The sequence below is a fragment of the Nocardioides sp. AE5 genome (genome assembly GCF_031844485.1).
GTDB lineage: Bacteria > Actinomycetota > Actinomycetes > Propionibacteriales > Nocardioidaceae > Nocardioides.
In genome coordinates this window covers 225893-283167 of sequence record NZ_JAUZVI010000004.1, presented here as the reverse complement: position 1 = coordinate 283167, position 57275 = coordinate 225893, and the positions used below count along the sequence as shown (strand labels likewise).

Here is a 57275-nt window from a genome sequence, read left to right as displayed (position 1 = left end):
TTCCAGCCACTGCGCCAACCAGCCCGGCGTACGGCCGATGGCGAAGAGGACGGTGAACATCTCCGGCGGGAACTGGAACGCCTCGTAGATCAGGCCCGAGTAGAAGTCCACATTCGGATAGAGCTTGCGCTGGACGAAGTATTCATCCTCCAGGGCGATCTTCTCCAGCTCCAGGGCGATGTCCAGGAGCGGGTTGGTGCCGGTCACCTCGAAGACGTCCTCGGCGGACTTCTTGATGATCTTCGCGCGCGGGTCGTAGTTCTTGTAGACCCGGTGGCCGAAGCCCATCAGGCGCTCGTTGCCGTTCTTGACGCCGTCGATGAAGGAGGGGATGTTCTCCTTCTTCCCGATCCGGCGCAGCATCCGCAGCACCGCCTCGTTGGCGCCGCCGTGGAGCGGGCCGAAGAGTGCGCCGACGCCAGCGGCCACGGCGGAATAGGGGTCGACCTGGGTCGAGCCGACGGAGCGGACCGCGTTGGTCGAGGCGTTCTGCTCGTGGTCGGCGTGCAGGATGAACAGGACGTCCAGGGCACGCACCAGGCGCTCGTCGGCCTCGAACTTCTTCTCGCTCATCTTGAAGAGCATGGAGAGGAAGTTCTCGGTGTAGCTCAGGTCGTTGTCGGGATAGACGAACGGCTTGCCCTGGGCGTGGCGGAAGGACCAGGCGCCGAGGGTGGGCATCTTGGCGATCATCCGGACGATCTGCATGTGGCGGTTGGCCGGGTCGTCGATGTTGCGGGCGTCCGGGTAGAAGGTGGACAGCGCACCGACCGACGCCATCAGCATCCCCATCGGGTGGGCGTCGTAGCGGAAGCCGTGCATGAACGACTTCACGTTCTCGTGGACGAACGTGTGGTAGGTGATCTCGTGCTCCCAGGCGTCGTACTCGGCCTTGGTGGGGAGCGCGCCGTGGATCAGCAGGTAGGCGACCTCGAGGAAGTTCGACTTCTCGGCGAGCTGCTCGATCGGGTATCCGCGGTATTCGAGGATGCCCTTGTCGCCGTCGATGAAGGTGACGGCGCTGCGGCAGGAGGCAGTGTTGACGAAACCGGGGTCGTAGACGGCCAGGCCCGGGGTCTCCTCGTCGACGCGGATCTTGCCGAGATCGGCGGCCTTGATGGTGCCGTCGGTGATCGGGACGGCGTATTCACTGCCGGTGCGGTTGTCCCTGATGGTGAGGGACTGGGTGTTGTCTTCGGTGACGGCCGGTGCGTCGGTCACGTCGGCTCCTGTCGTCCATGAGTGTTGTGGACTCTCGTATCGGTCAGTCCCAACCTATTCCGTTGTGGCGCCCGACACCACGTGGGGTGCCCCTTGATGAAGTTACTGACCGGTTGTTGAGACGCCGCCGCCCGGTAAACCGTTTGCGACCGGTCAACAGTGGCGGAGAGGATCGGAGCATGGGCCATGTGGACGTCGCCGGGGTGCGCTTCGAACTCCCCGACGGGCGGGTGCTGCTCGAGGACGTCTCATTCCGGGTCGGTGACGGGAGCAAGGTGGCGCTGGTGGGCGCCAACGGTGCCGGGAAGACCACCCTGCTGAGGATCATCACTGGCGAACTCGCCCCGCATGCAGGGGTGGTCACCCGCAGCGGCGGCCTCGGCGTGATGCGACAGATGGTGTCCGACGGACTCCCCGAAGGACCCACCGTCGCAGACCTGCTGGGCTCCGTCGCCCCGCCCGCGGTACGCCGTGCCGCGGCGGCGGTGGAGCGTTGCGAGCTGGCCCTGATGGAGGTCGACGACGAACGCAACCAGATGCGCTATGCCGCAGCCCTTGCCGAGTTCGGCGACGCCGGCGGCTATGACATCGAGGTGGTCTGGGACGTCTGCGCGATGGCCGCGCTGGGCGCGCCCTTCGACCGGGTCCGCAACCGGCTGCTCGCCACGCTGTCGGGTGGGGAGCAGAAGCGGCTCGTCCTGGAGTACCTGCTCCGTGGCCCGGACCAGGTCCTGCTCCTGGACGAACCGGACAACTTCCTCGATGTGCCCGGCAAGATCTGGCTCGAGGAACGGATCAGGGCGTCCGCCAAGACCATCCTGTTCATCTCCCACGACCGGGAGTTGCTGGCCAACACCGCGACCCGGGTGGTCACCGTCGAGCTCGGGTCCAGCGGAAACCGGGTCTGGACCCACCCGGGAGGCTTCGCCTCCTACCACCAGGCCAGGCGGGACCGGTTCGCCCGGTTCGAGGAACTCCGCAGGCGCTGGGACGAGGAGCACGCCAAGCTGCGCGCCCAGATGCTGATGTACAAGCAGAAGGCCGCCTACAACTCCGACATGGCCAGCCGCTACCAGGCGGCCCAGACCCGGTTGCGCCGCTTCGAGGATGCGGGGCCACCGACTGAGCAGCCGCGGGAGCAGCAGGTGGCCATGCGGCTGCGCGGGGGACGGACCGGGAAGCGTGCCGTGGTCTGCGAGGCCCTGGAGTTGACCGGGCTGATGAAGCCGTTCGACCTGGAGGTCTGGTACGGCGAACGGGTCGCCGTGCTCGGCTCGAACGGGTCCGGTAAGTCGCACTTCCTGCGCCTGCTCGCCGGTGGCGGCACCACCCCGGAGGCCGGACACCTCCCGGTGGGCGAGGCTGAGGTCGCCCCGGTGGCGCACCGGGGCGTGGCCAGGCTCGGTGCCCGGGTCCGGCCGGGATGGTTCGTGCAGACCCACGAACACCCCGAACTGGTGGGGCGCACCCTGCTCGAGATCCTGCACCGCGGCGACACCGGCATGGCCGGACATGGTCGCGAGGGAATGGGGCGCGAGCAGGCCTCCCGGGTGCTGGACCGCTATGAGCTCGCCCACGCTGCCGACCAGCGGTTCGAGTCGCTCTCCGGTGGGCAGCAGGCCCGGTTCCAGATCCTGCTGCTCGAACTTTCCGGCGCCACGTTGTTGCTCCTCGACGAACCCACCGACAACCTCGACCTCCAGTCCGCGGAGGCACTGGAGGAAGGACTGGCAGCATTCGAGGGCACGGTGCTCGCGGTGACCCATGACCGCTGGTTCGCCCGCGGCTTCGACCGGTTCCTGGTCTACCGTGCGGACGGCACCGTGGCCGAGACCCCCGAGCCGGTCTGGGACGAGGGCCGGGTCAGGCGGGCGCGCTGACATCGGGGCACGCTGGCCTGCGGGGCGTGCAGGCGGACCCGCTGGCGTTTTGACCCCGCAGGCGGCCTCCGCCTAAACTTGCTGGTCGCGCCTGTTGCCGCGCCCTCAAGCGGTGCAGACCCGGACGAAGTGGAGCCGGGCAGTGTTCGTCAGCAGGCGTCAGCACCACCACCCGACCAGGCATCCCTGGCCGGTCCCAACGAACTGAAGTGGAGCAACTCACGTTGCGTACTTACAGCCCCAAGCCCGCTGACATCCAGCGCGAATGGCTCGTCATCGACGCCGAGGACATCGTCCTCGGCCGCCTCGCCGTCCAGGTTGCGAACCTGCTCCGCGGCAAGCACAAGCCCACCTTTGCCCCGCACATGGACATGGGTGACTTCGTCATCGTCGTGAACGCGGAGAAGGTTGCCCTCTCCGGCAACAAGAAGACCGCCAAGCTAGCCTACCGCCACTCGGGATACCCCGGTGGCCTCTCCGCCACGCCGATCGGTGAACTCCTGGAGAAGGACGCCCGCAAGGCCATCGAGAAGGCCGTCTGGGGCATGCTCCCCAAGAACCGCCTCGGCCGCCAGATGCTGAAGAAGCTCAAGGTCTACTCCGGCCCCGAGCACCCGCACGCGGCCCAGAAGGCCACCCCGTTCGAGATCACGCAGATCTCCCAGTGATTGCAGACAAGGACATCAACGTGACTGAGAACATCACCGCCGAGGGCGAGGTCGAGGAGACCTACGAGACCAACGAGCAGGGCATCGCCTACTCGTCCGAGTCCGCCCCGTCCGCCGACGCCCCGCAGCGTCCGGCCACCATCGCCCCGGCCGGCGCCACCGGCCGCCGCAAGGAGGCCGTGGCCCGGGTCCGCATCGTGCCCGGTTCCGGCGAGTGGAGCATCAACGGCCGCAGCCTCGAGAACTACTTCCCGAACAAGCTGCACCAGCAGATCGTCAACGAGCCGTTCGCTGCCCTGCAGCTCGAGGGTCGCTTCGACGTCATCGCCCGCATCCACGGCGGCGGCAGCGCTGGCCAGGCCGGCGCGCTGCGCCTGGGCGTGGCGCGTTCGCTGAACGACGTCGACGTCGAGGCCAACCGCCCGGTCCTCAAGAAGGCCGGACTGCTCACCCGTGACGCCCGCGTGGTCGAGCGGAAGAAGGCCGGTCTCAAGAAGGCCCGCAAGGCCTCGCAGTTCTCCAAGCGCTGATTCCGCTCCGCATGCCGGGCACCGGCATGCGAGGCGGTCCACGCCGCTTCCCGGGCACGCTGGCGGCCCCCGTGCCGCCAGCGTGCCCGGTTCTTTCGTTTCCGACGCCGCAGGGGGATGTGAGCGTGACCAAGAAGTTGTTCGGCACCGACGGGGTGCGTGGCCTGGCCAATCGCGATCTCACCGCGGAACTGGCCCTCGACCTGTCCGTCGCCGCAGCGCACGTGTTGGCCGACCGTGGCGAACTCGCGGCCCCGGGCACGCCCGGACGGCGCCCGCTGGCCGTGGTCGGGCGTGACACCCGGGCCTCGGGCGAATTCCTCGAGGCCGCCGTCGTGGCGGGACTTGCCTCGGCCGGCGTCGACGTACACCTGCTGGGCGTCCTGCCGACCCCGGGCGTTGCACACCTGACCGGTGCGCTCGGGGCAGACCTCGGCGTGATGCTGAGCGCGTCGCACAACCCGATGCCGGACAACGGGATCAAGTTCCTGGCCCGCGGTGGGGTCAAGCTCGACGACGCCATCGAGGTGGCCATCGAGGAGCGCTTGCGCGAGGAGTGGGAGCGCCCCACGGGCGCCGATGTCGGCCGGGTCACGACGTACGACGCGGCGGTCGACGACTATGTGGCCCACCTCGTCTCGACCCGCTCGACACCCCTGGCCGGCCTCAAGGTCGTCCTCGACTGTGCGGAGGGAGCCGCCTGGCAGGCAGGCCCGCAGGCCCTGCGTGCCGCCGGTGCCGAGGTGATCGCGATCCACGCGGAGCCCGACGGGCTCAACATCAACGACAACTGCGGTTCCACCCACCTCGAGGACCTGCAACGCGCCGTCGTCGAGCACGGCGCCGACGCCGGATTCGGGCTCGACGGCGACTCCGATCGCTGCCTGGCCGTCGACGCCGACGGCACCGTGGTGGACGGTGACCAGATCCTGGCCGTGCTGGGACTCTCGCTCCGTGACGCCGGCAAGCTGCCCGGCGACGTCGTGGTGGCAACGGTGATGAGCAACCTCGGCTTCGTCCAGGCGCTGGAGGCCAACGGCCTCACCGTGCGCCAGACCAGCGTGGGGGACCGCTATGTGCTGGAGGAGATGAAGGCAGGCGGATTCGGCCTGGGCGGTGAACAGTCCGGCCACGTGATCATGAGCGAGCACGCCACCACCGGCGACGGGATCCTCACCGCCCTGCACCTGCTCGAGCGGATGGCCGTCACCGGATCCTCCCTGGCCGACCTGGCCGCCGTGATGACGCGCCTGCCGCAGGTGCTGGTCAACGTCGCCGGCGTCGACAAGGCACGCGCCGGCACGGATGAGGAACTGCTGGCTGCCGTGGCCCGGGCGGAGGACGACCTGGGCGACTCCGGTCGCGTGCTGCTGCGGCCCTCGGGGACCGAGCCGCTGGTCCGGGTGATGGTGGAAGCGCCCACCGAGGAGCAGGCAGGCGCGGTCGCGGATTCGCTGGCCGCAGTGGTGCGCGAGCGCCTGGCGCTCTGAGTCGCGGCGTACCCCGGGACTTGTGCGGTGCTGTTGCCCACGGCGTACCCCGGGACTTGTGCGGTGCTGTTGCCCACGGCGTACCCCGGGACTTGTGCGGTGTTGTGGACGAAAAAGGGGCGCACAGCGCTACTTGAGCGACGATAACCCCGCGTTACAGGGCATGTAGTGAGGGTGGGAAGGGTCAGAGCTTGCGCAGGCGCACGTAGCGCACCGAGTGGTCCTTGTCCTTGCGGAGCACGAGGTTGGCCCGTGACCGGGTGGGCAGCACGTTCTGGGTCAGGTTCGGGCCGTTGATCGACTCCCAGATCCGCGCCGCCTCGACACGGGCCTCGGCCTCGGTCAGGTCGCCATAGCGGGCGAAGTAGGACTTCGGGTCCCGGAAGGCGGTGTCACGCAGGCGCAGGAAGCGTTGGACGTACCAGTGCTGGATGTCGGAGGTGGCGGCGTCGACGAAGACGGAGAAGTCGAAGAAGTCGCTCACGGCCAGGCCGGTCCGGCCGTCCTCGCGGACCCGCGCCGGTTGCAGCACGTTGAGGCCCTCCACGATGACGATGTCCGGGCTCTTGACGACGATCTTCTCGTCGGGGACCACGTCATAGGTCAGGTGCGAATAGATCGGTGCCTCGACCTCGTCCTTGCCGGACTTGATGTCGATCACGAACCGGAGCAGGGCCTTGCGGTCATAGGACTCCGGGAAGCCCTTGCGCTGCAGCAGGCCACGCCGCTCTAGTTCCGCGTTGGGGAAGAGGAAGCCGTCGGTGGTGACCAGGGAGACCGACGGGTGTTCGGGCCAGTGGGCCAGCATCTGCTGCAGCACGCGCGCCGTGGTCGACTTGCCGACCGCGACGGACCCGGCCAGGCCGATCACGAACGGCGTACGCGGGGGCACCGGGAAGTCGAGGAACGCCTGCTGGCGCCGGTGCAGGTGCCCCGCCGCGTCGACGTACAGGCTGAGCAGTCGGGAGAGTGGCAGGTAGACCTGCTGCACCTCGTCGAGGTTCAACTCGTCGCCGAGCCCGCGGACCCGGTCGATCTCGGCCGGACTGAGTGGCTGTTCGGTCGATTCGGCGAGCGCCGCCCATGCGTCGCGCGCCAGTTCGATGTACGGCGAGGTCTCGCGGCCGTGGTCGCGCCCCTCGGAGCCAGCCGGGGAAGACATGATCGCCATTGTTGCAGTTGCCGATTCCGCATGCGTGGACGGATACACTTCGGCGCATGTGTGGAATCGTGGGATACGTCGGGAGCCAGCAGGCACAGGGCGTCGTGATCGAGGGATTGCGACGCCTGGAGTATCGGGGCTACGACTCGGCAGGCATCGCCCTGGTCGACTCAGGACGGATCGCCTCTGACAAGCGCGCCGGCAAGTTGGCCAACCTGGACAAGGCCATCGACGAGCATCCCCTGCCGCCGTCGACCACCGGCATCGGGCACACCCGCTGGGCCACCCACGGTGCCCCCAACGACACCAACGCCCACCCGCACCTGGGGGCCGAGAAGCGCCTTGCGCTGGTGCACAACGGGATCATCGAGAACTTCGCCGAACTCCGCGCCGAACTCGAGGCCGAGGGCCACGACCTGCTCTCCGAGACCGACACCGAGATCGCCGCCCACCTGATCGAGCGCGAGCTGGCCACCGGCATCGACCTGACCACCGCCATGCAGCGTGCCTGCCAGCGCCTGGAGGGGGCCTTCACCCTGGTCGCCATCGACGCCCAGGACCCCGACCGGGTCGTCGCCGCGCGGCGCAACAGCCCGCTGGTGGTGGGCCTGGGCGAGGGGGAGAACTTCCTCGGCTCCGACGTGGCTGCCTTCATCGAGCACACCCGTGAGGCCCTCGAGCTCGGCCAGGACCAGGTCGTCACCATCACCCGCGAGGGCGTCGAGGTCACCGGGTTCGACGGCTCCCCGGCCGAGGGCACCCGCTACCACGTGGACTGGGACCTCTCCTCGGCGGAGAAGGACGGCCACGACTGGTTCATGCGCAAGGAGATCTTCGAGCAGCCCCGTGCCGTGGCTGACTCGCTGCTGGGCCGGCGTACTGCCGACGGCAGCCTCCAGCTCGACGAGGTCCGCCTCTCCGACGACGAACTGCGCGACATCGACAAGATCATCATCATCGCCTGCGGCACCTCGTTCTATGCCGGGATGGTGGCCAAGTACGCGATCGAGCACTGGTGCCGGATCCCGGTCGAGGTCGAACTGGCCTCCGAGTTCCGCTACCGCGACCCGATCCTGACCCGGGAGACCCTGGTCGTGGCGATCAGCCAGTCCGGCGAGACCGCCGACACCCTGCAGGCAATCCGCCACGCTCGCACGCAGCGGTCCAAGGTGCTCGCGATCTGCAACACCAACGGTTCCACCATCCCGCGCGAGTCGGACGCGGTGATCTACACCCACGCCGGACCCGAGATCGGGGTCGCCTCCACCAAGGGGTTCCTGACCCAGCTGGTCGCCTGCTACCTGCTCGCCCTCTACCTGGCCCAGGTCAAGGGGACCCGCTTCGGGGACGAGATCGCCGAGTGGATGGATCACCTGGAGCGGATGCCCGCGCACATCGAGAAGGTGCTCGACGGTGCCGACGCGATCTATGACCTCGCCCGACGCCACCAGGAAACCAAGTCGGTCCTCTTCCTTGGCCGCCACGCCGGCTACCCGGTCGCGCTCGAGGGCGCCCTGAAGCTCAAGGAACTGGCCTACATCCACGCCGAGGGATTCGCTGCCGGAGAGCTCAAGCACGGACCGATCGCGCTGATCGCCGAGGACCTGCCGGTGCTCTGCGTGGTGCCGCCCCGCGGGCGCGACCAGTTGCACGAAAAGATGATCTCCGGCATCCAGGAGGTGCGCGCCCGGGGCGCGAGGACGATCTGCCTGGCCGAGGAGGGCGACGAGAAGATCCTCCCGTACGCCGACGAGTTGATCACCCTGCCGAAGGTCCCGGTGCTGCTCCAGCCGCTGGTTGCCGCGGTGCCGCTCCAGCTCTTCGCCTGCGAACTGGCCACCGCGATGGGCCACGACGTGGACCAGCCGCGCAACCTGGCCAAGTCCGTCACCGTCGAGTGACGCCGCCGCCGTGATCGTCGGGGTCGGGGTCGACGTCGTCGACGTGGCACGGTTCGTCGAGACCCTGGCACGGACGCCGGCGCTGCGTGCCCGCCTCTTCACCCCTGCCGAGGCCGAGTTCGCCGACCAGTCGTTGGCGGCCCGGTTCGCGGCCAAGGAGGCCATCGCCAAGGCGCTCGGTGCACCGCCTGGCCTGGGCTGGCACGACGCCGAGGTGGTCAAGGAGGAGTCCGGGCGGCCCCGGTTCGTGATCAGGGGCACCGTGGAGGCCGCCTGCACCGCCGCCGGCGGCAAGCACGTGCACCTCTCGCTCTCCCACGACGGCGGCCTGGCCACGGCGTACGTCGTGATCGAGGGCTGAGCAGCCGTCCGCGGGGTTGAGATGTCGGTTGCCGTCACCGGGTGACGGTGAGCGACACACCAGGCCGGCGGCACCCACTAGTCTCGGCCCCATGCGCCAGGCCCACAGCGTCGAACAGGTCCGTGCCGCCGAGGCAGACCTGCTCGCGACCCTGCCCGACGGTGCCCTGATGGCCCGGGCCGCCAGTGGCCTGGCCACTGCGGTGATCGACCTGCTCGGCGGGGCCTATGGGCGACGGGTGCTGCTCCTGGTCGGCTCCGGGGACAACGGCGGCGACACCCTGTTCGCAGGCGCGCTGCTGGCCCGGCGCGGCGCCCAGGTCACGGCGGTGCTGCTGGCAGACCATCCGCACGCAGCCGGCCTGGCGGCGCTCCGCGCATCCGGCGGTACGACGTGCCCGGCGGCTGGGTTCACCCCGCCAGCAGGCCTGGACGTGGTGGTGGACGGCATCGTCGGCATCGGTGGCCGCCCGGGCCTGCGCCCCGACGCGGTCGCCGTGCTGTCCCGGCTCACGGGGCTCCCGATGGTGGCGGTCGACGTGCCCAGCGGGCTCAGCGTGGACACCGGAGAGATCGATGGCGCGCACGTGAGGGCCGACCTCACCGTCACCTTCGGCACCCACAAGCCGTGCCACGTCCTCTACCCTGCCGCCCTGCACTGCGGTGCCGTCGTAGTCGTCGACCTCGGCCTCGACCTGCCCGAGCCGGTGCTCGAGGTGCTCCAACCAGCCGACGTGGCTGCACTGCTGCCGGTCCCGGCCCCGGCCGCCCACAAGTACACCCGCGGCGTGGTCGGCCTGCGGACCGGCGCCGCCTATCCGGGCGCCGGCCTGCTCAGCGCAGCCGGCGCCAACTGCGGCCTGGCCGGCATGGTCCGCCACGTCGGCCCCGACGAGGTGGGCAACCAGGTCCGCGCCGCCCATCCCGAGGTGGTGCTTGGCCCCGGCCGCGTGCAGGCCTGGGTGGTCGGCTCCGGGGGCGGCGAGGACGCAGGGACGGAACTCGCGACCGCGCTGGCCGACGGCGTACCGGTCGTGGTGGACGCCGACGCCCTGGCCCACGTCCGACCGACCCCAGGGGCGCCCGCGGACCCACCCCTGGTGCTGACCCCGCACGCCGGCGAACTGGCCCGGATGCTCGACATGCGCCGCGACCAGGTGGAGGCGCGCCCCTGGCACTTCGCGCGCCACGCGGCACGCGAGTTCGGTGCCGTGGTGCTGCTCAAGGGCCGCCGTACCGTGGTCTGTGACCCCGACGGACGGACCCGGGTCACCACCACCGGCACGCCATGGCTGGGCACGGCCGGAGCCGGGGACGTGCTGGCCGGCCTGATCGGCGCGCTGGCCGCCGCCGGACTCGGCCCGTACGACGCGGCCTCGGTGGGATCCTGGCTCCACGGGGCCGCTGCCACCCGCGCCTCGGCCGACGGGCCGATCGTGGCCACGGACGTGGCACGCGCGCTGCCCGGGGTGGTTCGCGACCTGCGCGGCCAGGCACAGTGACACAATCGGGCCCATGAGTGGGGAGAGGGCGAGCGCGGCTGCCGTGCCGCACCGGGCAGAGATCGTGGTCGACCTGGCCGCGATCCGGCACAACGTACGCCGCCTGCGCGCGCTCACCCGCACCCCCGACGGCGGCGGTCCGCTGATGATGACCGTGGTCAAGGCCGACGGCTATGGCCACGGGATGGTGCCGGTGGCCCGCGCCGCCCGGGAGGCCGGCGCCGACTGGCTCGGCGTGGCCACCCTCGACGAGGCGGTGGCACTGCGCGACGGCCACGACCGAGGCCGGGTGCTGTGCTGGATGGCGGTGCCGGGCGAGGAGTACGCCCCGGCCATCGAGCGCGACATCGACGTCTCGGCGTACTCGCTGGCCCAGCTCGCCGAGATCGAGCAGGCAGCGGTCGAGCAGGGAACCACGGCACGGGTCCAGCTCAAGGTCGACACCGGGCTCTCCCGCGGGGGCTGCCTGCCCGTCGACTGGCCGGCGCTGGTGGATGCGGCCCGGTCCGCCGAGGAGCGGGGAGCGGTGCGGATCACCGGGCTCTGGTCCCACCTGGCCTGCGCGGACGACCCTGCGCATCCGGCGAACGACGAGCAGGAGCGGGTCTTCCTCGACGCGATCGAGGCCGCCCGGGGGGCCGGGCTCCGCCCCGAGGTGCGCCACCTGGCCAACAGCGCCGCCGCGGTGCTGCGACCGTCCAGCCACTTCGACATGGTCCGGGTCGGGATCGCCAGCTATGGCCTCGACCCGGCGCCGGGGGCGACCGGCGACCTGGGCCTGGTCCCGGCAATGACGGTGCGCGCCACACTGGCGATGGTCAAGCGGGTCGAGGCGGGCGCCTCGGTCTCCTACGGGCACCGCTGGACCGCCCCCGCACCGACCACACTGGGCCTGGTCCCCGCCGGGTACGCCGAGGGGTTGCCGCGGGCCGCATCCAACCGGGGCAACGTCTGGGCCGCCGGCAGCAGGCGCCCGATCCGCGGCACCCTGTGCATGGACCAGTTCGTGATCGACCTCGGCGACGACACCGCGGCCGCCGGCGACACGGTGGAGATCTTCGGCACCGGGCACGACGGAGCGCCGACCGCCCAGGAGTGGGCCGAGGTGGTGGACACGATCAACTATGAGATCGTCACCCGGGTCGGTGGTCGCCTGGCCAGGGTCCATGTCGACAGCGAAACCGCAGCAACCGCACGGGAGGACGACCAGTGAGCGTGACCAGGAGGATCCTCCAGGTCGCCGCCGGCGCTGCCGGGGTCGCCGCAGTCGGCGGCGCCGTGGACATGCACCGCCGCCGCCGGATCATCGCCCGGCGGGGCAGCGGTGAGAAGTTCGCGCTCGGCTCCCTGCACTCCCCGGCCCGGACGGTCATCGCCGAGGACGGCGTGCCGCTCCACGTCGAGGTCGACGAGGCCACCCCGACCGGCGCAGGTGCCCGGTGGTCGGGGGAGGACCACGAACCGGTCACCGTCGTCTTCGTCCACGGCTATGCGCTGAGCCTGGACTGCTGGCACTTCCAGCGCGCCGGCTACCGCGGCCTGGTCCGCACCGTCTACTACGACCAGCGCTCGCACGGACGATCCGGCCGCTCACCGGTCGCCCATGCCACCATCGAGCAGCTCTCCGAGGACCTGCACGAGGTGATCGACCAGGTGGTCCCCGAGGGCCGGGTGGTCCTGGTCGGCCACTCGATGGGCGGGATGTCGATCATCGCGCTGGCCGAGTCGCATCCGGAACTCTTCGGTGAGAGGGTGATCGGCGTTGCCCTGGTCGCCACCACGGCCGGTGGCCTCAAGCCGCACCACGTGCTGTTGCCGATGCTGCCCAAGGGATATGGCGGGCAGTTGCTCAGCCGGGCCATCGTGGCCCTCTCCCGCGGGGTCCGGGTGGTCGAACTGGCTCGCAAGATGGGCAAGGACTTCGCCATCGTCGCCACCGACCACTTCGCCTTCGGCGAAGAAGTGCCGGCCGACTACGTGAAATTCGTGGACCAGATGCTCGCCAGCACCCCGTTCGACGTGCTGGCCGAGTTCTTCCCAAGCTTCGACGCACTCGACAAGTTCACCGCCCTCTCCGCACTCGAGCGGGTGCCGACCACGATCATCTGCGGCACCCGCGACAAGCTCACCTCGGTCGGGCACAGCCGCAAGATGCACACCCTGCTGCCCGACTCCACGCTGGTCGAGTGCGAGGGCGCCGGGCACATGGTGATCATGGAGCAGCACCTCGAGGTCAACAAGGCGATCGACGAACTCCTGGCCGCGGCGGACACGCATGCCCGGAACCTGCCGCGATGACGCGCGTCGCGGAACTGGTCGGCGCCGAGGCCGCCGGCGAGATGCACCGGGTGATCGCCGAGGCGTTCGGCGCCCGCCCGGTGCTCGATCCGCCCGCCGAGGCCCTCGCGGAGACCCCGGAGAGCCTGGCCGTCGCTTTGGCGGCCGGCAGTGGGATCGTGGTCCGTGAGGACGGCGAAGCGCTCGGATCCCTGGTCCTCGAACGCAACGGCGACACCGTCACGCTGCGCCGGGTCGGCGTACTGCCCCGGATGCAGGGCAGCGGTGTTGCCGGCGAACTCGTGGCCGCCGCCGAGGCGCACGCCCGGGCCCAGGGCGCGACCGGGATGCAGGTGGTGGCCAGGGTCGAGTTGCCGGCCTCGGTTGCCTTCTGGGAACACAACGGCTTCGTCCGCTCGGGCCGCGAGGGGGAGAAGCTGTCCATGACGAAGGTCTTCCCGCGCACCTTCACCATGGCGACCCCCGAGGACGCCCACGCCTTCGGTGAACGGCTTGCCGGGCTGCTCCGGGCCGGGGACCTGGTCATCCTGGCCGGCGAACTCGGAGCCGGGAAGACCACCTTCACCAAGGGCATCGGTGCCGGCCTGGGCGTGCGCGGTGACGTCGCCTCGCCGACCTTCGTGATCGCCCGGGTCCACCCCTCGCTGGTCGGCGGCCCCGGTCTGGTCCACGTGGACGCCTATCGCCTCGGCTCCATCGACGAACTCGACGAGCTCGACCTGGAAATGACCATGGCCGGGGCGGTCACCGTCGTGGAGTGGGGGGCCGGCCTGGCCGAGGGCCTGGCCGAGGATCGCCTCGAGATCGACATCGTGCGGACCCTGGGCGACGTGGCATCGATCGAGGACACCGACGAGCGCCAGGTCGTCATCCGCCCCGTGGGGGCGCGCTGGCTCGACGTCGACTGGAGCGGCCTGGCGGCGTACGGGAGAGAGGCGCAGGGCGCACCCGACGGAGGTACGGCGTGACCGTGGCACGCCGAGGCAGGCTCGCGCAGGGTGTCGCCGAACTCAGCCCCGGCTACTTCGCCTTCGTGATGGCCTCCGGCATCGTCTCGGTGGCCCTCGAGGTCGAGGGGTATGACCTGCTGTCGGCCGTCACCTTCGGCGTGGGCATTGTCGGCTACCTGACCCTGCTGGTCCTCACCTGCTGGCGGGTGATCGCCTTCGGCGACCGGTTCCTGGCAGATTTCCGTGACCCGAAGCGCGCCTTCGGCTTCTTCACCTTCGTGGCCGGCACCAACGTGCTCGGCACCCGGGCCGGCATCGAGGGTTGGTACGCCGCCACGGCGGTGGCACTGGCAATCGGCGGGCTGGTCTGGTTGGTGCTCGGCTACGTCGTGCCGTGGAGCGCGGTGATGAGCCGCGAGGAACGCCCGGTCGTGCTCGCCGCCAACGGCACCTGGTTCGTGTGGGTGGTGGCCAGCCAGTCGGTGGCCATCGTCGCCTCCACCCTGGCCCGGGTGCACGGCGTCGAGGGCCTGCCGATCCTGGCCGTGACCGCCTGGTCGGTGGGCGTGGTCACCTACGCCGCCTCCGCCGTCTTCGTCTCGTTGCGCCTGATGCTCTATCCGTTCGGGCCCGAGGAGTTCGAGCCGTCGTACTGGGTCTCGATGGGCGCGATCGCGATCACCATCCTGGCCGGCGCCGGCATCGTGGAGATGGATTCCACGCCGATGGTGGATGCGATCCGGGACCTGGTCGCCGGGTTGTCGGTGGTCTTCTGGTGCTTCGCGACCTGGTTGATCCCGGTGCTCTTCGCTGCCGGCGTGTGGCGTCACGTGCTGCGCAAGGTGCCACTCGTCTATGAGCCGAACCTGTGGAGCATCGTCTTTCCACTGGGGATGTATGCCGTGGCGAGCATCTCGCTCGGACGCGCCGACCAGTTGCCGGCGGTCTCCACCCTGGGACAGGCGTGGCTGTGGCTGGCGTTCGCCGCCTGGGTGGTGGTCCTGGCAGCGATGGTGGGGCACCTGGTCCGGCCCGGCAACAGCCGGGACGCCGCCGCGGCGCCGGTGGAGGCGAGTCGCTAGTCTCGTCGTGTGCTGCTCGCCCTCGACACCGCTTCTCCCCAGGTCACCGTTGCCCTGCTCGACGACGCGGGCACCGTGGTCGCCGAGCGCCGCAGCGACGAGTTGATGAAGCATGCCGAGCAACTGGCCCCGCTGATCGCTGCCGTGCTGACCGAGGCGGGCGCCGCGCAGATCGACGTCACCGCCGTCGCGGTCGGTGTCGGACCCGGCCCGTTCACCGGGCTGCGGGTCGGCCTGGCCACTGCGCGCACCCTGGCCATGGTGCTGGAGATCCCGGTGTACGGCGTGTGCTCACTCGATGCGCTGGCCCTCGAGGCCGTTGCCGCCGGGACAGTCCAGGGCCCCTTCCTGGTGGCCACCGATGCGCGGCGCAAGGAGGTCTACTGGGCGGCGTACGACGAGCAGGGCCAGCGCACCAGTGAGCCGGCGGTGGATCGCCCGGCTGACGTGGCGAGTGACCTGCCGGTGGTCGGTGAGGGCGGCCGGCTCTATCCGGATGCCTTCGTGCGCGGTGTCGAGCCGCTGCGGCCCAGTGCCGGATGGCTCGGCCGGGCCGTGGTCACCGAGCAGGCCGAACTGCTCGACCCGGAGCCGCTCTATCTGCGGCGCCCCGATGCGGTGCGGCCCGCGCCCCCCAAGCCGGTCTCGCCCGGCAAGGGGAGCCCCGCGTGAGCGCGCCCCGGATCCGCGCCGCCCAGCCGGGTGACCTGGCCACCATCGCCGCGCTCGAGGAGGAGCTCTTCGGCATCGAGGCGTGGGACACCGAGAGCCTGCTCGACGACCTGGAGCGCCCGGGGCGGACCTTCGTGGTGGCCGATCTCGATGGCGAGGTGGTCGGCCACGCGATCACGATGCTCGCCGGTGACATCGCCGACCTGATGCGGATCGGCGTCGACCCCTCGCGCCAGCGCGAGGGCATCGCACGACGCCTGCTCGACGAACTCGTCGGCCAGGCACGCGACGACGGGGCCGACCGGATGCTGCTCGAGGTCTCGGCGTTGAACCGGGAGGCGATCAGCTTCTATGCCGCGACCGGGTTCACCCAGGTCGACGTGCGGGCGAACTACTACAAGGACGGGTCGGACGCGTTGGTGATGAAGCGGCCCCTGGGCCCGTCGTGCAACTGGAGCCAAGGATGAGCGCGACCGACGGACCCCTGGTGCTCGGCATCGAGTCCTCCTGCGACGAGACGGGCGTGGGCATCGTCCGCGGCCGTACCCTGCTCGCCGATGCGGTGGCCAGTTCGATGGAGCAGCATGCGCCGTACGGCGGGGTGGTCCCGGAGATCGCCTCCCGGGCCCACCTGGAGGCGATCGTGCCGATGATCCAGCTGGCCTGCGAGCGGGCCGGGATCCGGCTGGCCCAGCTGGACGCGATCGCGGTGACCTCCGGCCCGGGCCTGGCCGGGGCGCTGATGGTGGGCGTCGGCGCGGCCAAGGCACTGGCGCTGGCCCTGGACAAGCCGATCCACGGCGTCAACCACCTGGCCGGGCACGTGGCGGTGGACCAGCTCGAGCACGGCCCGTTGCCCGAGCCGTGCCTGGCACTGCTGGTCAGCGGTGGGCACTCCAATCTGCTCCAGGTCAACGACATCACCTCCGACATCGTCTCCCTGGGCAACACCATCGACGACGCGGCGGGGGAGGCCTACGACAAGGTCGCCCGGCTGCTGGGGCTCTCCTATCCGGGCGGCCCGGTGATCGATGCCGAGGCAGCCTCCGGCTCGTCGGTGGCAATCGACTTCCCGCGTGGCCTGACCTCGCGCCGGGACCTGGAACGGCATCGCTTCGACTTTTCGTTCTCCGGGCTGAAGACCGCAGTGGCCCGGTGGGTGGAGGCCCGCCAGCGGGCCGGCGAACCGGTCCCGGTCGCGGACGTGGCTGCTTCCTTCCAGGAGGCGGTCTGTGACGTGCTCACCCGCAAGGCGATCGATGCCGCGACGCACACCGGCATCGACCACCTGGTGATCAGCGGTGGGGTGGCGGCCAACTCACGGCTGCGAGCCCTTGCCGAGGAACGGGCGGCCGCGCGCGGCATCCAGTTGCGGGTGCCGAAGCGGAACCTGTGCACCGACAACGGCGCGATGATCGCCGCGCTGGGCGCCGAGATCGTGGCCCGGGGGCACCGGCCGTCGGCGCTCGACTTCCCCGCGGACTCCTCACAGCCGGTCAGCCAGGTCTGGGTCTGAGATCGCCGAGGCGGCGTCAATTGACGCCGCCTCGGCGATGCAGGGTCAGCCGACGAACCGCCAGGGGACGTTCATCGTGCCGTTGTCGTAGCCGGCTTCGCCGACTCGCTCCACGGTCCCGTCCAGGCCGACCCGGTAGAGGTCGTACAGGCCCGGGCCGTCGTCCGAGGGTGACACGGTCATCACCAGCAGGTGGGTCTCGTCCTCCCACCAGCCCGACTGCAGCGTGGTCCCCTCCGGCATGTCGTCGCCGAGCTCGATGGTCACCCGCTCTTGACCACTGCTCACATCGAAGACCTGCAGACCGGTCGGGGTCGAGCCGAGGTTTGGGTCCAGCCTCTCCCCGGCCACCAGCCGGCCGTCGGGGGAGAAGGGTCGCCAGACGGCATACGCGAACCGGACGTCACTCAGGTCCGCGATCCGTTCTCCCGCGACCACGTCGTACAACGTGCTGGTCGTCGGCACGTCCGGATCGTGGTCCGACCCACTGGTCAGGCCGACCAGGATGCCGTCGGCCGAGATGCCGCCCGAGTTGATGAACCCGTCGGGCAACTGCTCGGGACCCTGCGGGCCGACCGCCCCGGCACCGCCCTCCGCGCCGGGAGTGAGGTCGTCGGAGTTCCCGTCGTAGTAGACCCGGCACTGACTGCCGCCGCTCGCGCAGTCCGGACCGAAGATGGCCCGCAGCGAGGCTGGCCGGCCGATCGGGGCGAACTCGCGGGTCTCGCTGTTCGCGCGCAGCCAGACCGTCCCCGCTGGGTCGGTCCAGGCGGCCACCGTCTGGTCCGCAGTGGCGACCGGCGCCGAGTAGCCGTCGTAGGAATCCACCATGTTCAGGTCCGCGTCGAGCACATCCATGCGGATGTCGTCGCCGCCGCTCTGACCGTGGATCCCGACGTATTCCTCGCCGGCCCGGACCAGGGTCTCGTAGTCCTTCGGCAGGATCTTCGTGCTTCCGTCGGGAAGGTGCAGCACGCCGGCGTCGACCCAGGCGATCCGCGGGTCGTCGCCCTGCGGGGCGTCGGAATTGATGACGATCGGTTCGTCAGCGAACTCCGGCGGCTCGGGTGTCTCCGGTGAGCTGGGCGGGTCGGTCGGGTTGACGTTGCTGGGGGTCGAGGTCGCCGGCGGCGGTGACTCGTCGCCGCGGGGCAGCATGTCGGCACCCCAGAGGCCGGCGGGGACGATGATCGCCACGGCAGCCAATGCGGCCGCTCCGCTGGTCAGTGCCCGGCGTCGTCGGATCCGTCCAGCGGCGCCCTTCACCTGGTCGAGCCCGATCGGTGCGTCGTGGATGCCGTCGACCCGGCCGTGGAGTTCACGGCCCAGCGAGCGGGTCAGGTCTTCGTTCTCGTTCATCGCTCCTCCTCCCCGAGGTGGTCCTGTCGATTGATGCCGTGGTCGCCCGCGGTGCTCCGCAGCGTGGCCAGGGCCCTGCTGGTCTGTGATTTCACGGTGCCGACGCTGCAGCCGAGGACGTCTGCGGTCTCGGCCTCGCTCAGCTCTTCGTAGTAGCGCAGCACCACGGCCGCGCGCTGCTTGGGTGGGAGTGTCTTGACCAGTTCCCAGAGTTGGCCGCTGCGCCCCTCGTCGTACGTGTCGTGCACGGGCACCCATTCGGGCACCTCGGAGCTGGAGTGCTCGCGCCGCTTCCAGGCCCGCCGCCACAAGGAGTTGTTCTCGTTGACCATGATCCGTCGTGCATAGCCGTCGATGGCCTCGCGCTCCCGCACCTTCTGCCAGGTCAGGTAGACCTTGGCAAGGGTGACCTGGAGGAGGTCCTCGGCGCCGTGGTGCTCGCCGGTCAGGAGGTACGCCGTGCGCAGCAGCGCGGGCTGGCGAGCAGCCATCCAGGCACTGAACTCGGCATCCTTGGACGCTGTTCTTCCGGTTTGCACCATCGCTCCCGAGTCTGTCGCGACATTCATGGATTCACCACCCATCCTTCCTCACCCCAGACGTGGTGGCGGTGGCAAAGGTTGCATCCTGGCGCGTGGCGTTTCGGGGAAACCGGGTCGCGGCTAGGTTGGTCCCAGCAAGTCCGACGACCAGGAGGAATCGTGCAGCAGGTACGTGCAGTGGTGGCCAGGGCAAAGGGAGCACCGGTCGAGGTGGTGACGATCAACGTCCCGGACCCGGGACCGGGCGAGGCCGTGGTCAAGGTCCAGGCGTGCGGGGTCTGCCACACCGACCTCCACTACCGCGAGGGCGGCATCAACGACGACTTCCCGTTCCTGCTCGGCCACGAGGCCGCCGGCGTGGTGGAGGCAGTCGGCCCCGACGTGACCAGCGTGGCGCCCGGCGACTTCGTGGTGCTGAACTGGCGCGCCGTGTGTGGCGAGTGCCGGGCCTGCAAGCGCGGCGACCTGCACTACTGCTTCAACACCCACAATGCGACCCAGAAGATGACGCTTGCCGACGGCGACGACGCCGGCACCGAACTCTCCCCGGCACTCGGCATCGGCGCGTTCGCGGAGAAGACCCTGGTCGCCGCCGGCCAGTGCACCAAGGTCGACCCGGAGGCCCGCGCAGCGGCGGTCGGCCTGCTCGGCTGTGGCGTGATGGCCGGGATCGGCGCCGCAATCAACACCGGTGCGGTGACCCGCGGCAAGTCGGTGGCCGTGATCGGGTGCGGCGGTGTCGGGGTGGCGGCGATCGCCGGCTCCGCCCTGGCCGGTGCCAGCCCGATCATCGCGGTCGACATCGACGAGAAGAAGCTGGCCAAGGCGAAGGAGATGGGTGCCACCCACACCGTCGACTCCTCACAGGTCGACCCGGTGGAGGAGATCAAGCGGATCTGTGCCCAGACCTATGAGGGCGCCGACGGCGCCGACGTGGTCGTCGAGGCGGTCGGTCGCCCGGAGACGTGGAAGCAGGCCTTCTATGCCCGCGACCTGGCCGGGACCGTGGTCCTGGTCGGCGTGCCGACCCCGGACATGAAGGTGCCCGACCTGCCGCTGATCGACGTCTTCGGCCGCGGCGGCGCGCTCAAGTCCAGCTGGTACGGCGACTGCCTGCCCAGCCGTGACTTCCCGATGCTGGTCGACCTCTACCAGCAGGGCCGCCTCGACCTGGACGCCTTCGTCACCGAGGAGATCGGCATCGACGACATCGAGGCCGCCTTCGACAAGATGCACCACGGCGACGTGCTGCGCTCGGTGGTGATCATCTGATGGCCGCACGCATCGACCACGCAGTGGTCTCCGGCACCTTCTCCCTCGACGGCGAGACCCACCAGGTGGACAACAACATCTGGGTGATCGGCGACGACACCGAGTGCATCGTCATCGACGCGCCCCATGACGTGGACGCCATCCAGGCGGTGGTCGGCGACCGGCGGATCAAGGCGATCCTGTGCACCCACGCCCACGACGACCACGTCCGGGTGGCGCCAGCGCTGCGGACGGCCGCGAACGGCGGCTCCGGGGCGCCGATCATGCTCCATCCCGACGACAAGCCGCTGTGGGAACTGACCCACACCGACGAACTGTGGGACCTGGACCTGGCCGATGGCCAGGAGATCGAGGTCGGCGGCACCACCCTGCAGGTCATCCACACGCCCGGCCACGCGCCCGGCGCGGTCTGCGTGTACGCCGCGGAGCTGGGCGCCGTCTTCACCGGCGACACCCTCTTCAACGGCGGCCCGGGCGCGACCGGCCGGTCCTTCTCGGACCGCCCCACGATCGAGGAGTCGATCAGGACCCGCCTGTTCACCCTTCCCGAGGCCACGATCGTGCACACTGGGCACGGCGACGACACCACCATCGGTGCCGAGAAGACCAACCTGACCAGATGACTCCCTCCGGAAGCGAGCCAATCCGATGTCCGAGAACCAGTTCCCCGACCAACCCCAGCAGAACCAGGACCCGGCGCAGGGCTGGGGGCAGCAGCCGCCCGCCGGCCCACCCCCGGGTGCGCCGTATGCCTCGCCCGGGTGGCAGTCCGCACCGCCAGTCGATGCCGGCCAGATGCACCAGTGGCAGGGCGGTCCGCTGGGCAAGGTGCGCAGCAACGGCACGTGTGTGCTGCTGTTCATCGTCACCTGCGGCATCTACGGGATCGTCTACTACTACATGACCCATGACGAGATGAAGCGTCACTCCAACCAGGGTCTCGGTGGGGTGATCGCCCTGATCCTGGCGATCTTCGTGGGCATCGTGAACCCGTTCCTGCTCTCCAACGAGGTCGGGAACCTCCGTGCCAGTCGAGGGCAGGAGCCGAAGGTCAGCGGGATGACGGGACTGTGGTATTTCCCGGGCATGTTCATCCTGGTCGGGCCGTTCATCTGGTTCTTCAAGACCAACGACGCGCTCAACGAATACTGGATCTCCCAGGGCGCCCAGCCTGCCTGAGCCATGACTGCTGGCTATTTCCCGACCGGTTCGCTGCTCCGGCATGTCCAGGAGCAGCGACCGGTCGGCCAGACCTATGGCCAGCGCGCGCTGATCATCGGGGCCACGCACCCGATTCCCTATGTGGGCACCTCGGATTCCACCCGGTCGAAGGAGAAGCCCTTCCAGCGCCTGGCCAGCACGGCCACCGCCTTCGAGGTGATCTATTTCGGCACCCGTGAGCAGGCGGACGCTCTGCTCGCCCAGGTCCACCAGATGCACACCCGGGTCAAGGGGAGCCTGGCCCGAGACGAGGGCATCCACCCCAAGGGGACGCCGTACGACGCGTTCGACCCGGAGTTGATGCTGTGGACGATGGCGATGCTCGCCGACTCCTCCCGGGCCTGTTACGAGGCACTGGTGCGGCCGCTCTCACCCGCCGAGCGCGAGGAGCTGTGGACCGACTGGGTCCGCTTCGGGGAACTCTTCGGGATGCCCCGCTCAGTGGCACCCGCCAGCGCCGGTGAGTTCGACGAGTGGATGGCAGACAAGCTGGCCTCGGCGGAACTCCACCTGACCGAGGAGGCCCGGGTGGTCGGGCTGGCGATCGCGAACGACATGCCCGTGCCGGTGCTGATGCGCCCCGGCGTGCGGGCCAACAACTTCGTGGTCCGCGGCCTGCTGCCACCGCGGGTGCGCGACCTCTACGGGATGCGCTGGAGTCCGGTGCACGAGGCCGCGTTCCGTGGGATCGCCGCGGGAGTGCGGGCCTCGCGGCACGTCGTGCCGGAACGGCGCCGGGTCGGTGGCAACCGGCAACTCTTCGCCCTCGTCTCCCGCACCGAGCGATCGATCCTTGCCCGCGGGGGTACGACGATGGACCTGCCGACCTGATGGCCGCCGGTGGCCCGCTGGCCGTGAAGCGGGGCCTGCTGCCGGCGATCGGACTGGCCCTCGGCCTGGTCCTGACCGGCTGCACGGGCAGTGGGTCGGGGCCGGGGGAGTCGTCCGGTCCCCGGGTCGTCGAGACCGCACCGCCGGTCTCGGTGGAGCCGACGGCGTTGCGGGCACTGCGACCGTCGGCGGCCGAGCTCGCCGAGGCGGCGCGGCAGGTGGAGGCGATGACGCTTGCGGAGCGGGCGGGCCAGGTGATCGTGGCCCGCTATCGCGGCACCTCGGCGCCGGTCGACCTGGTCGAGGAGCTCCACCTGGGCGGGGTCATCGTCTTCAGCGACAACATCACCTCCACCGACCAGATCCGGGAGAGCAACCAGCGCCTGCGGGCCGAGGTGGACCGTCCGTTGATGATCAGCGTCGACCAGGAAGGCGGACAGGTCGCGCGGGTCAAGGCCGGTGCCACCGAGTTCCCCACGTTCATGTCCGCCGGGGCCGCCGGTGACGTCGACCTGACCAGGAACGCCGCACGGGCCAGCGCTGCGGAGCTGGCCGACCTCGGCTTCACCACCGCCTATGCGCCGATCGCGGACGTGACGTCCGGGCCGGACGATCCCACCATCGGATCCCGCTCGCCCGGCAGCGATCCTGCCGTGGTGGCCGACCAGGCGGTCGCTGCTGCCACCGGGATCGCCGAGGCCGGGTTGTTGCCGGTGCCCAAGCACTTCCCGGGCCACGGCTCGGTGCCCGCCGACAGCCACCATGAGCTCCCGGTGCAGGACCGGACCCGGGCCGAACTGGACGGGACCGACCTGGTCCCGTTCCGGGAGGCGGTCGCTGCCGGCGTGCCCACCATCATGGTCGGGCACATCGACGTACGGGCGATCGACCCCGGGACGCCCGCCAGCCTCTCCGGGGAAGTGGTCACCGGCCTGCTCCGCGACGACCTCGGCTTCGACGGCCTGGTGATGACCGACGCCGTCGAGATGGCCGGCGTGCAGGCCGGCCACCGTTCCGGCGAGGCGTCGGTCCTGGCGCTGGCGGCCGGGGTCGACGTGGTGCTGATGCCGCCCGACCCGCGTGTCGCCCGCGCCGCGATCGTCGCCGCGGTCGAGTCCGGCGACCTGCCCGCCGAACGGCTCGACGAAGCAGCGACGCGGATGCTGGCCCAGATGATCCACCTGGCCGCAACGGAGACCGAGCAGGCAGCGCCCGGCAGCGGGGAGGAGGCCTCACGGGCGCTCTCGGCGGGTGCGATCACGGTGGTCGCAGGGCCATGTGAGGGCAACCTGGTGCCCGACGGCATCACCGTGGTCGGCTCCTCGCAGCGGGCCCGGCGCCTGGAGGCTGCCGCCCGGGCTGCGGGTGTGCCGCTGGGCCGCGGCAAGACGGTGGCGCTGGCGGGACCGGGCCGGGCAGCGCCCCGGGCGGACATCGTGGTGGCCACGGACACGCCGTACGTGCTGGGCCGCAGTGACGCGCCGGTGCGGATCGCGACGTACGGCGAGACCCCGGCGGCGATGGAGGCGCTGGTGGCCGTGCTCACCGGCCGGGCGAGGGCACCCGGGACGTTGCCGGTTGAGGTGGACGGCGTGGAGCGGACGGGCTGCTGAGCGGAGCGCGTGCGCTCAGAGGGGCTGCACCAGCAGGGCAGTGCCCGCGCCGGCGATGCGGGTCAGCACCAGGGTCGCCTCCTGCTCGCCGTGCAGGGCGAGGCGCTTGCGCAACTGCTCGGGGACCACGTCGACGCCACGCTTCTTGATGGTCAGCCGGCCGATGCCGCGCTCGCGCAGCGCCGCCCGCAGCGGCTTCTCGCGATAGGGCAGTTCCTCGATCACGCGGTAGCCGCGGGCGAAGGGGGAGCGGAAGGCGCCGTCGGCGGTGACATAGGCGATGTGCTCGTCGAGCAGGCCGCCGTCGACCCCGGCCGCGACCGCGGTGACCAGGCCGGCACGGATCACCGCGCCGTCAGGTTCGTAGAGGAAGTCGCCCAATGCACGGACCGGCCGGTCCTTGCCCTGCCACGGGTCGTCGGCCTCGGTCAGGGTGGCCAGGCCGCCGGCAGCAGGGAGCACCGTGGCGCGGCGCCGGGCGATCGCCAGGTACGACGACCAGAGCACGGCCTCCTTCACCTCGCCGGCCTCGCTGACCCATTCCGCCTCGGTGCCCTCGGGGATCAGGTCGTGGTCGATGCCCGGCGCCAGCTTGACCACGGAGGGGCGGTCGAAGAGTCCCTGGACGAAGGTCCACGGCGGGGTCCAGCCCTCGGCGTCGAAGACCCGGCCGCGTCCGCGGCGCCGTGCCGGGTCGGCGAAGACCGCGCCGAAGCCGTCGAGGTCGAGCCGGGTGCCGTCGGTGGCCTGGACGGCGCCGCCCAGGCCGAGGGCGGCCAGGTTGGCTTGGGCGATCGCGACGCGCACCGGGTCGAGGTCGACGCCGGCGACGGTCAGTCCGGCGCGGGCGAAGGCGACCAGGTCGCCGCCGATGCCGCAGCCGAGATCGAGCACGCTCGGCGGTTCGGCGGCGGCGAGCCGGGCGGCCCGGTGGTCGGCCACGCGGCGCCGGGTGGCCTGCTCCAGGGCGTCGGGGGTGAAGTACATGCTGGTCGCGTCGGCGTCGAACTTCGCCACGGCGCGCGCCCTCAACTGCGCCTGGGTCAGCGCGGCCGCGGCCCGGTCGGGGTCGGACTCGAGCCTGCGTACGGCGGCGGCCGAGCGCACCGGGTCACCGTCGGCATCGGCGTACGCGTGGGTGGCCGCCTCGAGGAGGCGCTGGCCATCGTCGCCCAGCAACCAGGTGAAGGTCTCGAGATCCATGCGTCCATCCTCGCCGACGGTGCTCGCGGCGCCGATAGCGGCGTCTGGGCGGATCCGGGCGGCCCCGACTCTGGCACTCACTTGAGGAGAGTGCTAACGTCTGTTCTGGCACTCTCGCCCTGAGGGTGCCAGCGCTTGCAACCGAGTGCGACCCCCGCGACGGCGTACTCATCTGCAGGCTCAAACTTCCCGGGAGACCCGCTCCACGTGGGTCGCCCAGCCCGTGAACCAGAACAAGTGGAGAAAGTGGAGGTCGACACGTGTCGGTCAACATCAAGCCTCTCGAGGACCGCATCATCGTCAAGCAGCTCGAGGCGGAGGAGACCACGGCATCGGGCCTGGTCATCCCCGACACCGCCAAGGAGAAGCCCCAGGAGGGCGAGGTCGTGGCGGTCGGCCCGGGTCGCTTCAACGACGACGGTGACGAGCGCGTCCCGATGGACATCTCGGTCGGCGACAAGGTCATCTACAGCAAGTACGGCGGCACCGAGGTCAAGTACGGCGGTGTGGAGTACCTGATCCTCAACGCCCGCGACGTCCTCGCCATCGTTTCCTGACGGACTGGCATCCCGGCTGCCGGCGTTGGCCTCGGTCGACGACCGCTCCGCTCAAAGGTCGCCTCCTTCGTCCGCCTCGGCAGCCGGGCGCCAGCCCGCCAGGGGTCCTCGTGGCCACCGGCGGGCTGCTGCCATTTCGTCCCCTGAGTTCTATTGAGGAGAAGCAATGCCGAAGATTCTTGAGTTCGACGAGGATGCTCGTCGCGCGCTGGAGCGGGGCGTCGACGCCCTGGCCAACGCAGTCAAGGTGACGCTCGGCCCCAAGGGCCGCTACGTCGTGTTGGACAAGAAGTGGGGCGCTCCCACCATCACCAACGACGGTGTCACCGTGGCCCGGGAGGTGGAACTCGACGACCCGTTCGAGAACCTCGGTGCGCAACTGACCAAGGAAGTTGCCACCAAGACCAACGACATCGCCGGTGACGGCACCACCACCGCCACCGTGCTGGCCCAGGCGATGGTCCACGAGGGCCTGCGTGCCGTGGCCGCCGGGATCAACCCGATGGGCCTCAAGCGCGGCATGGACGCTGCGGCCGCTGCCGTCAGTGACGCGCTGCTCGAGGCTGCCCGCGAGGTCGACTCCGTCGAGGACATGTCCTCGGTGGCGACCATCTCCAGCCGCGACAAGCACATCGGTGACCTGCTCGCGCAGGCCTTCGACAAGGTCGGCAAGGACGGTGTGATCACCGTCGAGGAGTCCAACACCATGGGCACCGAGCTCGACTTCACCGAGGGGATGCAGTTCGACAAGGGCTACATCTCGCAATACTTCGTCACCGACGCCGAGCGGATGGAAGCGGTCCTGGAGGACCCCTACATCCTGCTGCACCAGGGCAAGATCTCCGCGATCTCCGACCTGCTGCCGCTGCTGGAGAAGGTCATCGCGACCGGGAAGCCGCTCTTCATCCTGGCCGAGGACGTCGAGGGCGAGGCCCTGTCTACCCTGGTCGTCAACAAGATCAAGGGCACTTTCAACGCCGTCGCCGTCAAGGCGCCCGCGTTCGGTGACCGGCGCAAGGCCATGCTGCAGGACATCGCGATCCTGACCGGTGGCCAGGTGATCGCTCCCGAGATCGGCCTCAAGCTGGACCAGGTCGGCCTCGAAGTGCTGGGCCAGGCCCGCCGCGTCGTGGTCACCAAGGACAACACCACCATCGTCGAAGGCGCCGGTGAGGCGTCCGGTGTCGAGGCACGGGTTGCCCAGATCAAGGCCGAGATCGAGAACAGCGACTCCGACTGGGACCGCGAGAAGCTCCAGGAGCGCCTCGCCAAGCTCGCCGGTGGCGTCTGCGTGATCAAGGTCGGCGCCGCCACCGAGGTGGAGCTGAAGGAGAAGAAGCACCGGATCGAGGACGCCGTCTCCGCGACGCGCGCCGCGATCGAGGAGGGCATCGTCCCCGGCGGTGGTTCCGCGCTGATCCACGCCGTTGCCGCGCTCGAGGGTGACCTCGGCCTGGACGGTGACGAGGCCGTCGGTGTCCGCGTGGTCCGCAAGGCTGCCGACGAGCCGCTGCGCTGGATCGCCGAGAACGGTGGCGAGAACGGCTACGTGGTGACCACCAAGGTCCGTGAGCTCGGCGTCGGCCAGGGCTACAACGCGGCCACCGGTGAATACGGCGACCTGGTTGCCCAGGGCGTGCTCGACCCGGTGAAGGTGACCCGCTCCGCGCTGGTCAACGCCACCTCGATCGCAGCCATGCTGCTGACGACCGAGACCCTGGTCGTCGAGAAACCCGAAGAGGAAGAGGACGAGCCCGCGGCCGGTCACGGTCACGGTCACGGCCACTGATCCACTCCGCAGACGGCCCGCAGTGCTTCGGCGCTGCGGGCCGTCCGCCACTTCCGGCCACCGCAATCCCGCATGTAACGCGGAGTCCTTGTCGCTTGAGTAGTGCTGTGCACCCCTCTTTCGTCAACAGCACCGCACAAGTTGATGGATGGGGTAGCGGCGCCAGCACCGTACAAGTCACGGCGTACGTCGTCAGCGCGGACCACCGGGCCGGCCGCTCAATCCAGGAGCCGGTCCCACATCCGCCACGGGGAGCCGCACTCGGGCGCCAGATCAGCGCGCTCGACGTCGTTGCGGAGGTAGACCGGGGCGCCGCCGCAGGCCGAACCGTGGCGTACGTAGCCCAGGTCGAGCGCCACCTCCAGGTCGATCGTGCCCTCGCTGGTCCACTCGTCGAGCGGGATCCACTCCACGAACCAGGTCACCCGGTCCTCCCCGGTCAGGTGCTCCACCATCTGGGTGCGGTCGCCGTCCAGGGCACGCATCGGCAGGCTCCACAGATACGGGTACGGCGCCGCCAGGTTGGCGCCCATCACGATGTCCGCCCGCCCGCCGTGCACCATGATCGTGTCCCCGCGCTGCGCGGCAGCCTCGATCGCCTCACCGGTCGCGTAGGCCTGCGGCGAGGTGAAGCCGACCGCGTTCTGCCCGACCCACACCACCAGGCCCGCTGCCGCCGACGCCACGGCGAACCCGACCGAGCGGCGCGCCCAGGTGTACGCCGTCTCCGAGGCGCCGGCGAGCAGCAGCACCGCCAGCAGGGTGGCCGGCGTGAGCAGGTGCAGGTAGGGACTCCAGAAGCTGCCGCTGAGCCCGAGGCTGGCCCCGTCCACCGCGATCACGGCGCAGGTGGCCGCGGTGATGCCGGGATGCGCGCGCCACGCCTCGCGCAATCGCGTGGCGAGCAGGACCATGAAGAGGGCCATCCCGGTCAGCACGAAGAAGAGCGTGATGATCACCGCCCGCTTCTTCGAGTTGCCCAGCATCTGCGACCCGATCACCTCGAGCGCATCGGAGCGGAACCCGAAGACGGCATAGGCGAGTTCGTCCAGGCCGACCCCGGCGGCAAGGCACCAGCCCAGCGTGGCCACGATCGGCACGGCCGCACCGAGGAGCGCAGCGGCGGTGAGCCGGAGGAAGTCGCCCCGGGACAACCGTCCCACCACCACGGAGGTGAGCAACAGGACGCCACCGAAGACCAGCCCGGTGACCATGTTCTGCTTCATCCCCAGTACCAGCGTGGCGAAGAATCCCGCTCCTGCGGCCAGCGCCACCGCACGCAGCCGGCGTGGGGCCCGTTCCTGCCCGGACCCCAGCCCGAGCGCGGCCAGCGCCTCCACGCTCAACAAGATGCTGGTCATCACGATCGGGATCCCGAGCACCTCGCCCTTGGCCTGGACCGGGTCGATCAGGGTGGTGCTGGTCAGCGCGGTGGCCACCACGGCCGTCCACCGGGCGGCCCGGGCCCCGTTGACCAGGTACGCCGTACGGGCGGCGACCACGACCAGCCAGCCGCAGCCCACGGCCGCGACCAGGCGCAGGAAGTAGGGACCGCCGACCAGGTCGGCCCAGCGATAGAGCAGGACCAGCAGTGGGGGCCGGTCCACCCAGTAGTCGCCATAGAGCGAGCCCGGCCCGGGGTCCCAGTGGCGCCCGACCAGCGTGTAGCCGGACTCGTCCGGGCCCAGGGGCCACATCAGCGCCGGGAAGTGGAGCAGCACCGCGGCCACGGCACAGATCCAGACGACGCGCCGGGTGCCGAGGGCGGCGTACCGCCGGCGCAGTTCGTCGACCAGGAGCATGCGCACAGACTGCCACGACCACCGTTTCGTCCGGCTCCCGGCGCGTCGATAGGATGGTGGAGTGGAGCTCCCAGACAAGTTCGCTGCCCTTGGTCTCACCTACGACGACGTGCTGTTGCTGCCCGGCCATTCGGACATGGCACCGGCCGACATCGACACCACCTCGCGGCTGACCCGCGAGATCTCGCTGAAGGTGCCGTTGATCTCGGCGGCGATGGACACCGTCACGGAGTCGCGGATGGCGATCGCGATGGCCCGCGAGGGCGGCATCGGTGTGCTGCACCGCAACCTGTCCGTCGAGGACCAGGCCTACCAGGTCGACCTGGTCAAGCGGACCCAGACCGGGATCATCTCCAACCCGGTCACCATCGGCCCGGACGCCACCCTGGAGGACCTGGACCGGATCTGCGGTGAATACCGGGTCTCCGGCCTGCCCGTGGTCGACACCGACAACAAGCTCCTCGGCATCATCACCAACCGCGACCTGCGCTTCACCCCGGTCGCCGAGTGGGCCACCACCAAGGTCAGCGAGGTGATGACCACCCATCCGCTCTTCACCGGCCCGGTCGGCATCTCGCGTGAGGACGCCACCGCCCTGCTGCGCCAGAACAAGCGCGAGCGGCTGCCCCTGGTGGACGCCGATGGCCGCCTTGGCGGCCTGATCACGGTCAAGGACTTCGTCAAGTCCGAGCAGCACCCCCACGCCAGCAAGGACGCCGACGGCCGCCTGATGGTCGGCGCCGCGATCGGGTACTTCGGCGACGCGTGGGAGCGTGCCACCACCCTGATCGAGGCCGGCGTCGACGTGCTCGTCGCGGACACCGCCCACGGCCACGTGACCCTGCTGCTGGACATGGTCCGCCGGCTCAAGTCCGACCCCGCCACCAAGCACGTCCAGGTGATCGGCGGCAACGTCGCCACCCGCGAGGGCGCGCAGGCATTCGTCGACGCGGGCGCAGACGCGGTCAAGGTCGGCTTCGGCCCCGGATCCATCTGTACGACGCGCGTGGTCACCGGCACCGGCGTACCCCAGATCACCGCCGTCTACGAGGCGTCCCTGGCCTGCAAGCCGGCCGGCGTACCGGTGATCGCCGACGGCGGACTGCAGCAGTCGGGTGACATCGCCAAGGCGCTGGTCGCCGGCGCCGAGACCGTGATGCTCGGCTCGCTGCTCGCCGGCTGCGAGGAGTCCCCGGGCGAACTGGTCTTCGTCAACGGCAAGCAGTTCAAGGCCTACCGCGGGATGGGGTCGCTCGGTGCGATGTCGAGCCGCGGCAAGAAGTCGTATTCCAAGGACCGCTACTTCCAGGCCGAGATCACCTCCGACGACGAGATCGTGCCCGAGGGCGTCGAGGGCCAGGTCGCCTACCGGGGCCCGCTGGCCGCGGTGGCCCACCAGCTGATCGGCGGCCTGAACCAGTCGATGTTCTACATCGGCGCGCGGACGGTGCCCGAGTTGCACGAGAAGGGCAAGTTCATCCGGATCACCTCGGCCTCGCTCAAGGAGAGCCACCCGCACGACATCCAGATGACCGTCGAGGCCCCCAACTACAACCGTTGACTCACGAACGCTCAGCGGTTGCGGTCCGAAAGCTCACTCGCTGATGCCGTGATCGACAACGATTGAGCTTTCGGGCATCAACGAGTGAGCGTTCGTGGGCCGGTAGGCTGCCAGCGTGACTGAGATCGAGATCGGCAAGGCCAAGCGTGCCCGTCGGGCATATTCCTTCGACGACATCGCCATCGTCCCCTCACGGCGTACCCGTGACCCGGAGGAGGTCAGCGTCGCCTGGCAGATCGACGCCTACCGCTTCGACCTCCCCGTGCTGGCCGCCCCGATGGACTCGGTGATGTCCCCGGAGACGGCGATCCAGTTGGGCCGCTTCGGCGGGCTCGGCGTGCTCGACCTCGAGGGCCTGTGGACCCGGTACGACGACCCCACGCCGCTGCTGGAGGAGGTCGCCGGACTGCGCGGCATCCAGGCCACCCAGCGGCTCCAGGAGATCTACGCCGAGCCGGTCAAGGCCGAACTGATCACCGCACGGCTCAAGCAGATGCGCGAAGCCGGCGTCACCGTGGCCGGGTCGCTCTCGCCGCAGCGGACCAAGGAGTTCGCCAAGACCGTCGTCGACGCGGGCGTGGACATGTTCGTGATCCGCGGCACCACGGTCTCCGCCGAGCACGTCTCCAGCCAGGCCGAGCCGCTGAACCTCAAGGAGTTCATCTATGAACTCGACGTGCCGGTGATCGTCGGCGGATGTGCCACCTACCAGGCGGCGCTGCACCTGATGCGCACCGGTGCAGCCGGCGTCCTGGTCGGCTTCGGCGGCGGCGCCGCGCACACCACCCGCACCGTGCTCGGCGTCGCGGTGCCGATGGCCTCCGCGGTCGCCGACGTGGCCGCCGCCCGGCGTGACTACCTCGACGAGTCCGGGGGCCGCTATGTGCACGTCATCGCCGACGGCTCCATCGGCCGCTCCGGCGACGTCTCCAAGGCGATCGCCTGCGGTGCCGACGCGGTGATGGTCGGCTCGCCGTTCGCCCGCGCCGCCGAGGCGCCGGGCCGCGGCTTCCACTGGGGAGCCGAGGCATGGCACCCGCTGCTGCCGCGCGGCGAGCGGGTCGAGTTCGGCGCGGTCGGCACCCTGGAGGAGGTCCTCTTCGGCCCCTCGCGGGTTGCCGACGGCACGATGAACCTGATCGGCGCGCTGAAGCGGTCGATGGCCACCACCGGCTACACCGAACTCAAGGAGTTCCAGCGGGTGGAGATCGTCGTCGAGTGAGGACCGGGCCGCTCGACGTTCCGCCGCTGCGGGTGGCTGCCGGCCAGGCCGCCGCCGTCGCCGGTGACGTCGCGGCCAACGTGGCCACCGCGGTGGCGCTGGTACGCCGTGCCGCCGAGGAGGGCGCCCGGCTGCTGGTGCTGCCCGAGGCGTTCCTGACCGGCTATGCCGCCGACGTCTTCGCCGGATCCTTGCCCGCCGCGGACTCGCTGGACGAGGTGTGGCTGGCGCCGTTGCGTGACGCGGCACGGGAGGCGGCGATGGTCGTCGTGGTGAGCAGCCCGCTGCAACGCGACGGCTTCCGCACCTTGTCCACCGTGGTGATCGACGCTGATGGCCGGGCCAGTGCGCCGTACGACAAGCAACACCTCTCCGGTTATGAGCGCGACCACTTCACCCCGGGGGCCCGCGGCGCCACGATCACCGTCGACGGCGCCGTGCTCGGGCTGAGCATCTGCTACGACGGGTGCTTCCCCGAGCATGCCCGGGCCACCGCCGACGCGGGCGCCATCGGCTACCTCAACTCCGCGGCGTACTTCGTGGGCTCGGAGCACCGCCGCGACCTCTACTACCGCGCCCGCGCCATCGACAACGGCATGTACGTCGTGTTCGCCGGGCTGGTCGGCCGCTGCGGGGTGGCCGAGTTCAATGGTGGCTCCGCGATCCACGACCCCGAGGGGCGGACCGTCGCCGGGCCCATGGCCGGCACCGGGATCGTCGTCGCCGACCTGGATCCGGCCGTGGTTGCACGGACCCGCACCGAGCACCCGATGCTCGCCGACCGCCGCACGTTGGGCAGGAGCGGGACGGAAGTGCATGCACCGCGTGCAGATTAGTCTTGGTCGCAGAGGTGATCCTGATGACCATGTTGACCGTGCGGGGCCTGGACCCCGAGGTGAAGGCCAAGCTCCAGCAGCGTGCCGCCCGGCGGGGCCGCTCGATGGAGGCCGAGGTCCGGTCGATCCTGGCGCGCGCGGTGGAGGAGGACCTGGCAGACGAGGGCCTGGGTGACGCGATCATCAGGATCTTCGGTGACCTGCCGCCTGACGCACTCCCCGACCTCACGGCCACGCGGACCCTTCCCCGTGGGATCGGTCTGTGATCCGGTTCGACGCCGGGAGGGCGCTAGCGTGTCGGCTGCTGGCACAGGGTGACGGTGACCGACACGTTAGTAGCGATGCCGGATGGACCCGGCTGACACACTGGACGCATGAGCCAGCCGAGCGCCCTGAGCCCTGATGCCCGCGCCGAGTCACTCCGTGCCCTGAGCGCCACCACCGACCACGGCAATGAGCTCGACGTCCTGGTGGTCGGCGGGGGAGTGGTCGGCGCCGGGACCGCGCTGGACGCCGTCACCCGCGGCCTCTCCACCGCCCTGGTCGAGCAACGCGACTTCGCCTCGGGCACCTCGAGCCGTTCCAGCAAGCTGATCCACGGCGGCCTGCGCTACCTGGAGATGTTCGACTTCGGACTGGTCAGGGAAGCGCTGGAGGAGCGTGGGCTGCTGCTCACCCGGTTGGCGCCGCACCTGGTCCGCCCGGTGCCGTTCCTCTACCCGCTGGCCAGGACCATCGAGCGGCCCTACGTCGGCGCCGGCCTGGTCCTCTATGACGCGATGGCGATGGCCGGGAAGTACGACATGGGCGTGCCCCGGCACAAGCACCTCTTCCGGCGCCAGGTCGCCCGGATCGCGCCGGACCTGAAGACCGAGGAGATGGCTGGTGCGATCCAGTACTACGACTGCCAGGTCGACGACGCCCGGTTGGTGATGACCATCGCCCGTACGGCGGCCACCCACGGTGCACACGTGGCCACGCGGACCAAGGTGATCGGCTTCCTGCGCGAGGGGGAACGGGTGGTCGGGGTGATGGTGAAGGACCTGGAGACCGAGCGCGAGTTCGAGGTGCGGGCCCGGGTGGTGGTCAACGCCGCCGGCGTGTGGACCGACGAGATCCAGGAGATGGTCGGCGGCCGCGGATCGCTCCACGTGCAGGCCTCCAAGGGCATCCACCTGGTGGTGCCACGCGACCGGATCCGCTCCGAGGCCGGCTTCATCACCCGCACCGAGAAGTCGGTGCTCTTCGTGATCCCGTGGGGACGCCACTGGATCATCGGCACCACCGACACTGCCTGGGACCTGGACAAGGCCCACCCCGCAGCGAGCAAGGCCGACATCGACTACCTGCTGGCGCACGTGAACACGATCCTGCGCGAGCCGCTGGACCACGACGACGTCGAGGGCGTGTACGCCGGGCTGCGGCCGCTGCTCAAGGGCGAGTCGGAGCCGACCTCACGGATCTCCCGGGAACACACCGTGGTCACCCCGGTGCCCGGCCTGGTGATGATTGCCGGCGGCAAGCTGACGACGTACCGGGTGATGGCCCGGGACGCGATCGAGGCGGCCGCGCATTCGCTGAAGACCACCGGCAACCTGACGGTGCGCGATTCGATCACCGACAGGGTGCGCCTGGTCGGGGCGGACGGGTTCGAGACGCGGTCGAACCAGCGGGTGCTGCTGGCGCGCCGGTCGGGGCTGCACGTGGCCCGCATCGACCACCTGCTGGGCCGGTACGGCGGACTGGTGGACGAGGTGCTCGCCCTGGTCGCGGACCGCCCCGCACTGGCCGAGCCGATCGCCGGCGCCGAGGACCACCTGGCCGCCGAGGTGGTGTACGCCGTGACCCACGAGGGCGCGCACCACCTGGACGACGTGCTCACCCGGCGTACCCGGATCTCGATCGAGACGTTCGACCGTGGCGCGGCCGCCGCCCCGGTGGTGGCGGACCTGATGGCCGCCGAACTCGGCTGGGACGACGAGCGGCGCCATGAGGAGGTCGACCACTACCTGCGCCGCGTCGAGGCGGAGCGGCAGAGCCAGATGAAGCTCACCGACCAGGAGGCGGACGAGGCCCGGGTGAAGGTCAAGGACCTGCTCTAGCCGGTCAGTAGCTGCGTGGGTCGACCCAGGCCTCGGCGAGGCTCCCGGCGACCAATGTGGCATAGGCGATCACGCCGGCCAGGTAGAACCAGCCGCCCGAGCCCGCCTCGGCGCCGACGCCGTCACGGGTCGAGATCAGGGTGATCAGCAGGGTGGCGACGGCGCCGAGCACCATCACCACGAGGAGTCCACGCCCGACGCGCAGCAGCATCCGGGATCCGTTGCGGTCCCAGGCCAGCACGGTGATCACGATCGCCCCGGCGGTCGCGACCAGCAGGAAGCCGTAGGCGACCTTGATGAAGGTGGGCACGAAGTCGGAGGTGAGCATGGTGAACATGTCGTGCGGCCTGGCGTCCCCGCCCGGCTTCTCGGTGAAGAGGGTGCGGGTGGTCCCGATGATCAGCAGGACGGTGGCGACCAGCCCAACCAGGACGAGCATCTGGTGCTCGAGGCGCTCGACCCGGGCGTGGAGTGTTGAATCGTTGTCGGTGCGTGGGGTCATGGTGCCTGCCCCTACCCGGGATTGACCCGTTCATGCACACATGGAGCCCGACGGCAGAAATCTTCGCATATCGGACGTTTACAAAATCTTCCGTAATGTAAATGGTCTCAATTGCTACCGAAGGGTAGTGAAGCCCTCGCGGTTCACCTACGCTCGGACCATGAGCCACCAGACGCCGCACTCCGACCCGCTCATCGGCGGGCCGCACGATCCCGAGCACGACCCGAGCGCCTCCTATGCGCTGGAGCCTGACTACGTGGCCGCACTGACCGGCCGCATCATCGCCACCTCGGGGGAGTCGAAGCTCTCGGTCTCGCCGCTCAACGGCGCGCCGCTGGCCCACCTCCCGCAGTCCAGCGAGGAGGATGTGGTCGAGGCCTTCGCCCGTGCCCGCAAGGCACAACTGGCGTGGGCCCGCACCTCCCTGGAGCACCGCGCCGAGATCATGCTGCGCCTGCATGACCTGGTCCTGGACCGGGAGCAGGAGATCATCGACCTGGCCGTCTGGGAGTCCGGCAAAGCCCGCAAGGACGCCTATCTGGAGGTCTATCACGTCGCCCTGACCGCGCGTTACTACGCGCGCACGGCGCACCGCCACCTCGCCCCGAGCCGCCGCTCCGGCGTGGTGCCGGGCGCCACACGGATCGACATCAACCGGGTGCCCAAGGGCGTGGTCGGCATCATCTCGCCGTGGAACTACCCGTTCACCATGGCGCTGTGCGACGGGCTGCCCGCGCTGGTCGCCGGCAACGCCGTGGTCACCAAGCCGGACAGCCAGACCATGCTCACCGCGCTGATCGGCGCCCAGCTGCTCGAGGAGGCCGGCTTCCCCAGGGACCTGTGGAACGTCGTGGCCGGCCCCGGCTCCCGGGTCGGCACCAGCCTGATCGCCAAGGCCGACTACGTCTGCTTCACCGGCTCCACCGCGACCGGCAAGCGGGTGGCCGCCGGCTGTGCGGAGAACCTGATCGGCTGCTCGCTCGAACTCGGCGGCAAGAACCCGATCCTCGTCCTGCGCGATGCCGCGATCGAGAAGGCCGCCGAGGGAGCCACCCGCGCCGCCTTCTCCAACGCCGGCCAGCTCTGCGTCTCCACCGAGCGGATGCTCGTCGCCGACCAGGTGTACGACGCGTTCGTGGAGCGGTTCGTGGCCCGGACCAAGGCACTGGTGCTCGGTGACCCGCGGGAGTGGACCACCGACGTCGGTTCGCTGATCTCGGCCGACCAGCTCGCCACGGTGAGTGCCCACGTGGAGGATGCCGTGGCCAAGGGAGCGAAGGTGTTGGCCGGTGGCCGTGCCCGCCCCGACCTGGGCCCCTACTTCTACGAGCCGACGATCCTCGAGGGTGTCACGCCCGAGATGACCTGCTTCGGCAACGAGACCTTCGGCCCGGTGATCTCGGTCTACCGCTTCCATGACGAGACCCAGGCGATCGCCAAGGCGAACGAGGGGGAGTACGGCCTCAACGGCGCGATCTACAGCCAGGACGGCAACCGCGCCCGGGCCATCGCCCGCGAGATCAAGTGCGGCACGATCAACATCAACGAGGCGTACGGCGCCACCTTCGCCAGCCTGGATGCACCGATGGGCGGGATGCGCCAGTCCGGGATGGGTCGCCGCCAGGGAGCGGAGGGCATCCACCGCTACACCGAGGTGCAGTCGGTGGGCACCCAGCGGGTCTGGGGCTTCCGCCCGCCCAAGGGGGTCTCCAACGAGGCCTTCGCCAAGACACTGACATTGAGCGCACGAGTGATGAAGAAGCTGGGGCAGGCATGAGCGGCAACCACGCCGGGCACTACGACGTACTGATCATCGGATCCGGCTTCGGTGGCTCCGTCTCCGCGCTGCGGCTGACCGAGAAGGGCTACAAGGTCGCCGTGCTGGAGGCCGGCGCCCGGTTCTCGGACGAGGACCTGCCCAACACGTCGTTCGACTTCAAGAAGTACGTCTACGCCCCCGCGGCCGGGATGTACGGCATCCAGCGCATCGACATGGTCAAGGACTGCCTGATCCTGGCCGGGGCCGGGGTCGGCGGCGGCTCGCTGGTCTATGCGAACACGCTCTACGAGCCGCTGGACGCGTTCTATCGGGACAAGTCGTGGGCGCACATCACGGACTGGAAGGCAGAACTGGCGCCGTACTACGACCAGGCCAAGCGGATGCTCGGCGTGGTGGAGAACCCGCTGCGTACACCGAGTGACGACGTGATGCAGCAGGTCGCCGAAGAGATGGGGGTGGGCGAAACCTTCCACCCAACCCCGGTCGGTGTCTTCTTCGGTGGCCCCGGACAGTCCCCGGAGGAGAAGGTCGCCGACCCGTTCTTCGGTGGTGCCGGACCCGACCGGAACCCCTGCCGCAGTTGCGGCGAGTGCATGACCGGTTGCCGGCACAACGCGAAGAACACCCTGGTCAAGAACTACCTCTTCCTGGCGGAGCAGGCCGGTGCCGAGGTCCACCCGTTGACCACCGTCACCGACGTCAGGCCGCTGCCCGGCGGCGGTTACGAGATCACCGCGCGCTGGACCAAGGCCAAGTTGTCGCGGCGCCGTGCGGTGAAGACCTACACCGCTGACCAGGTGGTCTTCGCGGCGGCGGCGCTGGGCACCCAGAAGTTGCTGCACAAGCTGAAGGGCGAGGGGAGCCTGCCGAAGATCTCCGACCGGCTCGGCGTGCTGACCCGGACCAACTCCGAGGCGATCCTCGGTGCGCTCGCCCCGGACACGTCGATCGACTACACCCAAGGCGTCGCGATCACCTCCTCGTGGCACCCCGACGAGCACACCCACATCGAGCCGGTCCGCTATGGCAAGGGATCGAACGCGATGGCGCTGATGCAGACGGTGCTTGCCGACGACACTGGCGACGAGCCGCGGTTGGTGACCTGGCTGAAGGAGTTGTGGAAGCAGCGCAAGCAGGCCTTCGACCTCTATGACATGAAGCACTGGTCGGAGCGGACCGTGATCGCGCTGGTCATGCAGACCCTGGACAACTCGATCACCACGATCGGCAAGAAGACGCCGTTCGGCTGGGTGATGAGTTCACAGCAGGGCCACGGCGAGCCGAACCCGACCTACATCCCGCTCGCCTATGAGGCGGTGCGCAAGATGGCCGACGTGATGGGTGGTACGCCGGGAGGCAACGTGGGCGAGCCGTTCAATGCCCCACTGACCGCCCACTTCATCGGCGGGTGCACGATCGGGGACTCGCCCGAGACCGGTGTGGTCGACGCCTACCAGCGGATCTACGGCTACCCCGGCCTGCACATCGCGGACGGGTCGGCGATCTCGGCCAACCTGGGCGTCAACCCGTCGCTGACGATCACCGCACAGGCCGAGCGGGCGATGTCGTTCTGGCCGAACAAGGGTGAGGCGGACACGCGCCCGGACCTGGGCAGCGACTATGCCCGGATCGCCCCGGTTGCGCCGGCCTCCCCCGTCGTTCCCGAGGCGGCGGTGGGGGCACTGCGGTTGCCGATCGTCGACATTGCGCACACCGGCTGAGTGGTCGCTGCACACCTGCGGGAAATCGGTGGGATGAGGGCGTAACTCGCCTGATCCCCGTTCGTTGAGCCGGTGGGTTCGACAGTCATGCTCCCTCCCATGTCGAACCCGCTGTCCAAGCACTGTCCAGCAGATGCATGGACGATCAGGGCCCGACCACCCTCCCTCCCCGGTCGGGCCCTGATGCATTTCCCGGGTCGATGAATCCCTGCTTCCTGCATCCGGGCGCGCGGCACAGGTGGGCACCACCAGAAATTCTTCGGGCGTCCCGCACCCCCGACGAATTTCCGGCGGCACCCACTAGACTGCAGCCACCTTGCACGCTGCCCGAAAGGCCTCCCCACGTGACCACTCCGGTCCCCGAGCACGACCTCGTCCTCGTCGTCGACTTCGGCGCCCAGTACGCCCAGCTCATCGCCCGCCGGGTCCGTGAGGCCAGGGTCTATTCCGAGCTGGTGCCGCACACCATGCCGGTCGCCGAGATGCTGGCCAGGAACCCGAAGGCGATCATCCTCTCCGGGGGACCGTCCTCGGTCTATGCCGAGGACGCGCCGGGCATCGCCCCAGAGGTGTTCACCTCCGGCGTCCCGGTCTTCGGCATGTGCTACGGCTTCCAGTTGATGGCCAAGGGCCTGGGCGGCGAGGTCTCGCCGACGGGTGCGCGCGAATACGGACGTACGCCGGTCCGGGTGACCACCCCGGGCACCCTGCTCGCCGAGATCCCCGCCGAGCACAACGTGTGGATGTCGCACGGCGACTCGGTCACTGCCGCCCCCGACGGCTTCCAGGTGCTCGCGGCGACCGACGTCACCCCGGTCGCTGCCTTCGAGGACCTGGACCGCAAGCTTGCCGGGGTCCAGTGGCACCCCGAGGTGCTCCACTCCGAGCACGGCCAGAAGACGCTGGAACACTTCCTGCACGACATCGCCGGGTGCCGCCAGACATGGACCATGGTCAACATCGTCGAGGAGCAGATCGCCCGCATCGCCGAACAGATCGGCCCCGACGGGCGCGCCATCTGCGGCCTCTCCGGAGGCGTCGACTCCGCGGTCGCCGCAGCCGTGGTCCAGCGCGCCATCGGTGACCGCCTCGACTGCGTCTTCGTCGACCATGGCCTGCTGCGCAAGGGCGAGGCCGAGCAGGTCGAGCGTGACTTCGTTGCCGCGACTGGCGTGAAGTTGCACGTGGTCGACGCCCAGCAGCGCTTCCTGGAAGCGCTGGCCGGGGTCAGCGACCCCGAGGAGAAGCGGAAGATCATCGGGCGCGAGTTCATCCGCGTCTTCGAGGCCGCCGAGGCCCAGGTCCTGGGCGACGCCGCGGCCGACGGCGCCAAGGTCGCCTTCCTGGTCCAGGGCACGCTCTATCCCGACGTGGTCGAGTCCGGCGGCGGGGCCGGCACCTCCAACATCAAGTCCCACCACAACGTCGGCGGCCTGCCCGACGACCTGGAGTTCGAACTGGTCGAGCCACTGCGTGCCCTGTTCAAGGACGAGGTGCGCCTGGTCGGCGAGCAACTGGGCCTGCCGGCCGAGATCGTCTGGCGCCAGCCGTTCCCTGGCCCCGGCCTGGGAATCCGGATCATCGGCGAGGTTACCCGCGAGCGCCTCGACCTGCTGCGTGAGGCGGACGCGATCGCCCGCGAGGAACTGACCCGTGCCGGTCTGGACCGTGACGTGTGGCAGATGCCGGTGGTGCTGCTGGCCGACGTACGCTCCGTCGGCGTCCAGGGGGACGGGCGCACCTATGGGCACCCGATCGTGCTGCGTCCGGTCAGTTCCGAGGACGCCATGACCGCCGACTGGTCGCGGCTTCCGTACGACGTGCTGGAGAAGATCTCCACACGGATCACCAACGAGGTGGCCGAGGTCAACCGGGTGGTGCTGGACGTGACCTCGAAGCCGCCCGGCACCATCGAGTGGGAGTGATCCGCGACCCCGGTTGACAACTAGAACGTGTTCCAGGATGTGATCGACACCAGTGTGGCGTCGATCACATCCTGGAGGTTCTGGTGACGCAACCGCCCGCCGACATGAAGCTGCAGCGCTCCAGTCGCTCGGCCGCCGAGACGGGGGAGCGGATCGCTGCCTGGCTGGGGACGGTGATGCCGGAGGGATCCGACCCCGAGGTCGTGGTCCACGAGGGCATCCAGACCAACGGCATGTCGAGCGAGACGGTGCTGCTCGCGATCACCGCTGGTCCCGACGGCGAGCGGACCACCACGGAGTACGTCGCCCGCGTGGAGCCGGCAGTCGCTGCTCCCGGCACCGATCCACGTCGGGGCGGCTATGGCGGTGATCCGGACTGGGCACACGGCGTGGGCGGATTCAAGGCATCCGGCCTCGGGCGCGAGTTCGGCCCCGAGGGGCTGGCGCAATACGCCGCACTGAAATCTGTCTACCTCTCGCCGCCCCCAGGTTGAGGATCCGTGCCACGATGGCCACATGAGCATCGAGATCACGGACAACGAGCAGACCCACCGCTTCGAGGCCACCGTCGATGGCCAGGCAGCGGGCTACGCCGAATACGAGCGCGCCGACGGGGTGATCACCTTCACCCACACGGTCGTCTCCCTGGAGGGCCAGGGCGTGGGCTCGGCCCTGGCCCGCTTCGGCCTGGACGCCGTCCGGGCCGAGGGCGGCACCAAGGTGGTGCCGCAGTGCCCGTTCATCAAGGGATGGATCGACAAGCACCCCGACTACCAGGATCTCGTCGTCTGAGCCGCGGGAGCGGGTCGTGGTGAAGCGACAATCCAACTCGTCGCCTGACGACCCCCACCCCATGTCGCCGAGGCGGCGTCAACTGTCGCCGCCTCGGCGTTTCACGTCACTGCTCGGCGGACTCCTTGGCGCGCCTGCTGGAGACGTAGAGGCTGGCGATCGCGGTGATGGCCAGGGTGCCGATGATCACGGTCAGCGAGAGCCAGATCGGGATGTCCGGTGCCCAGGCGATGTGCTTGCCGCCGTTGATGAACGGCAACTCGTTCTCGTGCATGGCGTGCAGGATCAGCTTCACCCCGATGAAGGCGAGCAGGAACGCGATCCCGTAGGCGAGGTAGATCAGGCGCTGCAGCAGGCCGCCGATCAGGAAGTAGAGCTGGCGCAGCCCCATCAACGCGAAGATGTTGGCGGTGAGCACCAGGTAGGGGTCCTTGGTGATGCCGTAGATCGCGGGGATCGAGTCCAGCGCGAAGAGCAGGTCGGTGGTGCCCAGGGCAAGGATGACCAGGAACATCGGCGTGATCAGCCGCTTGCCGTTCTCCTTGATCGTCAGCTTGGTGCCGTGCCACTCCTGGGTGGAGGGGAGCCGGGTGCGGGCGAACTTCGCCAGCGCGTTCTCGCTCTGCTCGTCCTCCTCGTCGTGCCCGCCGGCGGCCTGCTTCCAGGCCGTGTAGAGCAGGAAGAGGCCGAAGATGTAGAAGACCCAGCTGAACTGGTTGATCGCGGCGGCACCGATGAAGATGAAGATCGCGCGCATGATCAGCGCCAGCACGATGCCGATCATCAGGGCCTTCTGCTGGAACTGCCGGGGCACGTTGAAGCTGGCCATGATGATGATGAAGATGAACAGGTTGTCGATCGAGAGCGCATACTCGGTCAGCCACCCGGCGAAGAACTCGGCGCCGGGATTCTTCGACAGCTCGTGCGACTCCGCGAAGAGCAGGAGGGCCACCCCGAAGAGGATGGCGCTGCCCACGAAGAAGGTCAGGTGGGTGCTGACCTCCTTCATCGACGGCTCATGCGGTCGACGGCCGATGATGGCCAGGTCGACGGTGAAGACGATGACGGCTACGGCGATCGTGATGCCCCAGACCAGGGGACTGGCGACCGAATCGCCGATGATGGAACCCAAGGAATCTCTCTCCTCCGGAGTGGCGTGGCGTCATCGCGCCAGCGGTGGCACGACAACCTGACTGTACTCCGGAGGTCTCTTCCGCCCGGCTCATTGCCGGACCGACCGCACCGGGCCGGACCCGAAGATCAAGTCCTGCCGTACTGACGACACGGTCACGGGGGAATACTCCCCTCCTGAACGGAGTCATTGTTCCAGCCCGTGGCGGTTGGCCACAAAACGACGTGATTCCGCCGCCCGCCACGTCTACGGCGCTAGCGTGGGCGCCATGACCCGCCGTGACCGCTGGGCCCAGCAGTTGATGCGCAACCCGCTGCTGGCACCCGTCTATGAGCACGTCTATCGCCCGACGCTGGCCTGGACGCTGATGGGGTTCGACCTTGCCCACGTGCGGCAGGAGCGGGCGCAGACCGTGGCGGCGCTCCGGCTGGCCCCGGGCGATGCCGTCCTGGACGTGGCGTGCGGGCCGGGGCTCTTCACCAAGGCGTTCGCCGAGGCCGTTTCCCCGTCGGGGATCGCGGTCGGCATCGACATGTCCGCCCCGATGCTGGCCCGCGCCCGGACGGCCAACGCCCACCCACGGGCGGCGTACGTCTTCGCCGATGCGACCGACCAGCCGTTCCCGGACGACGCGTTCGACGCCGTCAACTGCTACGCCGCGCTCTACCTCATCCCCGACCCGTGGGCGGCGTTCGAGGAGATGTGCCGGGTGCTCCGACCCGGCGGCAGGATCGCGTTGATGAGCAGCCGGGCGACCCAGCGCACCTGGATCGCGCCGGCGCAACGCTGGGCCACCGGCATGTCCGGGCTGAAGATGTTCGGCGAGGACGAGTTCACCTCGGCGCTCGCCGAGGCAGGGTTCACCGAGATCAGCCAGGAGTTCCACGGCGTCGCGCAGTACGTCGCCGCCACCGCGCCCTGAGCAGGAACGGGGTCAGCGCGGCGCGGGTACGCCGTACAGCGTGGTCCGCTCGCGGACCGGCCGGTTGATGCCCTCGCCCATCGCGACCAGTTCCTCCACGGTCTTGGCCGACCCGTGCTCAGAGCCCGCCATCCGCGAGATGGTCTCCTCCATCAGGGTCCCGCCCAGGTCGTTGGCGCCGGACTCCAGCATCAACTGGGTGCCCTCGACGCCGAGCTTGACCCAGGAGGTCTGGATGTTGTCGATCCGGCCGTGGAGCATGATCCGCGCCATCGCGTGGACGGCCCGGTTGTCGCGCAGGCTGGGGCCCGGGCGGGCGACGCCGGCCAGGTAGATCGGGGAGGAGGTGTGCACGAAGGGGAGCGGCACGAACTCGGTGAAGCCGGGGATCCCGGCCGCCAGGTTCTCGTCCTGGATCCGTGCGATCACCCGCAGGTGGTTGACCCAGTGGCGCGGGTTGTCGACGTGGCCGTACATCATCGTCGACGACGAGCGGACCCCGACGCGGTGCGCCGTGGAGACGATCTCGATCCAGGTGGCGGTGGGCAACTTGCCCTTGGTCAGGATCCAGCGGACGTCGTCGTCGAGGATCTCCGCAGCGGTGCCGGGGATGGTGTCGAGCCCGGACTCGTGCGCCTTGATCAGGAAGTCCTCGAAGGAGAGCCCGGTGCGCGAGGAGCCGTTGACGATCTCCATCGGCGAGAAGGCGTGCACGTGCATGCCGGGCACCCGCTGCTTGACCGCGGCGGCGATGTCGAAATAGGCAGTGCCGGGCAGTTCGGGGTCGATGCCCCCCTGCATGCAGACCTCGCTGGCGCCCAGGTTCCACGCCTCCTCGGCCCGGTCGGCGACCTGGTCCAGGGAGAGCGAATAGGCATCCGCGTCGGTCTTGCGCTGGGCGAAGGCGCAGAACCGGCAGCCGACGTAGCAGACGTTGGTGAAGTTGATGTTGCGGTTGACCACATAGGTCACCTCGTCGCCGACCACTTCCTTGCGCAGGTCGTCGGCGAGTCGGCAGACCTGGTCGAGGAGGTCGCCCTCGGCGGTCATCAGGGTGTGGGCGTGCTCGTCGGAGAGGTTGCCGGGGTCCTTCTCGGCGGCCTTCAACGCGGCCAGGCCCTCCGCGTCGGCGTGGCCGGCTCCGCGGGCCCCGGTGCGCTGCGCGTCCTCGGCAACGGCGGTCCAGTCGCCGTACACGGTGTCGAAGTCGGCGCGGCGGTCCCCGGTGCGTCCCTCGGTGTCGATGGTCGCGTGCAGGTCGGTGCGGCCGCTGCCGTCCCCGACCACGGCGAACCCGCCGTCCGGCTCCTGCCACGGCAGGCCGCTGGGACGTACGTCGGGGATCGCCAGGCCCTCGTCGGTGGCGAGTGCCGCCACGTGGCCGGAGACCCGCGGGTCGAGCCACGGGATGCCCTGGCGGACGTATTCGGGGTGCACAGTCAGGCGCGGCTGCAACTCGAAGCCGCATGTCGCCGTGATCTCGCGCAGCCGCTCCAGGGACGGCCAGGGCCGCTCCGGGTTGACGTAGTCCGGGGTGAGCGGGGAGACGCCGCCCCAGTCGTCGACGCCGGCACCGAGGAGCGCCCTGCACTCCTCGAGCGAGACCAGGTTGGGCGGCGCCTGGATCCGCATCTTCGGGCCGAGCACGATCCGGGTCACCGCGATCGCGGCGCGGTATTCGTCCAGGTCCAGGTCATCGGTGTGGCGCATCGCGGTGTCGGGCTTGGCGCGGAAGTTCTGCACGATGACTTCCTGCAGTGCGCCATAGCGGCGTGCGTTCGCCCGGAGCGCGAAGATGGTGTTGGCCCGCTCGGCCAGCGTCTCGCCGATGCCGACCAGGAGACCGGAGGTGAACGGGATCGCGAGGCGTCCGGCGTCCTCGAGCACCTGCAACCGCAGCGCCGGGTCCTTGTCGGGGGAGCCGTAGTGCACCTCGCCCTTGGTCTCGAAGAGGCGGCGCGAGGTGGTCTCCAGCATCATCCCCATCGACGGCGCGACGGGCTTGAGCCGGTTCATCTCCTCCCAGCTCATCACCCCCGGGTTGAGGTGGGGCAACAGCCCGGTCTCCTCCAGCACCCGCACCGCCATCGCACGCACATAGGCCAGGGTCGAGTCATAGCCCCGGGAGTCGAGCCATTCGCGGGCCTCGGGCCACCGGTCCTCGGGGCGGTCGCCGAGGGTGAAGAGCGCCTCCAGGCAGCCCATCTCGGCGCCCTTGGTCGCGACCTCGAGGATCTCGTCGGGGGAGAGGTAGGGCTCCTTGCCCTCCTTGGCCAGCTTGCCCGGGACCGTGACGAAGGTGCAGTAGTGGCAGCGGTCGCGGCACAGGTGGGTGACCGGGATGAAGACCTTGGGGGAGAACGTGACGACGCCCTCGCGGCCGGCATGGACCAGGCCCGCGTCGCGGACCCGGGCAGCGATGGCGCAGAGCGAATCGAGTTGCTCGCCGGTGGCCGCGAGCAGGGCGGTGGCCTCGGCCTCGTCGAGCGCGGCCCCGCGCTCGGCCCGGGCCAGCGCCCGGCGGATCTGCTGCGGTGTCACGGTGGTCACAACCTGAGGCTACTCGGAGGCGTGGGGCGTCCGGGGGCCGGTCCCGAGGGATGGCAGGGGCCTCACCGCACCCGCAGGCGCCGCAGCAACCTCAACTGCTGGTTGGTCAAGGCCACGAACCTCTCCACCCCCAACGCGGGCGGCGGCCCCAGGGGCAGCAGGTGCTGGGTGGCCCGTGTCTGGGATTCGGTGTACTTCCGGATGCCCTCGGCGCCGTGGCGTCGGCCCAGTCCGCTGTCCCCGATGCCGCCCATCCCGGCCTCGATCGAGCCCGCAGCGGCGGCCGCGCCGTCATTGATGTTCACCGAGCCGGCCCGGATCCTCCCGGCCATCCGGAACGCCTTGCCGGTGTCGCGCGAGAAGATGCTCGCCGACAGGCCGTAGCTGCCCTCGTTGGCCTTCGCGATCGCCTCGTCGTCCGAGCCGACCCGATAGAGCGAGATCACCGGGCCGAACGTCTCCTCCAAGCAGACCTCCATCGTGGCGTCGACGCCCTCCAGGATGGTCGGCTCATGGACGTAGGGTCCCAGGTCGGGGCGGGCCTGACCGCCGGTCAGCACGGTGGCCCCCTTCGCCACGGCGTCGGCGACATGGGCCACCACGGCGTCGAGCTGGGCACGCGTGGCCAGCGAGCCGACGTCGACCGAATAGTCGAACGCCTGGCCCAGGCCGAGTGCCTCGGTGCCGGCCACCAGTGCGTCGCGGAACGCGTCGTACACGTCGGCGTGGACGATCACCCGCTCGATGTGGATGCACATCTGGCCGGTGTTGCCGAAGGCGGCGGCGATGGTGCCGGCCGCAGCCTTCGCCACGTCGGCATCGGCGCGCACGATCAGCGGGTTCTTGCCGCCCAGTTCCAGGGAGGCGGCGATCAGTCGCTGCCCGGCCCGGGTGCCGACCGAGCGGCCGGTGCGGGTCGAGCCGGTGAAGCAGATGTGGTCCACCTGGTCGATCAGCGCATCACCCAGCACCCGGCCGGGACCGACGACCACCTGCCACAGGTCGGTGGGCAGGCCGGCTTCGGCGAAGAGGCGACGGGTCCACAGCAGGGTCAGGGCGGTCTGTGAGTCGGCCTTGCTGACCACACCGTTGCCGGCCAGCAGTGCCGGGATCACGTCACCGACCGCAAGGTAGAGCGGATAGTTCCACGGCGAGATCATCCCGATCACGCCCTTCGGGACCCGCACCTCCTGGACCCGGGTCAGGCCGGGGATCGCGCCCCGGACCTTGTTGCTGGCCAGGTAGCGGCGCCCGTGGCGCGCATAGTGGCGGGCGATGGTGGCCACCTGCAGGATCTCCTGCCAGGCGCTGAACCGGGCCTTGCCCATCTCCCACTGGATCAGGTCGAGCACCTCGTCCTGGCGCTCCACGAGCAGGTCGTGGAAGCGGAGCACGACGTCGGCACGCGCGCTCCACGGCACGTCCGCCCATGCCGCCTGGGCGCGTCGGGCGCTGGCCACCGCGGCGGCCACGTCCTCGGCCGTGCTGGCCGGGATGGTCGCGGTCTCCGCCTCGTCGTACGGCGCGGTCGCGGTGATGGTCGCGGTGCCGGCAGGGTCCCGGCTGATCACGGAGAACCAGGCCTCGAGCAGTTCGTCACTGACCCAGGCCGGGCGGGCGGGTGTCGTCATCGGGTGTAGAGCCCGTCCAGGGTGTCGGCGTACTTGGTGTGCACCACCCGGCGCTTGAGCTTCAGGGTCGGGGTCAGTTCCTCGGACTCGGCGGTCCACTCGACGCCCAGCAACTCCCAGGTCTTCACCTGCTCGGGGCGCGAGAGGCGGGCGTTGGCGTCCTCCACGGCCTTGCCGACCATGGCCAGGATCTGGGGGTCCTCGGCGAGCGCGGCGAGGTCCTTGCCCTCGATGCCGAACTTGGCCGCCACCAGCGGGGCGATCTCGGGGTCCAGGGTGAGCACCGCGACGACGTACGGCTTGCCCTCGCCGTAGACCAGGGCGTGCCCGACCAGCGGGCTCTCCTTGAGGTAGTTCTCGATGTTGGACGGAGCGATGTTCTTGCCCGACGAGGTGATGATCATTTCCTTCTTCCGGTCCACCACCTTGAGGAAGCCGTCCTCGTCGATGGTCCCGATGTCGCCGGTGTGCACCCAGCCGTCGGCGTCGATCAGCTCGCGGGTGGCCTCCTCGTTGCGGTGATATCCGGCCATCGTCACGGGGCCGCGAGCCAGGATCTCGCCGTCCTCGGCGACCTTCACCTCGATCCCGGCCAGGGCCCGCCCGACGGTGCCGAGGCGGAACGCGTCGGGGCCGCAGGCGGTGATCGCCGAGGTGGTCTCGGTCATCCCGTAGACGTCGTAGATCCGCATCCCCAGCCCGGCGAAGAAGCGGGCTACGTCCTCGGGCATCGGGGCAGCGGCACTGGCCGCCCACTCCACCCGGTCCAGTCCGAGCAGGGCGCGGAGCAGGCCGAGCACCGCGCCGTCGACCGCCTCGAACTTCGCGGTCAACTCAGGGCTCGGCGTGTTGCCGAACTGGAGCGCCTCGACGTATTCCAGGCCGATCGCCATCGCCTGCTCGACCCCGGCCCGCTTGGCCTCGTCGGGCTCGGCGGCCAGCCGCGCGGAGACGCCGGTGCGGATCTTCTCCCAGACCCGCGGTACGCCGAAGAACCGGGTGGGGCGCACCTCGGCCAGGGCGCCGACCAGTTGCGCGGGGTCGGCGATCATGTGCACGTGGCCGCCCATGGACTGGGGGATGTACATGCCCAGGATCCGCTCGGCGATGTGCGCGAACGGCAGGTAGGAGATGGTGATGCCCGGCTCGGTGGTGCCGGCGACCACGGTGGAGGAGGCCGCCTCGAAGAGCACGTTGGCGTGGCTGAGCACGACGCCCTTCGGGTTCCCGGTGGTGCCGGAGGTGTAGAGGATGGTGATCGGCTGGCTCGGCGAGATGCCCTGCCAGCGTCCCTCCACCTCGGTGCCGTGGGCTGCCCGGTACGCCGCACCGGAGGCGACCAGGTCGGACCAGGCCAGATAGAGGTCGCCGGTCGGCATGGCCGACTCGTCGATCACCACGACCCGCTTGATGCCGTGGTTGCCGGAGGAGAGCACTGCCTCCCAGCGGGCGAGCTGGTCGGCGCCCTCGAGGACCACGACGGCCGGTTCGGACTGGCCGGCGACATAGGCGACCTGCTCGGGGGCCAGGGTCGCATAGATCGACATCGGCGTGGCGCCGGCATGGACGGCGGCCAGGTCGGCGAGCACGTGCTCGATCCGGCTGCTCGCCATCAGGGCGACGGTGTCGCCGGGATCCACGCCGAGTTCGACCAGGCCTGCTGCCAGGTCGAGTGCCTGCTCGCGGGTCTCGCGCCAGGTCAGGGTGCGCCACCCGGTGCCGTCGGGCGAGGTGATGCCCACCTTGTCCGAGTACGCCGGCTGGTCGCCGTACGTCTCGACGGTGCGCTGCAGGGCGGTGGCCAGGGTCTGGCCGGCAATCTGTTCCTCGATGGCGGTGCGGGCGGTGGTCACGTCGGTCATGCGCGCTGCTCTCCTGGTGTCGTCGGGTGCTCGGGGGTCAGTAGCTCTTGGGCAGGCCGAGCATCTGGGTGCCGATGTGGGCCAGCACCAGTTGCTCGGAGACGGGGATGTTCTTGCCGATCCGGGCGTCGCGGAACATCCGCTCGATCGGGTACTCCTTGGAATAGGCCATCCCGCCGAGGGTCTGGAAGGCCTGGTCTGCTGCTTCCCAGGCCACCTGGGCGCCGGTCAGCTTGGCGACGTTGGCCTCGTTGCCGCAGGGCATGCCGCGGTCGAAGAGCCAGGCGGCCTTGTAGGTCATCAACCGTCCGAGTTCGGCCTTCGCCTTGACCTGGGCGAGCGGGAACTGCAGCCCCTGGTTGGCGCCGATCGGACGGCCGAAGACCTGGCGCTCGTTCGCGTAGGCGACGGCCACGTCGAGGGCGGCCTCGGCGGCGCCGACCCCTCCGGCCGCGGCCAGGATGCGCTCGGGGTTGAGCACGTCCCACAGCACCGCGAACCCTGCATCGACCTCGCCGATCACGTTGCGGGCCGGTACCCGGACGTCGTCGAGGAAGACCTGGCTGGAGGCCAGGATGTTGCTGCCCATCTTGGGGATCGGGGTGAAGGAGAGCGTGCCGGCGGCCAGCGCCTGTTTCACGTCGACCAGGAAGAGGGTGAACCCGTTCGTCCGCGGGCGCGCGTCGGCGGCCGGGATGGTCCGGGTGACGGCCACCATCCAGTCGGCGTTCTCAACGTTGGAGATCCACACCTTCTGGCCCTTGATCAGCCAGTCGTCCCCGTCGCGGCGGGCCGAGGTGGAGATCTCGATCGCGTTGGACCCGGCGTCCGGTTCGGTCAGCGCCAGGCAGAACTGGGTCTGGCCGGCAGCGAGGCCGGGGAGGATCTGCTGCTTCTGTTCCTCGGTGCCGTGGCGGACCAGGGTCATCGCGCCGAAACCGGGTGTGGTGATGTAGAAGAAGGTGCCGGCGGTGCCGCCGGAGGCGCACAGCGTCTCGTTGGCCACGGCCAGTTCGAGCAGGCCCTGCCCGCCGCCGCCGTACTCCTCGGGGATGGAGATGCCGAACCAGCCGCCAGCGGCGAGGTCGTCGAACGCCTCGGTCGGGAAGCGGTGGTCCTCCTCGCAGGCCGACCAATAGGCGTTGTCATAGCGCGCGGCCACGGCGGCGACGCCGTCGCGGACCGCCTGTGCGGTCTCGGGGAGCTCAAAATCCATGGCAGCAGTCCATGTCGTCTATCCGTGTCTCCGGTCCGCGGCTCAGAGGCCGAGCGAGCGACCGATGATCTCCTTCTGGATCTCGGTCGTGCCGCCATAGATGGTGGAGATGCGCGAGTCCAGGTACGCCTTGGCGACCGGGTATTCCAGCATGTAGCCGTAGCCGCCGTGGAGCTGGACGGCCTGGTTGACCAGCTTGTTCTGCAGCTCGGTGGCCCAGTACTTCGCCATCGAGGCCCCGGTGGCGTCGAGTTCGCCCTTGATGTGCCTGGCGATGCAGTCGTCGAGGAAGACCCGGGTGATCTGCGCCTCGGTGGCCATCTCGGCGATCAGGAAGCGGTTGTGCTGGAACTTGCCGATCGGCTTGCCGAACGCCTGGCGGGTCTTGGCGTAGTCCAGGCACATCTCGACCAGGTGGTCGCAGGCTGCGGCGGCTTGGGCGGCGATGATCAGCCGCTCCTGGGGCAGGTTCATCATCAGCGAGATGAAGCCGGAGCCTTCCTCGCCGAGCAGGTTCTCCTTGGGCACCACCACGTCGGTGAAGGAGAGCTCGGCGGTGTCCTGGGCGTGCAGGCCGATCTTGTCCAGGTTGCGGCCACGCTCGAAGCCGGGCATGTCGCGCTCCACGACCAGCAGGCTGATCCCCTGGTGGCCGGCATCGGGGTTGGTGCGGGCCACCACGATCACCAGGTCGGCGTTGATGCCGTTGGAGATGAACGTCTTGGACCCGTTGAGGACGTAGTGGTCACCCTTGTCGACCGCGGTGGTGCGGATGCCCTGCAGGTCGGAGCCGGCGCCGGGCTCGGTCATCGCGATCGCGGTGATGGTCTCGCCGGTGACGCAGCCGGGCAGCCAGCGCTGCTTCTGCTCCTCGGTGGCGAGGCTGGAGAGGTAGGGCACGATGATGTCGGTGTGCACCGAGAAGCCGGGCCCGCTGGCGCCGGCGCGGGTCTGCTCCTCGGAGAGGACCACGTTGTAGCGGAAGTCGTCGACCCCGGCGCCGCCGTACTCCTCGGCCACGTCGAAGCAGAGCAGGCCGGCCGCGCCCGCCTTGAGCCACAACTCGCGCGGCACGACACCGTCCTTCTCCCACTGGTCGTGGTGCGGGGTGACCTCCTTGTCGAAGAAGGTGCGGACCGTCTGGCGGAAGTCCTCGTGCTCGGCTTCGAAGAGGGGGCGGGTGCTCATGGGTGGGAGGGCTCCTTCGGTGTCAATGCGGTGCCGCGGAGGCTGGCCGATGCGAACAGCACAACCGTGACAGTTTTACTGTCAAGATGCAAGGGGGTGGGAGGAATCTGTTCAGGGAACGGGCACATTCGCCGCTCCGCGCTGGCCGATGCCGGGGGCATCGGTGGTGCACGTCGCCCCCGGATCCGGGGTGCGCGGTGCGGTCTCGCTCGGATCGCGCCGGTCCACGCCGTAGTCGCAGTTCTTCAGCACCTTGGGCACCAGCAGCACCCGTCCACTGCCGTCGCGGGTCGAGCCGGCCATCGCGTCGAGCTGGCCGGGCAACCACTTCAGCCAGTGGCGCAGCCCCTGGAGCCGCTCGGCGGACATCTGGGCCAGCGGCCCGGACTCGGCCAGCAGTTCGCTCAGCACCGGCTCGGTCTCCTGCCACAGCGCCTGTACGTCGCCCATCACCGGCCCGGCGGTGGCCACCAGGTGGCCGACCAGCGGCGCAGCTTGACGGAGTTCGGCTGCGATCGCCTGCAGGTTGGCTGCCGTGGTGCGCCATTGGTCGGCCTGCTCGGCGACGGTGGCCAGCGGCACCTGGCCTGCCTCCAGGATCCGCAGTACGTCGGGCTCCAGGGTGCGCATCAGGGCGAGGGCATGCTCCATCTCCACCGAGAGCGCCCGCAGGTCCGCGCTGCCGTCCCCGAACGCGTCGTCGGCCTCGTTGGCGATGGTCTCGATGTCGGTGATGTCGATCCGCTTCATCAGTTGCTGGGTGTCGGCCAGCACCTGCGGCATCGGCATCGGCAACGAGGTCCGGTCGGAGGCGATCACCGCGCCGTCGGCCAGGAACGGACCCTGGTCGGTGTTCGGTTCGATGTTCAGGTACTGCTCGCCCACGGCGGAGAGGTTGCGCACGTTGAAGGTGCTGTCGACGGGCACCCGGACACCCTCGTCGATCTCGATCTCGGCGACCACGCCGTCGGGGGTCAACCGCACCGACTTCACCTGGCCGACCTTCTGGCCGCGGTAGTTGACCGTGGACTGGTCGTGTAGGCCACCGGCACCCTCCAGCTGCACGGTGACGCGGTAGGGCGAGGAGAAGATCCCGCCACCGACCACCAGGTCGGTGACATAGAAGGTGCCCGCCACCACGATGGCGATGAGCAGCACCTGGGCGATCCGCACCCGGCGGCGCATCTCGGCGTACCCCATCAGGCGCCACCTCCCAGGGTGAGCAACCGGTCGAGCAGGTCGTCCAGTGCGGGCAGGCCGGGGAGGCCCGGGGGCTCCTCGGTGTCCTCCACCTCGGGATTGGTCGGGCGGGTCTGACCGGCCAGCGGGTTGAGCGCGTCGGCGTCGAGGAGGAAGGTGAGGTCGAAGTTGGAGAAGTCGCCCGGGGAGGCGTCGTCGGTCTTCGTGCCGAAGGCGATCAGCCCGTGGAAGCTGCGGGTCAGGGTCTCCTGGCTGCCGGCCAGCACGTCCACCACCGGCTTGGCCGCTTCGAGCGCAGCGACCAGGTCGTCCCGGGTGGCGTCGATCAGGTCGGCGCTGCTCTCGGCGAGGGGGCCGACCGCGGCCAGCAGGGCGTTCAGTTCGTCCCGCTGCCCGGAGAGCACCTGGACGGCCGGGGTGATCTGGTCGACCGCCTCCATCAACGCAGGTGTGTCCCGGGCCAGCTGGGAGCTGAGCGCGTCGATGCGGACCAGGGTGGCGTCGAAGAGGGCGGTGCGGTCGTTGAGGCCGGTCAACACGGAGTCGAGGCGGCGCAGGAGTTGCTTGACGTTGCCGGAGTTGCCGTCCAGGGCGATGTTCAACTCGTCGATGATCGTCTTCATGTCGGCGAAGCTGCCGCCGGTGACCACCACCGAGAGCGAGCTGAGCAGGTCGGCCACGTCGGGGGCACGGACGGTGTCGGCAGCCTCGATCACGGCGCCGGGGGCCAACGGCTCGCCGCCGCCCTCGACCAGTTCCACGAAGGCAGTGCCCATCGGTGAGGTCAACCGGATCTCCGCCCGCGAGCCGCCCGGCACCGGCTGCGCCTCGATGATCTTCATCCGCACGTGGGCCCGATAGTCCTCGACCCGGATCGAGGTCACCTGACCGATGGTGGCGCCGTTGATCTTCACCGGGGAGTCGACCGGCAGGTTCAGGGCGGAGTCGAAGACCGCCTCGATCTCGTACGTCGGCCCCTCCACCAGGGCGGGCAGCGGCACGTCCTGCAGGCTCAGCGAGCACCCCCCGGCGACCAGGACCAGGGCCAGGCAGGGGGCGGCGACCAGGCGGCGGATCACGGGATGTTCCCGGGGATCAGGCCGCCGACGAGGTCGAAGAGCGGGTCGAGGGCACCGGTGCCGTCCGCGCTGACGAGCAGGTCGCACGAGGGCAGGTTCAACTGGCGGCACATGTGGTTGCGGAACGAGGGGGAGAGCGGTCCGGTGTCGGTGTTGAACTGGACCCGGAGCCGCCCGGTGCGCTGGTCATAGGCACGGGTCAGGTTCTCGGCCAGGGTGGGCGCGGTGTCGAACGCCTCGGCCAGGGAGGCCTGTTGCGAGCGGATCACCCGGGTCACCTCCAGGACCTGGGCCAGGTCGGTGCCGAGCACCTCGCGGTTGGTTGCCACGAAGTCGTCCACGGTGCCGACCAGGGAGTCGAGTGCGGCCAGGGTCGCGGTGATCGACTGGCGCTGCCCGGCGACCACGGTGGAGGTCTCGGTGATGCTGGCGGAGAAGGAGCGCAGGGTCGCGTCGCGCGCGGCGACGGCCTCGGCCAGGGTGGCCAGGTTGGAGGTGAGCGCGGTCAGGTCGGCGCCGTTGGCGTTGATGGTGCGCAGAGCTTCCTCCCCGGCCACGATCGCCTCGCGGGTGCGGGCACCGTTGCCGTCCATCGCACGCGCCGCCACCTCGAGCAGGTCGCCGACGTCCTTGCCGCCCGGCGTGGTCGCATCCAGGGCCAGGACCAGGTCATCGATGGAGGCCACGATCTGGTCCATGTTGGCCGGGCTGCGGGTGTGGTCGGCGTCGATGTGGGCACCGCTGGCCAGCGTCGGGCCGCCGGTGTAGACCGGGCCGAGTTCGACATAGCGGTCGGTGACCAGGGAGGACTGCATCACCACCGCGCCGGCCTCGGCCGGGACCTCGGTCCCCGGGTCGAGTTCGAGGTGGACGGTCATCGTGGTGCCGGCCGGCTCGATCGCGGTCACCTTCCCGACCGGCACGCCGAGGTACTGCACCTCGTTGCCGACGTAGAGGCCGGTGGTGTCGGCGAAATCGGCAGTGACCCGGATCGGCTCCTCCCCGCTGCTGCGCCACCAGAGCACGCCGAGCACCACCGCGACCACGGCAACGGCGGCCGCCAGGCGCTGGCTGGTCGTCCCGGGCAACAGGCCGCGCATCAGCCGCACCCCTTCGGCGTCAGGATGCAGTAGAAGTCATCGGGGATCACGAAGTACGGCGCATTGACGCCGAGCCACGGCCCGTCCCCGGCCGCGTTGGTGTAGACGCGGAACGTCGGTCCGGCCAACCTGATCACGTCCTCCAGGTCCTGCTTCTGGGCGGTGAGGGTCTCGGTCACCGTGGCCAGGTCGGCCAGCAGCGGGTCCAGGTCGGCCCGCGTGGTGCGCGCCAGTTCCTCGATGCCGGTGGCCAGGGTGGCGCTGTCGGCCAGCAGCGCTTCCAGCACGTCGCGCCGCTCGGCGACCATCCGCATCACCGACTCGGCGTCGAGCATCAACTGGTCGAGCTCGTCCTGCTGGTCGATCACGGTGTCGGTGAGTTGCTTCGTCGAGGCCAGGATCCGGCTCAACTGGTCGTCGCGCTGGTTGACGATGGTGGCCAGTCCGGTCATCCCGTCCAGTGCCGCCCTGATGTCCTCGGGGGCCGTGGCCAGGTCGGTGCTGAGCACGTCGATGGCCTGCTCCACGGTGGCCAGGTCGAGCTCGTCCAGGGTGGGTGTCGCCTCGAGCCAGAACTCCTCGATGGTGAAGCTGTCGCGGGCCATCGCCTTGTCGAGGGTGCCGCCGGCATCGAGTTCCTTGCCGGTGCCCGGGGCCAGGGCCAGGTAGCGGTCGCCGAGCAGGGAGGCGAGCTTGACCTGCATCGTGGTGTCCTCGGTGAGGCGGGCGTCGCGGTCCAGGGAGAAGCGGACGTGGACGGTGTCGCCGCTGGCGCTCACCTCGTCGACGGTGCCCACGTCGAGGCCGGCGATGCGGACCTTGTCGCCGGCGCGCAACCCGCCGGCATGGGAGAGCTCGGCGGCATAGCCGACCTGGCCGGTGGCGTTGCGGGCGATCACCACGACCGCGGTGAGCAGGAGCAGCAGCACCAGCGGTACGACGTACCGCCGGGCTCCGGTGAAGCGCAGGGTCTTCATCGGCAACGCTCCGAGTGGAGGCCCTCGGGCACGGTGTCCACCTTGGGCCCGCCGGTGACCTGGACGTAGAGGCGGCAGACATAGACGTTGAGGTGGCTGCCGTAGCCCAGGGTGCGCACATAGGTGTTGAACTGGAGCGGGGTGTGGTGCAGCACCGAGCCGAGGAGTTCGTCCTCGCCGGCCAGGTAGTCGAGCAGGTAGCGCAGCGAGGCGATGTCGGCCTTGACCGGCTCGGCAGTGGCGTCGAGCAGGTCCGACCCGGTGCCGGTCAGGTCGGTGATGTCGTCCAGGGCGGTTGCGATCAACTCCCGGTCCTCGGCCAGGCCCCGGGTCAGGGTGCCGAGTTCCTGGATCAGGGAGACGATCTCGGTGCGGTGGCTGTTCGCGGTCTCGGAGACGAAGGTGAGGTTGTCCAGGACCTGGCTGATCATGTCGTCGCGGGCGACCACGGTGGAGGTGAGCTCGGCGACCTGCTGGGTGAGGCTGGACAGGGTGCCGCCCTGGCCCTGGAGCACGGAGACGATGTTCCCGGCCAACTCGTTGATGTCCTCGGGGC

The 57275-nt window shown here is 69.9% G+C and carries 50 protein-coding genes (2 of these 50 running past the window's edge); 32 read left to right on the top strand and 18 right to left on the bottom strand.

The window, feature by feature from the left end:
- Positions 1 to 1221 carry the 5' portion of a citrate synthase gene (locus Q9R27_RS08900; protein ID WP_311252009.1) on the bottom strand. It extends 99 nt beyond the left edge of the window, so only the first 1221 of its 1320 coding nucleotides appear in the window; its start codon is at positions 1219 to 1221; the stop codon falls past the left edge of the window.
- A 179-nt stretch (positions 1222 to 1400) separates the two neighbouring features.
- Between Q9R27_RS08900 and Q9R27_RS08895 the strand changes: the two genes are divergently transcribed.
- From Q9R27_RS08895 to glmM, 4 genes are all read left to right on the top strand, one after another.
- Positions 1401 to 3101: an ATP-binding cassette domain-containing protein gene (locus Q9R27_RS08895; protein WP_311252008.1), complete on the top strand. Its 1701-nt coding sequence runs from the start codon at positions 1401 to 1403 to the stop codon at positions 3099 to 3101.
- A 224-nt stretch (positions 3102 to 3325) separates the two neighbouring features.
- Positions 3326 to 3769, top strand: a complete 444-nt coding sequence (gene rplM, locus Q9R27_RS08890) for a 50S ribosomal protein L13 (protein ID WP_311252007.1) — start codon at positions 3326 to 3328, stop codon at positions 3767 to 3769.
- 20 nt (positions 3770 to 3789) lie between these two features.
- A complete protein-coding gene (rpsI, locus tag Q9R27_RS08885; RefSeq protein WP_397219660.1) occupies positions 3790 to 4299 on the top strand; it encodes a 30S ribosomal protein S9 in 510 nt (169 codons plus the stop codon).
- Positions 4300 to 4424: 125 nt separating this feature from the next.
- The gene (gene glmM / locus Q9R27_RS08880) at positions 4425 to 5789 is read left to right on the top strand and encodes a phosphoglucosamine mutase (protein WP_311252006.1); all 1365 of its coding nucleotides are present in this window, start codon (positions 4425 to 4427) and stop codon (positions 5787 to 5789) included.
- A gap of 184 nt (positions 5790 to 5973) precedes the next feature.
- Here glmM and coaA read toward each other — a convergent pair whose 3' ends face one another.
- Positions 5974 to 6951, bottom strand: a complete 978-nt coding sequence (gene coaA / locus Q9R27_RS08875) for a type I pantothenate kinase (RefSeq protein ID WP_311252005.1) — start codon at positions 6949 to 6951, stop codon at positions 5974 to 5976.
- 56 nt (positions 6952 to 7007) lie between these two features.
- On the opposite strand from coaA, the gene glmS reads away from it, so the two are divergent.
- The 10 genes from glmS to tsaD all read left to right on the top strand — a co-directional run bounded on the left by glmS (position 7008) and on the right by tsaD (position 17232).
- Positions 7008 to 8852 (top strand): glutamine--fructose-6-phosphate transaminase (isomerizing), encoded by a 1845-nt coding sequence (gene glmS / locus Q9R27_RS08870; protein WP_311252004.1) that lies wholly within the window; start codon positions 7008 to 7010, stop codon positions 8850 to 8852.
- Positions 8853 to 8862: 10 nt separating this feature from the next.
- Positions 8863 to 9213 carry a holo-ACP synthase gene (locus Q9R27_RS08865; protein ID WP_311252003.1) on the top strand — a complete coding sequence of 117 codons (351 nt, stop codon included), beginning with the start codon at positions 8863 to 8865 and terminating at the stop codon, positions 9211 to 9213.
- A gap of 91 nt (positions 9214 to 9304) precedes the next feature.
- On the top strand, positions 9305 to 10714 hold the full coding sequence (locus tag Q9R27_RS08860; protein WP_311252002.1) for an NAD(P)H-hydrate dehydratase: 1410 nt from the start codon (positions 9305 to 9307) through the stop codon (positions 10712 to 10714).
- Positions 10715 to 10727: 13 nt separating this feature from the next.
- A complete protein-coding gene (gene alr / locus Q9R27_RS08855) occupies positions 10728 to 11927 on the top strand; it encodes an alanine racemase (RefSeq protein ID WP_311252001.1) in 1200 nt (399 codons plus the stop codon).
- A gap of 2 nt (positions 11928 to 11929) precedes the next feature.
- Positions 11930 to 13012, top strand: coding sequence for an alpha/beta hydrolase (locus Q9R27_RS08850; RefSeq protein WP_311252000.1), 1083 nt, complete (start codon positions 11930 to 11932; stop codon positions 13010 to 13012).
- Positions 13009 to 13980 (top strand): tRNA (adenosine(37)-N6)-threonylcarbamoyltransferase complex ATPase subunit type 1 TsaE, encoded by a 972-nt coding sequence (gene tsaE / locus Q9R27_RS08845; RefSeq protein WP_311251999.1) that lies wholly within the window; start codon positions 13009 to 13011, stop codon positions 13978 to 13980. Before Q9R27_RS08850 ends, tsaE begins: the two co-directional genes overlap by 4 nt.
- A complete protein-coding gene (locus Q9R27_RS08840) occupies positions 13977 to 15044 on the top strand; it encodes a tellurite resistance/C4-dicarboxylate transporter family protein (protein WP_311251998.1) in 1068 nt (355 codons plus the stop codon). The genes tsaE and Q9R27_RS08840 overlap by 4 nt, the downstream gene beginning before the upstream one ends.
- Before the next feature lie 9 nt (positions 15045 to 15053).
- Positions 15054 to 15716, top strand: a complete 663-nt coding sequence (gene tsaB / locus Q9R27_RS08835; RefSeq protein ID WP_311251997.1) for a tRNA (adenosine(37)-N6)-threonylcarbamoyltransferase complex dimerization subunit type 1 TsaB — start codon at positions 15054 to 15056, stop codon at positions 15714 to 15716.
- Positions 15713 to 16183, top strand: coding sequence for a ribosomal protein S18-alanine N-acetyltransferase (gene rimI, locus Q9R27_RS08830; RefSeq protein ID WP_311251996.1), 471 nt, complete (start codon positions 15713 to 15715; stop codon positions 16181 to 16183). The genes tsaB and rimI overlap by 4 nt, the downstream gene beginning before the upstream one ends.
- A complete protein-coding gene (tsaD, locus tag Q9R27_RS08825; RefSeq protein WP_311251995.1) occupies positions 16180 to 17232 on the top strand; it encodes a tRNA (adenosine(37)-N6)-threonylcarbamoyltransferase complex transferase subunit TsaD in 1053 nt (350 codons plus the stop codon). The genes rimI and tsaD overlap by 4 nt, the downstream gene beginning before the upstream one ends.
- 45 nt (positions 17233 to 17277) lie before the next feature.
- On the opposite strand, the gene Q9R27_RS08820 is transcribed toward tsaD, so the two are convergent.
- On the bottom strand, positions 17278 to 18591 hold the full coding sequence (locus tag Q9R27_RS08820) for a hypothetical protein (RefSeq protein ID WP_311251994.1): 1314 nt from the start codon (positions 18589 to 18591) through the stop codon (positions 17278 to 17280).
- Positions 18588 to 19133, bottom strand: coding sequence for a SigE family RNA polymerase sigma factor (locus tag Q9R27_RS08815; RefSeq protein ID WP_311251993.1), 546 nt, complete (start codon positions 19131 to 19133; stop codon positions 18588 to 18590). Before Q9R27_RS08815 ends, Q9R27_RS08820 begins: the two co-directional genes overlap by 4 nt.
- Before the next feature lie 159 nt (positions 19134 to 19292).
- Between Q9R27_RS08815 and Q9R27_RS08810 the strand changes: the two genes are divergently transcribed.
- The 5 genes from Q9R27_RS08810 to Q9R27_RS08790 are packed head-to-tail and all read left to right on the top strand — an operon-like array spanning position 19293 to position 24070.
- Positions 19293 to 20405, top strand: a complete 1113-nt coding sequence (locus Q9R27_RS08810) for an S-(hydroxymethyl)mycothiol dehydrogenase (protein ID WP_311251992.1) — start codon at positions 19293 to 19295, stop codon at positions 20403 to 20405.
- Positions 20405 to 21028, top strand: coding sequence for an MBL fold metallo-hydrolase (locus Q9R27_RS08805; RefSeq protein WP_311251991.1), 624 nt, complete (start codon positions 20405 to 20407; stop codon positions 21026 to 21028). The genes Q9R27_RS08810 and Q9R27_RS08805 overlap by 1 nt, the downstream gene beginning before the upstream one ends.
- Before the next feature lie 25 nt (positions 21029 to 21053).
- Complete coding sequence (locus tag Q9R27_RS08800; protein WP_311251990.1) at positions 21054 to 21584, top strand: DUF4234 domain-containing protein; 531 nt, start codon at positions 21054 to 21056, stop codon at positions 21582 to 21584.
- Between the two features lie 3 nt (positions 21585 to 21587).
- Entirely contained in the window at positions 21588 to 22457 is an 870-nt protein-coding gene (locus Q9R27_RS08795; RefSeq protein ID WP_311251989.1) for an oxygenase MpaB family protein, read from the top strand.
- Complete coding sequence (locus Q9R27_RS08790) at positions 22457 to 24070, top strand: glycoside hydrolase family 3 N-terminal domain-containing protein (protein WP_311251988.1); 1614 nt, start codon at positions 22457 to 22459, stop codon at positions 24068 to 24070. The genes Q9R27_RS08795 and Q9R27_RS08790 overlap by 1 nt, the downstream gene beginning before the upstream one ends.
- A 15-nt stretch (positions 24071 to 24085) precedes the next feature.
- Here the strand turns inward: Q9R27_RS08790 and Q9R27_RS08785 are convergent, their stop codons facing one another.
- The gene (locus tag Q9R27_RS08785) at positions 24086 to 25273 is read right to left on the bottom strand and encodes a class I SAM-dependent methyltransferase (RefSeq protein WP_311251987.1); all 1188 of its coding nucleotides are present in this window, start codon (positions 25271 to 25273) and stop codon (positions 24086 to 24088) included.
- A gap of 260 nt (positions 25274 to 25533) precedes the next feature.
- Here Q9R27_RS08785 and groES point away from each other — a divergent pair, with 260 nt between their 5' ends.
- Positions 25534 to 25830, top strand: a complete 297-nt coding sequence (groES, locus tag Q9R27_RS08780; RefSeq protein WP_311251986.1) for a co-chaperone GroES — start codon at positions 25534 to 25536, stop codon at positions 25828 to 25830.
- A gap of 166 nt (positions 25831 to 25996) precedes the next feature.
- A complete protein-coding gene (groL, locus tag Q9R27_RS08775) occupies positions 25997 to 27619 on the top strand; it encodes a chaperonin GroEL (RefSeq protein ID WP_311251985.1) in 1623 nt (540 codons plus the stop codon).
- 218 nt (positions 27620 to 27837) lie between these two features.
- Here the strand turns inward: groL and Q9R27_RS08770 are convergent, their stop codons facing one another.
- Positions 27838 to 29421 carry a hypothetical protein gene (locus Q9R27_RS08770; protein ID WP_311251984.1) on the bottom strand — a complete coding sequence of 528 codons (1584 nt, stop codon included), beginning with the start codon at positions 29419 to 29421 and terminating at the stop codon, positions 27838 to 27840.
- Between the two features lie 61 nt (positions 29422 to 29482).
- On the opposite strand from Q9R27_RS08770, the gene guaB reads away from it, so the two are divergent.
- The 5 genes from guaB (at position 29483) to glpD (ending at position 35142) form a co-directional block, all read left to right on the top strand.
- On the top strand, positions 29483 to 30982 hold the full coding sequence (guaB, locus tag Q9R27_RS08765; RefSeq protein ID WP_311251983.1) for an IMP dehydrogenase: 1500 nt from the start codon (positions 29483 to 29485) through the stop codon (positions 30980 to 30982).
- 115 nt (positions 30983 to 31097) lie between these two features.
- The gene (locus Q9R27_RS08760; RefSeq protein ID WP_311251982.1) at positions 31098 to 32204 is read left to right on the top strand and encodes a GuaB3 family IMP dehydrogenase-related protein; all 1107 of its coding nucleotides are present in this window, start codon (positions 31098 to 31100) and stop codon (positions 32202 to 32204) included.
- Positions 32201 to 33040: a carbon-nitrogen hydrolase family protein gene (locus tag Q9R27_RS08755; RefSeq protein WP_311251981.1), complete on the top strand. Its 840-nt coding sequence runs from the start codon at positions 32201 to 32203 to the stop codon at positions 33038 to 33040. The genes Q9R27_RS08760 and Q9R27_RS08755 overlap by 4 nt, the downstream gene beginning before the upstream one ends.
- Before the next feature lie 23 nt (positions 33041 to 33063).
- Entirely contained in the window at positions 33064 to 33306 is a 243-nt protein-coding gene (locus tag Q9R27_RS08750; protein ID WP_311251980.1) for a FitA-like ribbon-helix-helix domain-containing protein, read from the top strand.
- A gap of 108 nt (positions 33307 to 33414) precedes the next feature.
- A complete protein-coding gene (glpD, locus tag Q9R27_RS08745; protein WP_311251979.1) occupies positions 33415 to 35142 on the top strand; it encodes a glycerol-3-phosphate dehydrogenase in 1728 nt (575 codons plus the stop codon).
- 4 nt (positions 35143 to 35146) lie between these two features.
- On the opposite strand, the gene Q9R27_RS08740 is transcribed toward glpD, so the two are convergent.
- Positions 35147 to 35644, bottom strand: a complete 498-nt coding sequence (locus Q9R27_RS08740; protein ID WP_311251978.1) for a hypothetical protein — start codon at positions 35642 to 35644, stop codon at positions 35147 to 35149.
- 160 nt (positions 35645 to 35804) lie between these two features.
- Between Q9R27_RS08740 and Q9R27_RS08735 the strand changes: the two genes are divergently transcribed.
- The 5 genes from Q9R27_RS08735 to Q9R27_RS08715 all read left to right on the top strand — a co-directional run bounded on the left by Q9R27_RS08735 (position 35805) and on the right by Q9R27_RS08715 (position 41862).
- A complete protein-coding gene (locus Q9R27_RS08735) occupies positions 35805 to 37421 on the top strand; it encodes a succinic semialdehyde dehydrogenase (protein ID WP_311251977.1) in 1617 nt (538 codons plus the stop codon).
- The gene (locus Q9R27_RS08730) at positions 37418 to 39145 is read left to right on the top strand and encodes a GMC family oxidoreductase (RefSeq protein WP_311251976.1); all 1728 of its coding nucleotides are present in this window, start codon (positions 37418 to 37420) and stop codon (positions 39143 to 39145) included. The genes Q9R27_RS08735 and Q9R27_RS08730 overlap by 4 nt, the downstream gene beginning before the upstream one ends.
- Positions 39146 to 39489: 344 nt before the next feature.
- A complete protein-coding gene (gene guaA / locus Q9R27_RS08725) occupies positions 39490 to 41070 on the top strand; it encodes a glutamine-hydrolyzing GMP synthase (RefSeq protein WP_311251975.1) in 1581 nt (526 codons plus the stop codon).
- Positions 41071 to 41153: 83 nt separating this feature from the next.
- Entirely contained in the window at positions 41154 to 41564 is a 411-nt protein-coding gene (locus tag Q9R27_RS08720) for a hypothetical protein (protein WP_311251974.1), read from the top strand.
- Between the two features lie 22 nt (positions 41565 to 41586).
- Entirely contained in the window at positions 41587 to 41862 is a 276-nt protein-coding gene (locus Q9R27_RS08715) for a GNAT family N-acetyltransferase (RefSeq protein WP_311251973.1), read from the top strand.
- A 106-nt stretch (positions 41863 to 41968) separates the two neighbouring features.
- On the opposite strand, the gene Q9R27_RS08710 is transcribed toward Q9R27_RS08715, so the two are convergent.
- Positions 41969 to 42994, bottom strand: coding sequence for a TerC family protein (locus tag Q9R27_RS08710; protein ID WP_311251972.1), 1026 nt, complete (start codon positions 42992 to 42994; stop codon positions 41969 to 41971).
- 268 nt (positions 42995 to 43262) lie between these two features.
- Here Q9R27_RS08710 and Q9R27_RS08705 point away from each other — a divergent pair, with 268 nt between their 5' ends.
- On the top strand, positions 43263 to 43916 hold the full coding sequence (locus Q9R27_RS08705) for a methyltransferase domain-containing protein (protein ID WP_311251971.1): 654 nt from the start codon (positions 43263 to 43265) through the stop codon (positions 43914 to 43916).
- A 12-nt stretch (positions 43917 to 43928) separates the two neighbouring features.
- On the opposite strand, the gene Q9R27_RS08700 is transcribed toward Q9R27_RS08705, so the two are convergent.
- The 10 genes from Q9R27_RS08700 to Q9R27_RS08655 all read right to left on the bottom strand — a co-directional run.
- Positions 43929 to 46466, bottom strand: coding sequence for a bifunctional FO biosynthesis protein CofGH (locus Q9R27_RS08700; protein ID WP_311251970.1), 2538 nt, complete (start codon positions 46464 to 46466; stop codon positions 43929 to 43931).
- Positions 46467 to 46528: 62 nt separating this feature from the next.
- Positions 46529 to 48097 (bottom strand): succinic semialdehyde dehydrogenase, encoded by a 1569-nt coding sequence (locus Q9R27_RS08695; protein WP_311251969.1) that lies wholly within the window; start codon positions 48095 to 48097, stop codon positions 46529 to 46531.
- Positions 48094 to 49959: an AMP-binding protein gene (locus Q9R27_RS08690; protein ID WP_311251968.1), complete on the bottom strand. Its 1866-nt coding sequence runs from the start codon at positions 49957 to 49959 to the stop codon at positions 48094 to 48096. Before Q9R27_RS08690 ends, Q9R27_RS08695 begins: the two co-directional genes overlap by 4 nt.
- A gap of 37 nt (positions 49960 to 49996) precedes the next feature.
- Positions 49997 to 51175 carry an acyl-CoA dehydrogenase family protein gene (locus Q9R27_RS08685; protein ID WP_311251967.1) on the bottom strand — a complete coding sequence of 393 codons (1179 nt, stop codon included), beginning with the start codon at positions 51173 to 51175 and terminating at the stop codon, positions 49997 to 49999.
- Between the two features lie 42 nt (positions 51176 to 51217).
- Complete coding sequence (locus Q9R27_RS08680) at positions 51218 to 52363, bottom strand: acyl-CoA dehydrogenase family protein (protein WP_311251966.1); 1146 nt, start codon at positions 52361 to 52363, stop codon at positions 51218 to 51220.
- 111 nt (positions 52364 to 52474) lie between these two features.
- A complete protein-coding gene (locus Q9R27_RS08675) occupies positions 52475 to 53563 on the bottom strand; it encodes an MlaD family protein (protein WP_311251965.1) in 1089 nt (362 codons plus the stop codon).
- Positions 53563 to 54642, bottom strand: coding sequence for an MlaD family protein (locus Q9R27_RS08670; protein ID WP_311251964.1), 1080 nt, complete (start codon positions 54640 to 54642; stop codon positions 53563 to 53565). The genes Q9R27_RS08675 and Q9R27_RS08670 overlap by 1 nt, the downstream gene beginning before the upstream one ends.
- Entirely contained in the window at positions 54639 to 55742 is a 1104-nt protein-coding gene (locus tag Q9R27_RS08665; RefSeq protein ID WP_311251963.1) for an MCE family protein, read from the bottom strand. Before Q9R27_RS08665 ends, Q9R27_RS08670 begins: the two co-directional genes overlap by 4 nt.
- The gene (locus tag Q9R27_RS08660; RefSeq protein ID WP_311251962.1) at positions 55742 to 56719 is read right to left on the bottom strand and encodes an MCE family protein; all 978 of its coding nucleotides are present in this window, start codon (positions 56717 to 56719) and stop codon (positions 55742 to 55744) included. Before Q9R27_RS08660 ends, Q9R27_RS08665 begins: the two co-directional genes overlap by 1 nt.
- A protein-coding gene (locus Q9R27_RS08655; RefSeq protein ID WP_311251961.1) for an MlaD family protein crosses the window boundary here: on the bottom strand, positions 56716 to 57275 show its 3' portion. It continues 466 nt past the right edge of the window; the window shows 560 of its 1026 coding nt (coding positions 467-1026); the start codon falls outside the window, past its right edge — the gene reads right to left on this strand; it ends in the stop codon at positions 56716 to 56718. The genes Q9R27_RS08660 and Q9R27_RS08655 overlap by 4 nt, the downstream gene beginning before the upstream one ends.

What these genes read in the sequence shown, in the direction of transcription:
- Q9R27_RS08860 (WP_311252002.1), top strand. Translation starts at nt 9,305, where the DNA reads ATGCGCCAGGCCCACAGCGTCGAACAGGTCCGTGCCGCCGAGGCAGAC.
- Q9R27_RS08770 (WP_311251984.1), bottom strand. Translation starts at nt 29,421, where the DNA reads ATGCTCCTGGTCGACGAACTGCGCCGGCGGTACGCCGCCCTCGGCACC.
- glmS (WP_311252004.1), top strand. Translation starts at nt 7,008, where the DNA reads ATGTGTGGAATCGTGGGATACGTCGGGAGCCAGCAGGCACAGGGCGTC.
- coaA (WP_311252005.1), bottom strand. Translation starts at nt 6,951, where the DNA reads ATGTCTTCCCCGGCTGGCTCCGAGGGGCGCGACCACGGCCGCGAGACC.
- Q9R27_RS08680 (WP_311251966.1), bottom strand. Translation starts at nt 52,363, where the DNA reads ATGAGCACCCGCCCCCTCTTCGAAGCCGAGCACGAGGACTTCCGCCAG.
- Q9R27_RS08705 (WP_311251971.1), top strand. Translation starts at nt 43,263, where the DNA reads ATGACCCGCCGTGACCGCTGGGCCCAGCAGTTGATGCGCAACCCGCTG.
- Q9R27_RS08795 (WP_311251989.1), top strand. Translation starts at nt 21,588, where the DNA reads ATGACTGCTGGCTATTTCCCGACCGGTTCGCTGCTCCGGCATGTCCAG.
- Q9R27_RS08805 (WP_311251991.1), top strand. Translation starts at nt 20,405, where the DNA reads ATGGCCGCACGCATCGACCACGCAGTGGTCTCCGGCACCTTCTCCCTC.
- Q9R27_RS08685 (WP_311251967.1), bottom strand. Translation starts at nt 51,175, where the DNA reads ATGGATTTTGAGCTCCCCGAGACCGCACAGGCGGTCCGCGACGGCGTC.
- tsaE (WP_311251999.1), top strand. Translation starts at nt 13,009, where the DNA reads ATGACGCGCGTCGCGGAACTGGTCGGCGCCGAGGCCGCCGGCGAGATG.
- Q9R27_RS08785 (WP_311251987.1), bottom strand. Translation starts at nt 25,273, where the DNA reads ATGGATCTCGAGACCTTCACCTGGTTGCTGGGCGACGATGGCCAGCGC.
- Q9R27_RS08690 (WP_311251968.1), bottom strand. Translation starts at nt 49,959, where the DNA reads ATGACCGACGTGACCACCGCCCGCACCGCCATCGAGGAACAGATTGCC.
- Q9R27_RS08660 (WP_311251962.1), bottom strand. Translation starts at nt 56,719, where the DNA reads ATGAAGACCCTGCGCTTCACCGGAGCCCGGCGGTACGTCGTACCGCTG.
- Q9R27_RS08730 (WP_311251976.1), top strand. Translation starts at nt 37,418, where the DNA reads ATGAGCGGCAACCACGCCGGGCACTACGACGTACTGATCATCGGATCC.
- Q9R27_RS08800 (WP_311251990.1), top strand. Translation starts at nt 21,054, where the DNA reads ATGTCCGAGAACCAGTTCCCCGACCAACCCCAGCAGAACCAGGACCCG.
- Q9R27_RS08895 (WP_311252008.1), top strand. Translation starts at nt 1,401, where the DNA reads ATGGGCCATGTGGACGTCGCCGGGGTGCGCTTCGAACTCCCCGACGGG.
- alr (WP_311252001.1), top strand. Translation starts at nt 10,728, where the DNA reads ATGAGTGGGGAGAGGGCGAGCGCGGCTGCCGTGCCGCACCGGGCAGAG.
- glpD (WP_311251979.1), top strand. Translation starts at nt 33,415, where the DNA reads ATGAGCCAGCCGAGCGCCCTGAGCCCTGATGCCCGCGCCGAGTCACTC.
- Q9R27_RS08740 (WP_311251978.1), bottom strand. Translation starts at nt 35,644, where the DNA reads ATGACCCCACGCACCGACAACGATTCAACACTCCACGCCCGGGTCGAG.
- Q9R27_RS08820 (WP_311251994.1), bottom strand. Translation starts at nt 18,591, where the DNA reads ATGAACGAGAACGAAGACCTGACCCGCTCGCTGGGCCGTGAACTCCAC.
- tsaD (WP_311251995.1), top strand. Translation starts at nt 16,180, where the DNA reads ATGAGCGCGACCGACGGACCCCTGGTGCTCGGCATCGAGTCCTCCTGC.
- Q9R27_RS08735 (WP_311251977.1), top strand. Translation starts at nt 35,805, where the DNA reads ATGAGCCACCAGACGCCGCACTCCGACCCGCTCATCGGCGGGCCGCAC.
- Q9R27_RS08715 (WP_311251973.1), top strand. Translation starts at nt 41,587, where the DNA reads ATGAGCATCGAGATCACGGACAACGAGCAGACCCACCGCTTCGAGGCC.
- Q9R27_RS08675 (WP_311251965.1), bottom strand. Translation starts at nt 53,563, where the DNA reads ATGGGGTACGCCGAGATGCGCCGCCGGGTGCGGATCGCCCAGGTGCTG.
- Q9R27_RS08695 (WP_311251969.1), bottom strand. Translation starts at nt 48,097, where the DNA reads ATGACGACACCCGCCCGCCCGGCCTGGGTCAGTGACGAACTGCTCGAG.
- Q9R27_RS08790 (WP_311251988.1), top strand. Translation starts at nt 22,457, where the DNA reads ATGGCCGCCGGTGGCCCGCTGGCCGTGAAGCGGGGCCTGCTGCCGGCG.
- groL (WP_311251985.1), top strand. Translation starts at nt 25,997, where the DNA reads ATGCCGAAGATTCTTGAGTTCGACGAGGATGCTCGTCGCGCGCTGGAG.
- Q9R27_RS08665 (WP_311251963.1), bottom strand. Translation starts at nt 55,742, where the DNA reads ATGCGCGGCCTGTTGCCCGGGACGACCAGCCAGCGCCTGGCGGCCGCC.
- Q9R27_RS08750 (WP_311251980.1), top strand. Translation starts at nt 33,064, where the DNA reads ATGACCATGTTGACCGTGCGGGGCCTGGACCCCGAGGTGAAGGCCAAG.
- Q9R27_RS08815 (WP_311251993.1), bottom strand. Translation starts at nt 19,133, where the DNA reads ATGGTGCAAACCGGAAGAACAGCGTCCAAGGATGCCGAGTTCAGTGCC.